Annotated in this window: 57 protein-coding genes, 2 tRNA genes and 4 pseudogenes (1 of these 63 cut by a window edge); 29 read left to right on the top strand and 34 right to left on the bottom strand. The window is 38.0% G+C overall.

Translation table 11 applies throughout. From position 1 onward, the window contains the following. The 7 genes and pseudogenes from ABLC00_RS06250 to ABLC00_RS06220 form a co-directional block, all read right to left on the bottom strand. Nucleotides 1-878: the 5' end (the start) of a type I secretion system permease/ATPase gene (locus ABLC00_RS06250; protein ID WP_002051058.1), read on the bottom strand. The gene continues 1,258 nt to the left of window position 1, outside the view; only the first 878 of its 2,136 coding nucleotides appear in the window; it begins with the start codon at nt 876-878; its stop codon lies off the left edge, out of view. Beyond that, nucleotides 875-2,341 (bottom strand): annotated as a pseudogene (locus ABLC00_RS06245) (TolC family protein). The gene ABLC00_RS06250 and the pseudogene ABLC00_RS06245 overlap by 4 nt, the downstream one beginning before the upstream one ends. Nucleotides 2,342-2,614: 273 nt before the next feature. Next, nucleotides 2,615-3,361 carry an LPS export ABC transporter ATP-binding protein gene (lptB, locus tag ABLC00_RS06240; RefSeq protein WP_002051056.1) on the bottom strand — a complete coding sequence of 249 codons (747 nt, stop codon included), beginning with the start codon at nt 3,359-3,361 and terminating at the stop codon, nt 2,615-2,617. Next, the gene (gene lptA, locus ABLC00_RS06235; RefSeq protein WP_002051027.1) at nt 3,361-3,909 is read right to left on the bottom strand and encodes a lipopolysaccharide transport periplasmic protein LptA; all 549 of its coding nucleotides are present in this window, start codon (nt 3,907-3,909) and stop codon (nt 3,361-3,363) included. Before lptA ends, lptB begins: the two co-directional genes overlap by 1 nt. Next, nucleotides 3,893-4,441: an LPS export ABC transporter periplasmic protein LptC gene (gene lptC / locus ABLC00_RS06230; RefSeq protein ID WP_002051045.1), complete on the bottom strand. Its 549-nt coding sequence runs from the start codon at nt 4,439-4,441 to the stop codon at nt 3,893-3,895. Before lptC ends, lptA begins: the two co-directional genes overlap by 17 nt. A gap of 37 nt (nt 4,442-4,478) precedes the next feature. After that, nucleotides 4,479-5,018 (bottom strand): HAD family hydrolase, encoded by a 540-nt coding sequence (locus tag ABLC00_RS06225; protein WP_004709751.1) that lies wholly within the window; start codon nt 5,016-5,018, stop codon nt 4,479-4,481. A gap of 3 nt (nt 5,019-5,021) precedes the next feature. Then, nucleotides 5,022-5,999: an SIS domain-containing protein gene (locus ABLC00_RS06220; RefSeq protein ID WP_002051059.1), complete on the bottom strand. Its 978-nt coding sequence runs from the start codon at nt 5,997-5,999 to the stop codon at nt 5,022-5,024. 214 nt (nt 6,000-6,213) lie between these two features. On the opposite strand from ABLC00_RS06220, the gene cysS reads away from it, so the two are divergent. The 3 genes and pseudogenes from cysS to ABLC00_RS06205 form a co-directional block, all read left to right on the top strand. Then, nucleotides 6,214-7,635: a cysteine--tRNA ligase gene (cysS, locus tag ABLC00_RS06215; protein WP_348941228.1), complete on the top strand. Its 1,422-nt coding sequence runs from the start codon at nt 6,214-6,216 to the stop codon at nt 7,633-7,635. A gap of 63 nt (nt 7,636-7,698) precedes the next feature. Continuing rightward, nucleotides 7,699-7,774, top strand: a tRNA-Gly gene (locus ABLC00_RS06210). Between the two features lie 127 nt (nt 7,775-7,901). Continuing rightward, nucleotides 7,902-8,169: pseudogene (locus tag ABLC00_RS06205) on the top strand (site-specific integrase); the annotation flags it as partial. Nucleotides 8,170-8,328: 159 nt separating this feature from the next. Here ABLC00_RS06205 and ABLC00_RS06200 read toward each other — a convergent pair. The 8 genes and pseudogenes from ABLC00_RS06200 to ABLC00_RS06165 form a co-directional block, all read right to left on the bottom strand. Next, a complete protein-coding gene (locus ABLC00_RS06200; protein WP_033846170.1) occupies nt 8,329-8,958 on the bottom strand; it encodes a glycine zipper in 630 nt (209 codons plus the stop codon). Between the two features lie 382 nt (nt 8,959-9,340). Then, a complete protein-coding gene (locus tag ABLC00_RS06195; protein ID WP_033846171.1) occupies nt 9,341-9,934 on the bottom strand; it encodes a DUF4142 domain-containing protein in 594 nt (197 codons plus the stop codon). A 515-nt stretch (nt 9,935-10,449) separates the two neighbouring features. Beyond that, nucleotides 10,450-10,605: pseudogene (locus ABLC00_RS06190) on the bottom strand (putative peptidoglycan-binding domain-containing protein); the annotation flags it as partial. Between the two features lie 354 nt (nt 10,606-10,959). Next, nucleotides 10,960-11,721 carry a membrane protein gene (locus tag ABLC00_RS06185; protein ID WP_033846173.1) on the bottom strand — a complete coding sequence of 254 codons (762 nt, stop codon included), beginning with the start codon at nt 11,719-11,721 and terminating at the stop codon, nt 10,960-10,962. A gap of 346 nt (nt 11,722-12,067) precedes the next feature. Continuing rightward, entirely contained in the window at nt 12,068-12,391 is a 324-nt protein-coding gene (locus ABLC00_RS06180) for a hypothetical protein (protein WP_004709761.1), read from the bottom strand. Between the two features lie 48 nt (nt 12,392-12,439). After that, nucleotides 12,440-13,546 carry a minor capsid protein gene (locus ABLC00_RS06175; RefSeq protein WP_004709763.1) on the bottom strand — a complete coding sequence of 369 codons (1,107 nt, stop codon included), beginning with the start codon at nt 13,544-13,546 and terminating at the stop codon, nt 12,440-12,442. An 85-nt stretch (nt 13,547-13,631) separates the two neighbouring features. Then, nucleotides 13,632-13,976, bottom strand: coding sequence for a hypothetical protein (locus tag ABLC00_RS06170; protein ID WP_002048765.1), 345 nt, complete (start codon nt 13,974-13,976; stop codon nt 13,632-13,634). 291 nt (nt 13,977-14,267) lie between these two features. Next, on the bottom strand, nt 14,268-14,726 hold the full coding sequence (locus tag ABLC00_RS06165) for a hypothetical protein (RefSeq protein ID WP_002048744.1): 459 nt from the start codon (nt 14,724-14,726) through the stop codon (nt 14,268-14,270). A 487-nt stretch (nt 14,727-15,213) separates the two neighbouring features. Here ABLC00_RS06165 and ABLC00_RS06160 point away from each other — a divergent pair, with 487 nt between their 5' ends. Continuing rightward, nucleotides 15,214-15,333 (top strand): hypothetical protein, encoded by a 120-nt coding sequence (locus ABLC00_RS06160; RefSeq protein ID WP_002048755.1) that lies wholly within the window; start codon nt 15,214-15,216, stop codon nt 15,331-15,333. 65 nt (nt 15,334-15,398) lie between these two features. Here ABLC00_RS06160 and ABLC00_RS06155 read toward each other — a convergent pair whose 3' ends face one another. The 3 genes from ABLC00_RS06155 to ABLC00_RS06145 form a co-directional block, all read right to left on the bottom strand. Then, nucleotides 15,399-16,223, bottom strand: a complete 825-nt coding sequence (locus ABLC00_RS06155; RefSeq protein ID WP_002048776.1) for a pyrroline-5-carboxylate reductase — start codon at nt 16,221-16,223, stop codon at nt 15,399-15,401. A gap of 270 nt (nt 16,224-16,493) precedes the next feature. After that, complete coding sequence (locus tag ABLC00_RS06150; protein WP_004709770.1) at nt 16,494-16,727, bottom strand: hypothetical protein; 234 nt, start codon at nt 16,725-16,727, stop codon at nt 16,494-16,496. Between the two features lie 203 nt (nt 16,728-16,930). Further along, a complete protein-coding gene (locus ABLC00_RS06145; RefSeq protein ID WP_002048761.1) occupies nt 16,931-17,146 on the bottom strand; it encodes a cold-shock protein in 216 nt (71 codons plus the stop codon). Between the two features lie 507 nt (nt 17,147-17,653). Here ABLC00_RS06145 and ABLC00_RS06140 point away from each other — a divergent pair. Next, nucleotides 17,654-18,271 (top strand): LysE family translocator, encoded by a 618-nt coding sequence (locus tag ABLC00_RS06140; RefSeq protein WP_033846175.1) that lies wholly within the window; start codon nt 17,654-17,656, stop codon nt 18,269-18,271. Nucleotides 18,272-18,341: 70 nt separating this feature from the next. Here ABLC00_RS06140 and ABLC00_RS06135 read toward each other — a convergent pair whose 3' ends face one another. Together ABLC00_RS06135 and ABLC00_RS06130 are read right to left on the bottom strand one after the other, a co-directional pair. Continuing rightward, nucleotides 18,342-18,887: a glycoside hydrolase family 108 protein gene (locus tag ABLC00_RS06135; protein WP_033846176.1), complete on the bottom strand. Its 546-nt coding sequence runs from the start codon at nt 18,885-18,887 to the stop codon at nt 18,342-18,344. Between the two features lie 36 nt (nt 18,888-18,923). Continuing rightward, a complete protein-coding gene (locus ABLC00_RS06130; RefSeq protein ID WP_004709776.1) occupies nt 18,924-19,313 on the bottom strand; it encodes a hypothetical protein in 390 nt (129 codons plus the stop codon). A gap of 565 nt (nt 19,314-19,878) precedes the next feature. On the opposite strand from ABLC00_RS06130, the gene ABLC00_RS06125 reads away from it, so the two are divergent. Next, on the top strand, nt 19,879-20,550 hold the full coding sequence (locus ABLC00_RS06125; protein WP_002048763.1) for a LexA family transcriptional regulator: 672 nt from the start codon (nt 19,879-19,881) through the stop codon (nt 20,548-20,550). A gap of 152 nt (nt 20,551-20,702) precedes the next feature. Here ABLC00_RS06125 and ABLC00_RS06120 read toward each other — a convergent pair whose 3' ends face one another. After that, nucleotides 20,703-20,933 carry a hypothetical protein gene (locus ABLC00_RS06120; protein WP_025466846.1) on the bottom strand — a complete coding sequence of 77 codons (231 nt, stop codon included), beginning with the start codon at nt 20,931-20,933 and terminating at the stop codon, nt 20,703-20,705. Between the two features lie 180 nt (nt 20,934-21,113). Beyond that, nucleotides 21,114-21,190: transfer RNA gene (locus ABLC00_RS06115), tRNA-Met, on the bottom strand. A 256-nt stretch (nt 21,191-21,446) separates the two neighbouring features. On the opposite strand from ABLC00_RS06115, the gene xseA reads away from it, so the two are divergent. After that, a complete protein-coding gene (xseA, locus tag ABLC00_RS06110) occupies nt 21,447-22,712 on the top strand; it encodes an exodeoxyribonuclease VII large subunit (RefSeq protein ID WP_033846178.1) in 1,266 nt (421 codons plus the stop codon). After that, nucleotides 22,702-22,896, top strand: coding sequence for an exodeoxyribonuclease VII small subunit (xseB, locus tag ABLC00_RS06105; RefSeq protein ID WP_004709785.1), 195 nt, complete (start codon nt 22,702-22,704; stop codon nt 22,894-22,896). The genes xseA and xseB overlap by 11 nt, the downstream gene beginning before the upstream one ends. 243 nt (nt 22,897-23,139) lie before the next feature. On the opposite strand, the gene ABLC00_RS06100 is transcribed toward xseB, so the two are convergent. Further along, entirely contained in the window at nt 23,140-23,358 is a 219-nt protein-coding gene (locus tag ABLC00_RS06100) for a hypothetical protein (protein ID WP_004709788.1), read from the bottom strand. A 47-nt stretch (nt 23,359-23,405) separates the two neighbouring features. After that, nucleotides 23,406-23,999, bottom strand: a complete 594-nt coding sequence (locus ABLC00_RS06095) for a LysE family translocator (protein WP_002048762.1) — start codon at nt 23,997-23,999, stop codon at nt 23,406-23,408. A gap of 450 nt (nt 24,000-24,449) precedes the next feature. Between ABLC00_RS06095 and ABLC00_RS06090 the strand changes: the two genes are divergently transcribed. Then, a complete protein-coding gene (locus ABLC00_RS06090; RefSeq protein WP_033846179.1) occupies nt 24,450-24,779 on the top strand; it encodes a hypothetical protein in 330 nt (109 codons plus the stop codon). Nucleotides 24,780-25,250: 471 nt separating this feature from the next. After that, on the top strand, nt 25,251-25,607 hold the full coding sequence (locus ABLC00_RS06085; protein WP_004709792.1) for a four-helix bundle copper-binding protein: 357 nt from the start codon (nt 25,251-25,253) through the stop codon (nt 25,605-25,607). Between the two features lie 604 nt (nt 25,608-26,211). On the opposite strand, the gene ABLC00_RS06080 is transcribed toward ABLC00_RS06085, so the two are convergent. From ABLC00_RS06080 to ABLC00_RS06070, 3 genes are all read right to left on the bottom strand, one after another. Then, nucleotides 26,212-26,619 (bottom strand): GFA family protein, encoded by a 408-nt coding sequence (locus ABLC00_RS06080; protein WP_002048789.1) that lies wholly within the window; start codon nt 26,617-26,619, stop codon nt 26,212-26,214. Nucleotides 26,620-26,647: 28 nt separating this feature from the next. Next, nucleotides 26,648-27,049, bottom strand: coding sequence for a Cu(I)-responsive transcriptional regulator (cueR, locus tag ABLC00_RS06075; RefSeq protein ID WP_001020650.1), 402 nt, complete (start codon nt 27,047-27,049; stop codon nt 26,648-26,650). 75 nt (nt 27,050-27,124) lie between these two features. Then, nucleotides 27,125-29,596: a heavy metal translocating P-type ATPase gene (locus ABLC00_RS06070; RefSeq protein WP_033846180.1), complete on the bottom strand. Its 2,472-nt coding sequence runs from the start codon at nt 29,594-29,596 to the stop codon at nt 27,125-27,127. Nucleotides 29,597-29,762: 166 nt separating this feature from the next. On the opposite strand from ABLC00_RS06070, the gene ABLC00_RS06065 reads away from it, so the two are divergent. Further along, the gene (locus ABLC00_RS06065; protein ID WP_001985155.1) at nt 29,763-29,963 is read left to right on the top strand and encodes a heavy-metal-associated domain-containing protein; all 201 of its coding nucleotides are present in this window, start codon (nt 29,763-29,765) and stop codon (nt 29,961-29,963) included. 57 nt (nt 29,964-30,020) lie between these two features. On the opposite strand, the gene mobR is transcribed toward ABLC00_RS06065, so the two are convergent. Further along, on the bottom strand, nt 30,021-31,691 hold the full coding sequence (gene mobR, locus ABLC00_RS06060; RefSeq protein WP_033846181.1) for a phenol degradation transcriptional regulator MobR: 1,671 nt from the start codon (nt 31,689-31,691) through the stop codon (nt 30,021-30,023). Between the two features lie 369 nt (nt 31,692-32,060). On the opposite strand from mobR, the gene ABLC00_RS06055 reads away from it, so the two are divergent. The 7 genes from ABLC00_RS06055 (at nt 32,061) to ABLC00_RS06025 (ending at nt 37,782) form a co-directional block, all read left to right on the top strand. After that, entirely contained in the window at nt 32,061-32,348 is a 288-nt protein-coding gene (locus ABLC00_RS06055) for a phenol hydroxylase subunit (protein ID WP_000193471.1), read from the top strand. 20 nt (nt 32,349-32,368) lie between these two features. Next, nucleotides 32,369-33,367 carry an aromatic/alkene monooxygenase hydroxylase subunit beta gene (locus ABLC00_RS06050; protein WP_033846182.1) on the top strand — a complete coding sequence of 333 codons (999 nt, stop codon included), beginning with the start codon at nt 32,369-32,371 and terminating at the stop codon, nt 33,365-33,367. Between the two features lie 11 nt (nt 33,368-33,378). Further along, on the top strand, nt 33,379-33,645 hold the full coding sequence (locus ABLC00_RS06045; RefSeq protein WP_044423667.1) for an MmoB/DmpM family protein: 267 nt from the start codon (nt 33,379-33,381) through the stop codon (nt 33,643-33,645). 45 nt (nt 33,646-33,690) lie between these two features. Further along, entirely contained in the window at nt 33,691-35,217 is a 1,527-nt protein-coding gene (locus ABLC00_RS06040) for an aromatic/alkene/methane monooxygenase hydroxylase/oxygenase subunit alpha (protein WP_000211828.1), read from the top strand. A 59-nt stretch (nt 35,218-35,276) separates the two neighbouring features. Continuing rightward, on the top strand, nt 35,277-35,639 hold the full coding sequence (locus ABLC00_RS06035; protein ID WP_033846183.1) for a phenol hydroxylase subunit P4: 363 nt from the start codon (nt 35,277-35,279) through the stop codon (nt 35,637-35,639). Between the two features lie 14 nt (nt 35,640-35,653). Further along, complete coding sequence (locus tag ABLC00_RS06030; protein ID WP_017393686.1) at nt 35,654-36,715, top strand: NADH:ubiquinone reductase (Na(+)-transporting) subunit F; 1,062 nt, start codon at nt 35,654-35,656, stop codon at nt 36,713-36,715. Nucleotides 36,716-36,900: 185 nt separating this feature from the next. Continuing rightward, the gene (locus tag ABLC00_RS06025) at nt 36,901-37,782 is read left to right on the top strand and encodes a transporter (RefSeq protein WP_033846184.1); all 882 of its coding nucleotides are present in this window, start codon (nt 36,901-36,903) and stop codon (nt 37,780-37,782) included. Between the two features lie 49 nt (nt 37,783-37,831). On the opposite strand, the gene ABLC00_RS06020 is transcribed toward ABLC00_RS06025, so the two are convergent. Continuing rightward, nucleotides 37,832-38,791, bottom strand: coding sequence for a LysR family transcriptional regulator (locus ABLC00_RS06020; RefSeq protein ID WP_000423280.1), 960 nt, complete (start codon nt 38,789-38,791; stop codon nt 37,832-37,834). Nucleotides 38,792-39,078: 287 nt separating this feature from the next. On the opposite strand from ABLC00_RS06020, the gene benA reads away from it, so the two are divergent. The 7 genes and pseudogenes from benA (at nt 39,079) to ABLC00_RS05985 (ending at nt 47,233) form a co-directional block, all read left to right on the top strand. Next, complete coding sequence (gene benA / locus ABLC00_RS06015) at nt 39,079-40,461, top strand: benzoate 1,2-dioxygenase large subunit (RefSeq protein WP_033854418.1); 1,383 nt, start codon at nt 39,079-39,081, stop codon at nt 40,459-40,461. Beyond that, a pseudogene (benB, locus tag ABLC00_RS06010) lies at nt 40,458-41,019 on the top strand (benzoate 1,2-dioxygenase small subunit). The gene benA and the pseudogene benB overlap by 4 nt, the downstream one beginning before the upstream one ends. Before the next feature lie 10 nt (nt 41,020-41,029). After that, the gene (benC, locus tag ABLC00_RS06005; protein ID WP_004888004.1) at nt 41,030-42,046 is read left to right on the top strand and encodes a benzoate 1,2-dioxygenase electron transfer component BenC; all 1,017 of its coding nucleotides are present in this window, start codon (nt 41,030-41,032) and stop codon (nt 42,044-42,046) included. Nucleotides 42,047-42,064: 18 nt separating this feature from the next. After that, nucleotides 42,065-42,850: a 1,6-dihydroxycyclohexa-2,4-diene-1-carboxylate dehydrogenase gene (locus tag ABLC00_RS06000; protein ID WP_004888006.1), complete on the top strand. Its 786-nt coding sequence runs from the start codon at nt 42,065-42,067 to the stop codon at nt 42,848-42,850. A gap of 57 nt (nt 42,851-42,907) precedes the next feature. Next, a complete protein-coding gene (gene benE, locus ABLC00_RS05995) occupies nt 42,908-44,101 on the top strand; it encodes a benzoate/H(+) symporter BenE (protein WP_004709804.1) in 1,194 nt (397 codons plus the stop codon). Between the two features lie 466 nt (nt 44,102-44,567). Next, on the top strand, nt 44,568-45,926 hold the full coding sequence (locus ABLC00_RS05990; protein WP_004888007.1) for an aromatic acid/H+ symport family MFS transporter: 1,359 nt from the start codon (nt 44,568-44,570) through the stop codon (nt 45,924-45,926). Nucleotides 45,927-45,970: 44 nt separating this feature from the next. Continuing rightward, entirely contained in the window at nt 45,971-47,233 is a 1,263-nt protein-coding gene (locus ABLC00_RS05985; RefSeq protein WP_004888008.1) for an OprD family outer membrane porin, read from the top strand. A gap of 100 nt (nt 47,234-47,333) precedes the next feature. Here ABLC00_RS05985 and ABLC00_RS05980 read toward each other — a convergent pair whose 3' ends face one another. Both ABLC00_RS05980 and hrpA read right to left on the bottom strand, forming a co-directional pair. Then, nucleotides 47,334-48,440 (bottom strand): beta-ketoacyl-ACP synthase III, encoded by a 1,107-nt coding sequence (locus tag ABLC00_RS05980; protein ID WP_004888009.1) that lies wholly within the window; start codon nt 48,438-48,440, stop codon nt 47,334-47,336. 95 nt (nt 48,441-48,535) lie between these two features. Continuing rightward, nucleotides 48,536-52,393 (bottom strand): ATP-dependent RNA helicase HrpA, encoded by a 3,858-nt coding sequence (gene hrpA, locus ABLC00_RS05975; protein ID WP_004888010.1) that lies wholly within the window; start codon nt 52,391-52,393, stop codon nt 48,536-48,538. A 352-nt stretch (nt 52,394-52,745) separates the two neighbouring features. On the opposite strand from hrpA, the gene ahpC reads away from it, so the two are divergent. Together ahpC and ABLC00_RS05965 are read left to right on the top strand one after the other, a co-directional pair. Next, nucleotides 52,746-53,309: an alkyl hydroperoxide reductase subunit C gene (gene ahpC, locus ABLC00_RS05970; RefSeq protein WP_002049519.1), complete on the top strand. Its 564-nt coding sequence runs from the start codon at nt 52,746-52,748 to the stop codon at nt 53,307-53,309. Between the two features lie 192 nt (nt 53,310-53,501). After that, complete coding sequence (locus ABLC00_RS05965; protein WP_002049514.1) at nt 53,502-53,717, top strand: KTSC domain-containing protein; 216 nt, start codon at nt 53,502-53,504, stop codon at nt 53,715-53,717. A 63-nt stretch (nt 53,718-53,780) separates the two neighbouring features. Here the strand turns inward: ABLC00_RS05965 and ABLC00_RS05960 are convergent, their stop codons facing one another. Then, a complete protein-coding gene (locus ABLC00_RS05960) occupies nt 53,781-54,368 on the bottom strand; it encodes an O-methyltransferase (RefSeq protein WP_004888011.1) in 588 nt (195 codons plus the stop codon). Between the two features lie 36 nt (nt 54,369-54,404). After that, a complete protein-coding gene (locus ABLC00_RS05955) occupies nt 54,405-54,623 on the bottom strand; it encodes a DUF1653 domain-containing protein (RefSeq protein WP_004888012.1) in 219 nt (72 codons plus the stop codon). A 259-nt stretch (nt 54,624-54,882) separates the two neighbouring features. Between ABLC00_RS05955 and ahpF the strand changes: the two genes are divergently transcribed. Both ahpF and ABLC00_RS05945 read left to right on the top strand, forming a co-directional pair. Then, nucleotides 54,883-56,448 (top strand): alkyl hydroperoxide reductase subunit F, encoded by a 1,566-nt coding sequence (gene ahpF / locus ABLC00_RS05950; protein ID WP_032032086.1) that lies wholly within the window; start codon nt 54,883-54,885, stop codon nt 56,446-56,448. A 172-nt stretch (nt 56,449-56,620) separates the two neighbouring features. After that, the gene (locus ABLC00_RS05945) at nt 56,621-56,965 is read left to right on the top strand and encodes a hypothetical protein (RefSeq protein WP_002156827.1); all 345 of its coding nucleotides are present in this window, start codon (nt 56,621-56,623) and stop codon (nt 56,963-56,965) included. Between the two features lie 61 nt (nt 56,966-57,026). Here ABLC00_RS05945 and ABLC00_RS05940 read toward each other — a convergent pair whose 3' ends face one another. After that, nucleotides 57,027-57,638 carry a glutathione binding-like protein gene (locus tag ABLC00_RS05940; RefSeq protein ID WP_016805635.1) on the bottom strand — a complete coding sequence of 204 codons (612 nt, stop codon included), beginning with the start codon at nt 57,636-57,638 and terminating at the stop codon, nt 57,027-57,029. Nucleotides 57,639-57,671: the final 33 nt, after the last annotated feature.

The raw sequence follows: 57,671 nt of genomic DNA, 5'->3' as shown, positions 1-57,671 counted from the left end.
CCAATAATCGCAAAGATAATCAGGAACAAGAAAAAGAATGGGAAATCGGCAATTGCACTAATAGTAGTTGAGGTTACCAACTCACGAACACCTTCGAGTTCACGAATCTGGGAAATAAAACTACCGGTAGATTTAGAGCGGTCTTTATTTTTGATACGTAAAGCATGGCCAAATACACGGTCTGAGACACGCAAGTCGGCACGCTTACCAATAATATCGGATAAATACACTCTCGAAACGCGTAAGGTAAACTCGAAAAGAGCCGCAATGAGTACCCCACCTGCCAGCACCCATAAGGTTGGGATTGACTGAGATGGCACAACACGGTCATAGACTTGCATTGAGAAAATAATGGTTGCCAATGCCAAAATATTGGCAATTAAAGAGGCAAACATAATATCGATATACCGTTTCCAGTCTCTTAAAACGATGGACCAGAACCAGTTGGCTTCGTATGGCTTGATATATTCATCAATACGGGCATCTGGAATAGACGTTTCAGGGCGTAAAATATAGACATTTTTAAGTGTCGTTTTTAGAACGTCTAAAGATAAGTTTTGTGAAAGACCTTGATCTCCACTAAACTGAATACTCACATTGCCTTGCGTATCTGCTTTATCGATTACACCGACTTGTCCATCATTAAACTCCACCATAACGGGTAAACGCCATGGGTTTAATAAGTCTAAAGAAAATGGTGCTTTACGAAGATTAAGACCGACCTGACGCGTCATTAATTGCAAGACATCATCTAGATTCTGGTTTTGGTTCCAGTCGAGTTGTAAACGAATTCTTTCTTCTGACGGTTCGATTCGGTAGTGTTTGGCAATAGTTAAGACCGCCTGTAACCAAGGCTGGTAATTTATTTTTGTCATCATGGTTGTACTTCGAACCCCTGAATTGAAATATTATTTAAGCCATAGGCTTGGCGGGAACGTCCTGTTGCTGCAATGTATTGAACAATGCTGTTATAAATGTCATAACGTGCTGATTCGAGTTCTGAGTTGGCACTATGAATGGCTTGTTCAGCATTTAATAAATCGACCAGTGAACGGGTACCGAGCTTATATTGCTCTTGGTAGAGTTCACGTGTACGAACCGTCGTTGCTTGGCGACTTGCCAAAACCTGCATTTGACGTTGTTTATTTTCAATTTGTTCACGACTTGTTCTAATTTGATCCAGCACATCCAGATAAACGGAATTGACTTTAGATTTAGCCGCTTCTTCAGCATAACTTGCCATTTTTACTTGTGAAGCGGTTGCACCGCCTTGATAAAACTGACTTGTTGCTTCCAACATGACTGAACTATATAAGCCATCATCCTTATCATTATTTGGATTTTTACCATTAATCGCCTGACTGACCGAGCCTTTAACAGCTAAGGTCGGATAACGTGTTAAACGGGTTTGTTATTTTTGTGCTTTAGCAACCTCTACACTTGCCTGTGCGGCAATCATTTTAGGAATAGTATTAAACTCAGGCTCACCATAAAGGTCAGATTGCTTCACAAGGTCTTCGGAAATAATCCAACCAGTGCGAGTAACATCTGCGCCGAGTAACGTTCTTAAATGCTGTTGATATTGACGTAACAATGATTGCTGCGCAATTAAGGTCGACTGCGCTGCTTGTAAGTATGATTGCGCCTGAATTGGATCTGCCTGACTCGCGACACCAGCGTTTGCTCGTAGATTAGCAATGTCTTGAATGCGTTGAATACCGGCAATTTACTGCTCAGCAATTTTATTAAGTTGAAGATAACGCTGAATATTCACAATAGTTTGTGCAACATCCAAAGCTAGAGTATCAACACTGACTAAAACGTTCGCTTGTTCAACCTGAACTTTAGCCTGTTCAACATTCACACCTGATTTGACCTTACCAAAGTCATAGAGCATTTGAGTAGCACTTAAAGTGAGTAGCTGCCTACCACGCTCGCCAGTGCTTAAATCACCAGTTGAAATTCCTCCAGCCAGCTGGGGATAGTAACCGGCTTTAGCAACGTCAACTCCTGAATTTTGACCTGCTAAAGTTGCAATAGATTGTGAAATATCTGGACTACGCTGAATGGCAATTTTTACCGCATCTTGCAATGTCATCGTTCGAGATGGCAAGTTGGAAAAAGATGAAGCCGACTTATCATTAAGTTGAACAGTTGGAAATTCCTGCACAATAGAACGATCTAGCTTGAAATTACTAAGCTCGTGCATCTTGGCAACTTTAAAATCATCACTACTTTTAGGGACAAAAAGTTGTGACAAGTTTTCTTTCAGGGTGTGGTATTGCTCACTTGGTTTAGCAGCGTATATCACAACAGGAACATGTAGTGTACTTAAAAGCATCAGCCCTTTCAGGAAAGCCTGCTTTCTACATTTCCCTTTCACTCTTTTCTGGTTATATCCAATCATGCTTATCTTGTTGATCTTGTTTGTTATCGTTTAAAAGCATCTCCATTCTACATAGTTTTTCAACGAAAACAGCATAATTGGTCGAATAAATCACACATTATTTTTTTATTAAATGAGTGGTATATGTAATTGTTTTTATTTATAAAACATCAAAAAACAAAAAAGAGGCCTTGACCTCTTTTTAACCAATTAGATTAATGACTTTAATTAAACTGTAAAATCATCACCCAAATAGACTTTACGTACCTGTTCATTGTCTAAAATTTCTTGTGGTGTGCCTTCAGCAATTACCGAGCCTTCACTTACAATATAAGCACGTTCACAGATTGCCAAAGTTTCACGAACGTTGTGATCGGTAATGAGTACACCAATACCACGATCTTTTAGTGTTTGGATAATATCTTTAATATCGCCCACTGAAATTGGATCGACACCCGCAAATGGCTCATCCAATAGCATAAATTTAGGATCTGCTGCCAAAGCACGCGCAATTTCCGCACGGCGGCGTTCACCACCCGATACACTCATTCCTAATGAATCTTTAATATGACTAATTTTAAAGTCGTTTAACAACTCATGAAGACGTTGTTGACGTTGTTGCTTATTCAAGTCTTTACGCGTCTCCAAGATCGACATAATATTTTCAGCAATCGTCAACTTTCTAAAGATAGAAGCTTCTTGAGGCAAATAACCAATACCTTTACGCGCACGCTCATGCATCGCTAGATCTGACATATCGAGGTCATCAAGATGAATCTCGCCCTTATCCATACGCACAAGCCCAACGACCATATAGAAACTGGTCGTTTTTCCGGCACCGTTAGGACCAAGCAAACCAACAATCTGTCCACTTTGCATACTAAAAGAGACGTCTTTGACAACCCAACGCTTACTATAGTTTTTGGCTAAGTGCTTAATACACAAAGTTTGCGGTTGTTGAAGAGCTTGCTGCATTAGTCACGCGCTCCTGGGAAACTTTTAGAACTTGAAGGTGGAATAATAATTTGTACACGGTTTGAAGAAGAACCTTGAGCTTCAACATCACCTTTATTCATACTATATTTCAGAGAATTACCACGAATACTTGAACCATCTTGGTATAAGTATGCGCCGCCAGACAGAGTAATAATGCCTGTATCTGCATTATAGACAATCGTTTGTCCTTCACCACGTGCAACACCTTTATTGGCATTGATTTGCTGTTGGAACTTAGCTGGTCGGCCTTTGGCAGTAATCACTTGAATTTCACGTTTCGAGTTTAGATTGGCAACAATTGAGTCAGCTTGAAGCTTCATCGTACCTTGCTCAATCACAACATTACCCGTGTAAGTGGTCAAACCAGTTTTGTCATTATAAGTTGCACGGTCTGCGACCAATGAAATTTGTTGATTACGGTCAGACGGCAAAGCAAAAGTCGAAGCAGATGATAAAGCAACGAATGTAATTACCGCAGCTTGTTTTAGGAAAGCTGAAGAACGTTTTAAATTAAGACTTTGGTGCATACTTTCCTCGAATATTAAAAAATTCGTACTGACCGTTATTCAAATTGCCTTTTAATCCTTTACTCACAAACTCGCCTTGTGGAGACTGAACAACCACTTGATGGTTTGTTTCAATGTCTCTGGTTTTTGGATAACCTGTTAGTTCATCGGTTTGGAACTCAATGGTTCCTTGAGGTGCAATCTTGGTTGCGACCACATCGCCCGATAACACAACCTTTTGATTATCATCATATCCATAAGCTTGTTTAGCAAAGAATGTTGCATCAACTTTACCTAATTTATACATAGAGGCGTTAAGTTGATCCAACTTTGACGTTTTTTGTTGCATATCCTGCTCAAGCTGACGAACTTCAGCACGAATATACAAATTGCCTTTGTCATCAGTTTGAGTCAAATGGACGCCCTGCGCCGAATACGTCATATTCTTCGCCGAACCAATGTCCAGTTTTTTTGCCTTGCCACTATAGTAGTAATAACCACCACTCACAGCAGCAACTACTACAGCAACAATATATAAAACTCTGGTATCCATGAGCAGGAATAGCCTACCTTTTTAAGTAATCTTGTTATTAATGCGGTACTGCAAGATATTTTTCAAGAAGTTCTTGGTAAATGCCTTTTGCGATCAGCAACATATCACAGACTTCACGAACAGCTCCACGACCACCCATTGCTTGGGTCACTAAGTGCGCACGGCGGCGTACTTCTTCATGTCCATTTGGAACGGTAACACTCATTCCTGCAATCGCAAATGCTGAAAGATCCGGCCAATCATCGCCCATATATAAGCAATCTGAAGGCAAAATATTAAACTGTGCACAAGCTTCACGAAGTGCTGAGCCTTTGTCTTCACGGCCTTGAAAAACTAAATCAACACCTAAATCAGACATACGTTTATCGACGATATTACTTTTTCGGCCAGTAATAATGATGACTTTCATACCCGCTTGTTGCGCAAGTTTCATACCCAAACCATCACGAATATCGAATGATTTAATTTCATCACCCGTGTTGGTTAACGTCACAAAGCCATCACTTAAAATACCATCAACATCCAGAACCAATGCCTGCAAATGACGTGCTTGTTCTAACAATGCATACGATGCCATGGATTAATTCACCCCTGCCTGAATAAGATCATGCATACTAATTACACCAATCACTTTATTTTGGTCGTCGACCACTACAAACTGACTGATTTTTTTCTGGTTAAGTTGTTGTAACGCTTCTACAGCACGTGCTTCTTGAGAAATAGTTGACGGTTTTTTGGTCATGACCTCAGACACAGGTAAATTCACATCAAACCCTTGCTGTTTATCAATGAGACGACGTAAGTCTCCATCTGTAAAAATACCAAGCAAGTGGTCTTGTTCATCAACAATTGTCGTTAAACCTAAACGCTTATTTGAAATCTCGTAAAGCACTTGATTCATTGGAGTCTCAGGTGAAACTTTTGGTAACTCGTCACCTGTATGCATTAAATGTTTTACATGTAAAAGTAAACGCTTACCTAATGCCCCTGCTGGATGCGAACGTGCAAAATCATCAGCAGTAAAACCGCGTGCTTCAAGCAAAGCAACCGCTAAAGCATCGCCTAAAACCAAAGTCGCTGTCGTACTTGAAGTAGGAGCCAAGCCTAAAGGGCAAGCTTCATCCGACTCACCTAGAGTTAAAGCGATATCAGCATTTTGCGGCATTGGACCTTTATCATCACGACTAATCGTAATCATCGGTACGCCGAGATGTTTAATAAGCGGCATAAGCATCATGATTTCATCGCTTTTTCCTGAGTTGGAAATTGCAATAAGTACATCACCGCGAACCAGCATACCTAAATCGCCATGGCCCGCTTCACCAGGATGCATAAAGAAAGACGGCGTACCTGTAGAGGCAAATGTTGCCGCCATTTTTCGACCAATATGCCCAGATTTACCCATACCTGTAATCACAACACGACCTTTACACTGCAACAGTACTTCGCAAGCACGGTTAAAACGGTCATCAATTTGTGTTGCTAATACATCTATGGCTTGTTGCTCAATACGCAATGTAGCTAATGCACTGCTTTGGAAATCTGTAGGATTAGGCATACGAGTTTGACTCAAAATAATTGATCTGATCTCTTAATTGAGATCGGTGATTTTAATCAAAAGATTTGGGGGCATTCTAGCATAACTCAATCAGTTACACGTTTTTAAATGTATAAGATTTCACAAGCTTATAAAATTCATGCATAAAACTTTGTTAAAAATGATGCATCAGTTATGATGTAACACTATTTTTGTTGAGTGTTTGAAAACCCTTATGCAACCGTTTGTTTTATATAACTCTGAGCAACGAAAAAAAGTTGAATTTGTACCTCGCAAAGAAGGTCACATCGATATGTACGTCTGCGGTATGACCGTTTACGACTACTGTCATATCGGGCATGCTCGAGTTATGGTTGCATTTGACTACATTATCCGTTTCTTGCGTAGTCAAGGCTGGAAAGTTCGCTACATTCGCAACATTACCGACATTGACGACAAAATCATCAAACGTGCGAATGAAAATGGTGAAACGATTCAACAGCTCACCACTCGTTTCATCGACGCTATGAATGAAGATGCAGCGAACATAGGCTGTTTAGCGCCAGATGAAGCACCGAAAGCGACTGAATATATCGACCAGATGCAAAACATGATTGGCAATCTGGTCAATAAAGGCGCTGCTTACCCTGCTTCAAACGGCGATGTTTATTTTGAAGTCACCAAATTTGAAAAGTATGGTCGCCTCTCTGGTCGTAAGCTTGATGACATGCAAGCTGGCGCGAGTGAGCGTGTCGATGTAGAAGTTGAAAAGAAACATCCTTTTGACTTTGTGCTTTGGAAACGTGCCAAAGAAAATGAACCGTCTTGGGCATCCCCTTGGGGTAATGGCCGTCCGGGTTGGCACATCGAATGTTCTGCAATGTCAACTTGCTGCCTAGGTAACCACTTTGACATTCATGGTGGTGGTTCAGATTTAATGTTCCCACACCATGAAAATGAAATTGCACAAAGTGAAGCCTCAACTGGTGAGCAGTATGTGAATTACTGGATGCATGTTGGCTTTATTAACGTTGATGGCGAAAAGATGTCTAAGTCTTTAGGCAACTTCTTTACGATTCGTGACGTGATGGAGAAGTTCCACCCTGAAGTGATCCGCTATTTTATTGTGTCTTCACACTACCGTAGCCCAGTGAACTTCTCTGATGTAGCGCTTAAAGAAGCAAAAACTTCTTTAACTCGTTTCTACCATTCATTTAAAGCTTATCAACAAGTATATGGTCAAACGACAACTGAAACGCTTGATCAAGGCTTTATTGAACGTTTTAACAACGCCATGTGTGACGATTTCAACACTGCCGAAGCAATGGCTGTATTGTTTGAACTCAACAAAGAGTTAAACCGTGCTGTAAAAGAAGAGCAAGCTGACCAAGCGACTGTGCTTTATTCGACATTACGTTACCTCACCAACATTTTAGGTTTGGTACAACACAATGTAGATGATTTCTTAAAATCAGATATTGGACAAGAAGCGCTTGCTTTGTCTGATGCTGAAATTGAAGATTTTATTCAACAACGTGTTGATGCTAAAAAAGCTAAAGACTTTGCGAAGGCAGATGCTATTCGTCAGTCTTTACTTGAGCAAGGTGTAGTTCTCGAAGACACCCGTCAAGGTACAGTTTGGCGTCGTGCTGATTAAACGTTCAATTAGATCACAAGAGTGTTGACAGTTTAATGAAACACTCTATAATGTGCTCACATTGCGGGAATAGCTCAGTTGGTAGAGCATAACCTTGCCAAGGTTGGGGTCGCGAGTTCGAGTCTCGTTTCCCGCTCCAAAATTTAAAAACCACTTAATTCGAAAGAATTAGGTGGTTTTTTTATTGTCTATTGGTCAATTCAAAATTCGCATTAAAAAAACGCTTTATATTTCCATTGCAGTACCATGAAATTTGGAGTGTTATTATGCAAAAGCCAGTTAAACGCGGGGACGGCGTGGCGCATCACTGTTCGTTATCTAGGCAAACGTTATACGCCTACTCGAGATACAGCGAGTGAGTGTGAACAATGCGCCGCTAAAAAATTATTAGAATTACAATCTGAATATGCTAATCCTGAGCCTGAAAAAATCCATATCTCCTTCTATGCCCTTTTTGAACAGTACTATCAAGAAGAAGGCAGAAAAATGAAGAGTGCCCGCTTAATTGTTCAAATACTTAAATGCCTAAAGAAAAAAGAATAATGAAAATATAATTAATATTTTATGATTAAACCCATCATTAAGTTTTTATTGATATTGAAATTAAAAATTGGCTTAAAATTAAAAATTAGCTTAAAAGTATATTATCGCAAAGTCTCCCCCATTGAGGAGACTTTCTAAGTATTAAATGACTTAAGGATGAATTTTTTTCAATCCATCTTCTACAGCAAATTTAGCTTCCTCCCACTGTAAACGTGAACTGCCTTTAACTTGTTCCCATTTAGTTTTCAATTTAGATTCAACCTCGGAAAAATTAATTCCTGCATTATTATCTACACGATTTTCATAACCTAAACGATAAGCCGCCCGATAATCACGATCATATTCTAGATTCTTATTTTCAGTATAATATGGCATTTTTTTATAGTTTTCTCGCCAATAATTATCTTCTTCTTGCCAGTCATTACTATCATCTTTTTGATTATTTGTTTGAGCTATATCATTACCTGCTATTGCCCCTACCACACCACCAATAATCCCCCCAACAACAGCACCTGGAGGGCCGCCAGCAACACCAAATGCAGCACCTACCGCCGCTCCTCCCAAGGTTCCTGCACCTGTAGCAACCAAATTCTCTCCACCTTCATTCATATCGGGTACATGATTGTTATTAGTCGGTGGAGAGTTTAAATCTGGACGGGCATTATCAAGTGTGGTTGAAATGTCTTGTAATGGTTTGCTATTTGATACATTACCATTAGAAGATGGCTCTTTTTGAGTCGTATGATTACCAATTGAATTTGATTGTTTTGTATTTACCATTTTCTTACTCCCTATATTTTAAAATCTAGTATCTTTCAAAAGAGCTAGAATATTAAAAGAACTTTTGAAATATGCTTGACAATTATTATAATTCACCTTTAGTTTAGCTATGTTTCACAAATACCCCTATTAAGTAAGGAGATGTTATTAATTAATAAAAAGTATTTCTCATCAATAAAAATTCTTATTCAAATAGTCTTCACAATTATATCATTCTTTATCCCATAATCATTATATTTCGCTAGATTAAACATTACCCATAACATTCTAGTTTTACACTGCTCTGAAGGAAATTATGATTTTATGTATATGCAATTTAAAAAAGCCTAGTTAATTAATACTAGGCTTTTTAAATGTATTTTTTAAAGATACCAATTGTATATTATTTTATCTTTTTAAATATATCTTCAGCTGCTTTTAGGTGTTTCGCAACAACATCACGTGTTTGTACGAGCATATTTTTTAATTCAGAATTTTTCGTGTTTGGTATTAACTGCTTATCAATTATCGTCAAAACTTTACGGTGAACTTTAACTTGACTCATCATGTAATTTTTATCAGTATCTGATGTTACTTGATTAAGCTTACTAACAATTTTATCACTATCATTTTGCAATGATTCACTAAGATTACTGGTTTGTGAAATCAACTGTAACCGACTTGCCAACGCTTGTGCATTTTTTTCATTGGCTGAATGTTCTTTAATCATCATTTCAGCATATTTCTTAGCTTCATCCATTTTTAGTTTTGGCAATGCAGTTTTTGCCTGCTTAATTTCACCATTATTAGCTGTACTTAATATCTTGAAAATTTGACTATCAGTCAAATTTTCATGGTTTTCATTTAATATTTTAGAGTGATTCTTACCATCATTTATAGTTTGTTGATTCGCTGCCATAATCTCAAATGCACTGAAGCTTAAAACACCACTAATTGCGATACAGCTAATAATTTTCTTCGTTAAAATAGCTTTCATACCAATATCCTTTAACTTAATTTATGAGTATTTCTACCTATGGGTAGCTTTTTCACATTTCCAATCTATATCCCTACTTGTAAATTCAAGGTTGGGGTTATTTATTCATTATTTCACTCAACCATATTTATACCGCTCGTTGAATATTCTTCGCAAAGGGTAAATAGCTTATTTAAAGTAGATGATATAAATTTAATAATAAATCATGCCTCTGTATCCAATCTTATTAATGTAAATATAAAATATATATAATTTTAAAAAACATTAGCTTAAAAACAATTTTTAATTTTTATTTTTACGAAAATAACAATAAAGCTCTTTATATTAACTTATAGATACTAAAGCTAAAATTAAATATATTTTAAAGAAAATTTAAACCAATTTAACTTATTCGCCCATCTATAAAAAAGCATTTTCCTAAAGGCTTTAATTCACACACTGCACACAAACAATGACATGCACTTTTGTAGATATCGTATGAGCTGTGCAACCTGAAAGTAGAATACACAGCGAAATCAGAAACTCCATAGTGAAACGCGGTTAGCGATCCAACCATAAAAGAATTGCTCTTGGGTAGGATTTCGTTCACAGATTTCAATGTAACGTTGGCCTTGCATGATATTAAGAATTCGAACTAATACCTTCTCTCCTTCTTTACCGCGCTTAGCCAGTGTTGTGGTTTGGAAATTTTCGATAGCGTTGGACTTAATGAGAGAGCCTTCGAATAGCTTTGAAGAACATGAGGTTTGATAAGCTCTTGATAAAGTTGTTTGGCTTGGTTGCTCTTCAAGATGCTATACATCACCTTCTTTATTGACTCAATTTCATATATACTGGCCTCAGTATGAGATGAGCCTTATATAGTTCATTGCTAGATCAATGAATGACTAAGCCCTTAGCTTTCGAGCAAGGGCTTTTTTACATCCAAAATAAAATGTTAACAAGATTTCATTTAACCTTTTGCACTCAAATAAAAAAAGACCACATCCTCCAACAGAATAATGCAGCCTCTTTTAATAGTTAAGTTAATGTGATGTCTCTGCTGCTTTAGGTTTAAAGACCATTAAACAGACCACAATAAAAGCCAACAAAACAAAAGATGCGCTAAATCTGCTTAGCTCTAATCCACCATGCGCGATAGGTTTATCGAGGAAATCACCTAAAACCGCTCCGAGCGGTCGAGTAAGAACAAAGGCCAACCAGAATAATAATGTTCTTGAGATTTTGGTATAGAAATAGCAGATCGCTAATACCAGTAATAAAGTACCAAAAATTAAAGCAGCGCTGGTATACCCTAACCCTTGAGTATCCGCAGTCCAATCACCTAATGCTGTTCCCAATGTTTGAGAGAACATAATGGTTAGCCAATAGAAGGCTTCACTTTTAGCAGATTGAATACTTTTTACCGAAATTGTGCCGCAGCTTAAATACCAGACAAACAAAGAGAGACCTAATAAAATAAGCAATATTAAACTTCCGCCTGCATAACCCACACCTAAAGTTCGGTCAACAAAGTCGGCAATTGTTGTTCCTAATGTGGTCGTGGCAATAATGGTCGCCCAATAAAAAAATGAATTGTATTTTTTGGCTTTAATTTGCAAGCCAACAAAAACTGCAAATATCACTGCGAAAATAACTGTACTAATTACATATCCCAAATTAAGGGACATAGATAGCGCATCTCCAGCAGTTTCACCTAAAGTGGTAGCAGCAATTTTAATGATCCAGAACAGTAACGTAACTTCTGGAACTTTACTTAAACTTTTAGATAAACTTTCATGACTCATCACTGTATGTTCTCCAAACATACTCACCGATTGGCCAATATCTAAAAGATCAAGCCTTAACCTGAAATTAAGAGTAAAAATAAATTACAAAGTTCCCCAATAATGAATACTTTGACCTGTTAATTGAAAGGTTGAGTTCTTAATTTGTTGCAAACACTTTGTTATACAAACTTTTTCAACTTAATGTCATAAATATTAAGTTGTTCTTTATTACTCTCAAGTTTGGTAGTCATTTTTATAACATTTCACTTCATCTATAGTTTTTATTTTCTAATACTTTTATTGTTATTTTCTTGAATTAAATAAAAAACCTACTCCATGAGCAGGTCTTATTTACTTATATAGCTCAGCTTATAGAACTCTTCGCTAAACATTTTTCATGCCATATCATTTGAAAGTCTTCAACAGCTTTTGTTTTGGTTAAAGGATCTTCAAATAACTTAGAAGAATACGCTGTATCTATAATTTGTTGATAAAGCTCTTTTGCCTCTGCTTCTTCAAGATGACTAGCAATCTCTTGTAGTTCAATCACTGGTACATCATGTTGTCTCGCATCCATAACACCTTTTGCAGCATTTTTCACAAGATAACAATAATGCGTTTCCATAGTTTCAGATGCAGCATAGCATGGAAGAGTGATCGCGCTCATAAAGAGGAATATAAATTTCATAATCTCACCTTAATTTCACGCGCAAGGGTAACAAGTTATCCTTTAAAATTACAGCCCAAGTATTTTAAAGGTTCGCTCATCGAGCTCCCTCAGCTCATCCAAAGTATAAAGTCGGCCTTTAGGATCAAAGAATTTGTCAAAATCAAATTGCCCTTCTTTATATAATTTATAGCGTTTAGGGCCTAACCATTCTTTTTGGAAAAAATTATCGGTCAGTTTAAAAAACTCTTTAAAGGAAATATCTGCATCTATTTGACCCATTAATTGAGCCCGTTCATCTTTAGGAATGTCTCGCATCCTTCTTTCATCCATAATAAAAGATCGATTACCAATAAGCCTTCCGTCCTTACTAACAGGAACCAGAATACTCCGGCAATTGGGATGCAAAGGTGGCACCCTTTTCGCTGGATCATTCAATTTCCAAATTGAACCGTCAATGGCTGCACAAACTTTAGAAGTCCTCCCATCAAGTACACTCACAAACCTGACATATTCAAAATTAAATTTTTTGAAGTTATATAAATAGACCTGATTTGAAATATGGCTCCGCAGGGTTCTGACAATACGTTCAATATCAATTCTGGTACTGTTGAGCAATCCATCTTCATACTTAAGGCGTTTCGTACCGGTAATACGCCTAATAATTTGCTGAGGTGTCATACCTGTATTCATTCCATCGCGAATAGCATATTCAATTCTTTGCAAGGCATTCTCACTAATTTGAGCTAAGGATTCATCAACTAAGGCACCCCCCGCTAATGGAACTCGTTTTATTAATTTATAGAGGTGCTCTCCCTCTAAATCTTTAACGACTTTACTAAATAACTTAGCCACATAATTTGATTCATAAACAGCCAAACTAGTTGCCGAATGAGCAAACATTTCTGGTAGAACAGCACGTATTGAATTAAACCAATCTGAAATCACAAGTTGAATATTTTTAAGGTGACGAGTTGTGTATTCTCCACCTGCTAAAGCAGCCCTTTCAGTATCATTAAGCTCTTTTATTAAATGCTCCAAACGATCAAGCATAGCTATCGTTTCAGTATTAAAAAATCTAAAAAGCTCATTTACCGATCTGGAAGATGCTCGATAAAGATAGGCTTGATGTTGTGTGAAGACATCAAAAAGCGATTTTTCAGTAATATTCTTCATGAAAGTTACCTCTAAAAAGCGCACTTTATTATTTTTTTTATATCGCTGATCTGTAGAAATTTTAAGGAACTAAAAATTTGAAAAGCTAATTAAACTGGTAATTTTGTTTTATAAATTTTTTCTGAACGCTAATGTTTCCAATAAAATTGGCCAACCATAAAATAAATTCATCACGATACTCAAAGCGCGGAAGTAAGCTCAAGTCAACTTTTATCTCTCTTTCAGAAAGAGGCTTACTTAAACATTCTTCAAAATCAATTTTGCTATATTTTAGTTTTAAATTGATTTGCTCAGCTTCTTTTCTAATTTCAGCCATGACTCTATTAAGATTAGTCACCGGATTATCAGTAATCTGGTACTTTTCATAAATATTGGCGTATACATTTTCAGCAATATCTAAATATTTAATGAGTTCAGCATTCTCATTCATCTCGTTATCTTCCTATTTTTTTGGAAATTATGTACGAGTAAATGTTTCTATACGTAATTTAAGCGTATTTTTATGTGAAAAATATTTTAATAAAAATAACAATTCATTGCTTAACCTACTATTTTTTATATCATTAATATTTTCTCATAAAACATTTCCATATTTTCTGACATTTTTAATTGGCATAAATATGTACCATTAACGGTTTTAACAGAAAAAACCGCCCCAGAAGGCGGTAGCTGAATTCTATCAGCGAGATATAGAAGTATGGTGGATGAATACTTCTATATTTTATGAAGACAGTTTACTATTTTTAATATAGTCCTCAGATTTAAAGTAATTAATAATCATCTCTGCATTTTCTTCTCTACTTGGCTCAGCAGCAGCTGGAATCTCGGTCTTATCCATTTTAAAGTCTTTCGGAATATAGTTTGAAATTGGAGGCAGCTTTTCCTTTCCGCCTACCGTCATTCGTTCAATAAAACCAGCCAACCATAAAATAAACTCGCCTTCATTTTTAAACTTAGGCATCAAACTTAAATCTATATGGACTGATTTTTCTTTATTAAATTGATTTAGGCATTCTTCAAAATTTATAAAATTATACTTAAGTTTGAACTCAGTACCTTTAATTGCTTTACGAATCAGGCTAATTAAACAATTCAAATTTTGAATCATATCATCCGTAAATAAATTGTCTTTTTTAATTTCCTTATATACTTTATCCGCTATAGCTAAATACTTTGGCATTTCTTCCTCCTCAATTTTTTATAAATAATTGAAAATAAAAAAATTCATATTTTGATTATGAAGAATTAATTGTAATTGAGTGAAATCAAATTAGCTTTCAATGTAAAAATTACCAATATTATGTAAAATTGCACCAGAATGAACCACAAAAAAATTCATATTACGTTAACTGGTCCACAATTTTATTTAATAATTTTAACTAATTAGAAATATTTTCTTTCAATTGTAAATGATTATTTTTTAGATACACCCTTCTAAGATAATAGTTTTATAAATCAATGAGAAACTTATTTTTTAAATTGCTTTTTCTATGATAAAACTCAATATCGAGATTGTCTTTCTTTAAGTTGATAATTTAAAAAAACTTAATTAAAGATAAATTTATAACACTGATCTATCTGTTATATTTTTTTGAAAAAATTCTGTATCTATGATTACACATTGTATTTCTTCATGATAGTAACTATCTAGACACGAGGTAGCTAACATGAATTTTTTAAGAAAGAAAAATAAAGCTAGTTTTGTATTATTTATTATCACTCTCTATTCAATGTTAGGCTTTGGCTTAGGCTATGTTATTTGGGAATATTTCCTACAAATTCCATGATTTATTAAGCATGAAAAGTACCTTTCAAAATTTAAGTTATCTCAAGATTGAAAGGTACTTAGCCATCAGTTAACGCTATGTCTGGCAATTTCAGCATTAATCTCTAGACTTATTTCTTTACTGCGATGATAAGCTGCTTTTAAAGCCAGTCGAATATCATCGGAAAGATTGCCTAGCTCAAACATTCGTAATGCAGATTCAGTAATGCCATTAGCTAATGTGACCTTGCCACATAACTCACTTGGCTGAACATTACTTTTACGCACCATGTCTACAGCACCTGATGCTGCTTGAAGTGCCAGATCTAAAGCAAACTGCTTATCTAGCCCCATAGAAACACCAGTTTTTACCATACTGTCAAGGATATAAAAGAAGTAAGCTGGGCCTGAACCCGATAACGCAATAATGGCATCACTTTCTGATTCTGAATTTGCCCAATAGGTCTGCCCTGTGGCTGAATAAATAGTCTCAACTAACTCTTTATCTAAAGGTTCTAGATACTCTGAACCAATCAACACATGAGTACCTGTATAAGTTAATACCGGTGGGTTAGATATGATTCTTATAACCTTTTTTGAACCCGTAATATTCATGAGTTGTTTGATATTAATTCCAGCCATCATCGATACAATAGTTTTATCAGCTAACCATTTTTTTAATGGTGCTAAGATGACTTTTAGATTTTTTGGGTCTACTAATAGAACAACGATATCAGCCTTTTTTACCTCATGCTGCTTTTGCTTTAGAATGATTTCATTATCAAACTTTCCTTCCTCTATAAGATTAATTTTTTCTTTTTGAAATCCTTTTAAAACCAAACCTCCAATTAAAGCTAAAGACAAATTACTACTACCGATGAAGCAAATATTTGGTTGTACTATATTCAACATTTAGAATTATTTCCTTCCTTTAGATATACTACAAAAAGAAATATTATTTATGACTTAAGTCATGATCGTTAATACAATAAAAATTTAATAAATTTTTATGAATGTTAAGTTTAATTTTACAACTAAACTCTATTTTGAGCTAAGATTACTCTATTACTTATGACGTTATGAATAACAAATTAAACTAAATTGTTAAAAATATGTAATTAAAAATTAATTATAGCTTATCTGATTTAAGCAATATACTTGCCAGACTTAAAGTGGTTTTATTTAACATCCGCTTAAAGATCTTTGTTCTTTTTTTAAGAAACTTTCCGCTATTCGTGATGCTTCCTGATAATTTATTTCGCTGTATACCCAAAATGACAAAAGCTTTCCACCTAAATGAAAGTATTGCTTATGGTACTCATTTATATCATCTGAATGAGGGTTTCCAACACAGAAACTATCTTCATTAATTTTTCTTACTTTACCGTTTAAAATACCGCCAATACAAATATCCATTTTTATACCAGTTATAATGTTAACTTATACAACACAAATTTAATTTTTATATTATATAAAACAAATAATCAACTTATTTAATATTTTATATAAAAAACCCACAAAGGAAGAAGTGGGTTTTTTAACTACGTAGATGATTTCATGTTATTTAATTGAGCAAATGGCCAAAAAATAAATCAAATAAAATCATCAAATTATGTTATTTAAGCATTCGTCACAATTGTGATATTCGAAGCTTGTGGGCCTTTTTTACCCTGTGTCACAGTAAACTGAACACGCTGGCCTTCTAGAAGAACTTTAAAGCCTTGTGTTTGAATCTCAGAAAAATGTGCAAAAACATCTTTACCTTCATCAGTTTGAATAAAACCAAAACCTTTAGTTTCATTAAACCATTTTACTGTACCAGTAGCATTAGACATAAATTAATCCTAATTTTAAAAACATTATCATTTGTTATTCCAATTGAACTAAAAAATATACACTCTACTTAAATATCTAATAATATACGGAGGATTATAAATAAAACTGCGAAAAGAGAGATTTAGGGTAACATGAATATTTTTGTAGTTAATGTCGACTATACACGCTTCTTAACGAATTGCAATCTCTATCTTGATTAATTGATTTTCCATACAATTTGTGCGTCTCTAACGATCACTTATCCATTGATTTTAAATGCTATTTTTTAATTTAGTTAATTGTTTTAACTTCAATATATTAATTAAATATATCTTATTTTTATACTATAAAATTTTATCTTTTGAAAATTATTAAGCTTCTCTTTACGCTCTAAAACTACTTTAATATCTTACTAAAATATTTTACTTTTTTATAAAATATACAGACTTGTATATATACACTTCATGTATTCTGATTTAAAGTACGTTTGCAGCTTAACATATTGATGATAAACAGGAAGTAGCCACGTGAACGGTCTCTTAGTTTTTATAACCATTGCTTTTCTTACCTTATCCAGCCCTGGACCAGGCGTTTTATTTACAGTAACAAATTCAATAAATTATGGTGTACGTACCGCTTTATTCGGTATTAGCGGTTTAATCATTGGTATGTTCATTATCGCTGTGATTTCTGCAAGTAGTGTTGGTCTCATTATTACCAGTAACCCCACCATCTTCACTGTTTTAAAGTTTATTGGGGCCTTTTATCTTATGTATTTAGGTTATAAAAACTTTATAAAGAAATCTCCTACTCAAGATTTACTAGAAACTGAACACAACGATAAAATCGTGAAGAAATCAAAACTTTTTTATCAGGGGCTATTTGCTTCATTACTTAATCCGAAAACGATTGTCTTTTTTATTGCACTTTTTCCTCAGTTTATTGATATTAAAAAAGAAATATTAAATCAATTTCTCATTTTATCTTTAACCTTTTGCTTTATCGGATTTTTAATTCATTTAGTTTATGCTAATTTTTCTTCAATTTTTAAAGAGAAAATGCTTGCCGGAAATAATTTTGCAAAACTGAATAAAGCGAGTGGTTGTATTTTCTTTCTTCTCGCCATTTTACTTATTACTCAATAAACAATTTGTATTATAAAAAGAAGAATGGACCAACTTGCTATATGTATTCAGCTCAAGCAAGTTGGTCTTTTTAAAAACTCACACGGTTAGCAAGCCATCCGTAAAAGAATTGTTCATACTTTGGATTTTTCTCTGTAATTTCAATATAGCGTTGGCCTTGCATAATATTTAGAAGACGTACCATCACTCTTTCCCCTTCTTGACCGCGCTTTTTAATATAGAGTGATAAAGCCTGTAAGGTAGAAGGCCCATATTCACCATCTAATTTAAGATCCCTCCATCCCTCTTTTCCTTGTCTGTTTAACAAGTTCAAAGCACGTTGTAGAAGTGGTTTTGTGAAACCAAGACCACAATTTACTCCTGTATCGAGCAGTTCTTCAGCGATGATCGGACTAATCAAATTAATTTGATCAAATCGCGGCTCAAGCCAATATTGCTTTTTATAAATATCTCTTGCAGTTTCTAAAGGTAAATCCTCCATTTCACCTTGGTATCCATAGCTACGTGCAACTGCTTGAGTAATTCCAAATTTGGTGGCTTGTCCAGAGTCAAGCGCATCATTTACATAACCACCTTCACGTTTTATAAGGGCATCTAGATATTGTTCAACATTCATGGGCCTGTCCTCATTTATATAACTCGCTGATAGCTATTAACTTTGAATATCATCTTTTGCTTTTTTTAAGTCTTTCATTACTTCAACAATAGTTTTTCCTTCTTGTTTATTAATGAAGTTAAATATCCACCTCACAATTGCCCAACCAGGCAAGCCACAAATAAAGAAGAATCCACCTAAAGTGATCATGCCCCATATATCGGTCACCCATTCATGTAAGTTCCATTTCATGATAATGAATGAACCACCAGTCAAGCTTGAGACAATAGTACAAATCAAACCTACTACCCATTCTTGAGGCGAACGTGGGAAACGCATGATTAAAACTACCGCTACGACTAAGCTTACTGCTAAAGCGATCATCATGACCGTACCATACAGCTTAAAAATAGAAGCTAGTCCATTTAATGTTAAAAAATTTTCCATAATTCAATCCTGTCTCATACTTAAAATTTGAAAATAATCGTACTTACTACATTGTTATTTCTCATATTTTTATAAAAAATTGCTATATAACCGTGCTTAGCCTAGCCGTTCTTTTTCTTTTAAAACTGGTATACATATATGACATATCTTTTTTGACCAAAAAGTTGAGATAACACGCTGCCGTATATCGGAAACTTTTGTGAGCCATTAAATTCTTTGTTAGATTCTTCATGTTCTTGATACCCTTTATCGACGAACATTAAGCCTGATCCACGGAATCGGGCTTTTTTTATTCATTTTTTATTTTTTGATAGCCGATCTCTACCACTGATTTACTATCGCCATTTTATATTCTGTCGTCCATTGAGGCAGAATACTGATCACTACTTACCAAGCCATTGATACAAAATAAAAATATGTTCTAGTAAAAATATTGCATTAGTTCTATCAATGAGCTCTTATAATTGATATTATAACTATAGTTATTATTAGTCAATAACTATAGTTGTTTTACTAGATATAACTTTAGTTATATATTTGTGATAAGTTAGCTGGTGCGATCATTATGGCTCTTAAAGACCGTTTAAAAGATTCAAGGATTAAAGCTAAGAAAACTCAGGCAGAAGTTGCTGAAGCAGTAAAAATGTCTCAGCCTGCCTATCAAGCTTTAGAATCGGGAAAGAATTTAAAATCTGCTTTTCTTCCACTCATTGCACAGTTTTTAGGTGTAGACGCTTATTGGCTTACTACTGGTAACACAGAAGACTCTTTTAGAGAAAGTGATGTATTTAGTCCCACCGTTGTCAGCAGTGATGTAGTAGATCAATATGTCTGGATTGAAGTAGTTGAAGCAAGTTTTTCTTGTGGTACAGGTGAATCAATCGAATTTCATTTTGATGCAATTAATGGAAAAATTCCTTTCCCTGCTTCTTTCTTTAAAGAAAAGCGCGTTCCTCAGGAATGTATGCGCATTATTAAAGCTAAGGGCGATAGCATGACTGATTACATCAAAGATGGAGATTTAGTCGGCATTGATATTTCTCAGACAGAAGTGATTGATGGAGAAATCTATGCTGTTTATTTCGCTGGCGAGGGAATGATTAAACAAATTTTTAAAGAAGCTGATGGCTCTTTAATTTTGCATAGTTTAAATGAAAAATTTAGAGACCGCCGTGTAACTGAAGAGAACGGGAAAAACTTTAAAGTAATGGGCCGTCAGTTCTGGCGAGCAGGTTAAATGAGTTATTAAATATAGCTAAAATAATAATTCTATCATTTTCAAATTTCTTACTTTTTTATAATTTTAATTATTTATATAACTTAGAGACATAAAAAAAACCTATCTCCTTTAAAAGAGATAGGTTTTCTTGCTTTAGTACCATGATGTTATCAACAATATGTATTTAAACGATAAAGTTGATTAAAACCAGCATAAAAGCTTTTTCCATCTTGGTTTAGCTCAATTTCTTCACCAGTTTGAAGCTGAATTTTCTTTCCAACTTCTACCCAACGATATCCATCAAGCGAATTTTGCTTACGCACATGAGGAATAATCCTCACATTGATTTCATTGCCATTTACGGCTGTGGCAATGTGCCACTCATTTACTATATTCACAATCGTATTCACTCATTACTGAGCTCATGTGATTTAACGGTATTTAATTAGAACGCTAGATTTAAGGTATGGACAGTTCGTCTAGAATTTAATATTTAGCTTGATATAGGGTTATTTATAAGCTAATTGCTTTTCATGAGTTCGTATCATGAAAAGTAGTACATCACAGAGCATAATATTTTTTGGATGCGGGAGTCGGATTTGAACCAACGACCTTCGGGTTATGAGCCCGACGAGCTACCAGACTGCTCCACCCCGCAATTGGAAGTATGCTTTATACGCCTATATATTTTATAAAGCAAACTTTATTTTTTAATCGGTTGTAATTATTAACAATTATCTTTTTATTAATTTTTTATTTTTACCATTCAGTCTAAATCGACATCGTAATTTCTAATTTTTATTTCTTTAAATTGTTGTATTTATTTTAAATAGAACGCGATATTCATAGACATCAATTGCCTTGCTTGGATAGCTTTTATACTATCTAGTTTCATCCCATTATTAATAGTTTATATGTCTGATCCTCAGTTTTCTCTAAGCGAATATCTCGGCACTGTGCAGGAAGTCATACGCCTGACCTTTGACGAACCGGTATGGGTTAGAGCAGAGATTCGGAATTTAAATATTAAAGGTGGACATTACTATTTAGAACTTGCAGAGAAAGATGTTGACACCGATAAAGTGATAGCCAGTTGTAAGGCAACCATCTGGAAATTTTCAGCGAGTAAAATTGTTTTAAAGTTTGAACGTGAAACAGGAATTGAGTTAGCAAGTGATTTAAACGTTTTAATTAAAATTAGAGCACGTTTTGATCCGCAATACGGATTTTCAGTCAATATCGAAGAAATTGACTCAAGTTTTACACTTGGGGAAATTGCAAAACGTTATCAACAAATTGTAGAGCGTTTAACCCAAGAAGGTTTGATTCATAAAAATAAACTTCTCCCTACCCCTTTTGATATTGAAAATGTTTTAGTGATTGCTCCTCAAAATGCTGCAGGTTTGGGTGACTTTAAAAAAGATGCAGATGCATTAGAAAGAAATGAGGTTTGTCATTTTGTTTATCAAAGTGCGACCTTTCAGGGGAATACTGCTGCTGTTAGCCTTATGGAGTCCTTGGCAACAGGTTTAAAGCAATGGGCAAATCGTTATAACTTTCCACCAGATCTGATTGTAATTATTCGTGGTGGTGGTGCTGTAAATGACTTAGCTTACTTAAATGATTATGAGCTTGCCGCACTTCTCTGTAAACGCAGCGTTCCGATTTGGGTTGGTATCGGGCATGAAAAAGACCGTACCATCCTTGATGAGATCGCACATCGTTCGTTTGATACTCCAAGTAAAGTGATTGCTGGTATTCGTAATCATATTGTTGAACGTGTACAAGAAGCGGTAGATAGTCTACAAACGATTAAACTGCTTTCTCAGCATCAAATCACGACTTATCAAAGCAAAAATGATCAATTGCTTCATCACATTAAGTCTTCTGCACAAAATCAACTTAACTCGGCGCATCGTCTACTTGACCAGATGAAAGAACGTATTCAGTTCAGCTCACAGCAACAAGTTAAATTTTCCTTAGCTCAAATCGAGTCATTAATGAAAGAAATCCTTTTGCAAAACCCTAAACAGGTTCAAGCTAAAGGCTATGCAATTGTCAGATCCGAAGGAAAAGCGATTCGCTCTATACACCAAATTTCAAGCCCCTCCATTGCCATTGAAATGCAAGATGGCGTAGTTGAAGCCAACATTACACAGGTAATCCCAAATGAAGAATGAAGAGTTAACCTTTAAGGATGGCCATGACATTTTGAAGAAAAATGCTGAATTGTTAGAATCACAGGAAAGTCCTGATATAGATAATTTAATGAAAATTGTTGAAGAGTCTATTAGCGCTTATAAAGCTTGCAAATCTCGAATTGAAGCTGTCCAACAAGCTTTAGATGAGACTTTTAAAGAATAAAATTTCCATAAAAAAAGCCCATTTCTACTTCTCATTGAAGAAATGGGCTTAGTGAACACCACTTAGTCCTGAAATGCAAAAATGAGGATTAGGTCACATTTTTGCAAAAACATAGTCCCATAACGACCTGCGATGTTCAATATTTTAATTGTGTCTATACGTTAGTTTGGCTTAATTTCCACCATCTAAGACCGTAAGAAACACAAACTCTGCTGATGCTTATTGTTAAATTTAGTTTAAGAGTTATTCCTCACTGAATGGACCAATTAATTGATAAATTTTGCCGTCTTTAGGATTCTCATATAACAAATCCATGTTTGGTAAAATAATATCGTCATTAATTTCAATATGTTCAACACTTTTATGAAGTTCAAGTGCATGGTCATTCATTGGTCTAACTTTTGCCAACGCGATTGATTCTTTATCAAACTGGTCCTTGATAATTACTTTTAATCTTTTCATAAAAATCTCCTGAAAAATAAATTTTTAATATAAATAATGGGTTAAGTTTAAAATGAGCTAATCGCAGAATAGCCGATTGGCATAGCAAAAAAAGTTAAAATAAATGCAGCTGTACGTTGTAAATTGCGTTGATTTAACCAAGTTACTTTATTTGAAATGAGGACAGTTCCAAACATAATCCATAAAAAAGCAATTGGGGTAATTAAAGATAAAAAGACAACAATGTGAATAAAATACAAATGCGGAACTTCCCACGCTGCATGTGGAAAAATCGCCGAAGCAAAGAGCAAAGCTTTCGGGTTTAAAAGTGTTGCAAGAAATAAAGCTTTTGGCGTAATCAGTGGGCGATCTAACTTAATATCTTCGGTTGAAGTAATCCAAAGTTTAAAAGCGAGATAAAGAATGAAACTCGCACTCATCAATTTTAATATAGCAGGAAGCCATGGAATAAAATGAGATACCGACTCAAGTAAAACACCCCATGAGGTAATCGCGATCAGATAACCTATTACCTCTGCCGGAATTAGCTTAAGAGAGTGCTTTAGCCCTGCTTGCAAGCCAGCCGAGGCTAATAATGTATTTGTTGGTCCTGGAGTCAACAAAATAGTGACCACAAGTCCAATAAATAAAAATGACACCATAGGCCAAAAACTCGATTGATTACGCTAGGCGAAATATGTCAAAAATGAGCATCTATTGTCGACAAAATCGTTGTAACAAGAAATATTACAAATACTTTTTTTTTTAAAATTAATAATTTAATAAAAAGTGAATTTATATTCATTAAAATTTATTCCAATTTTAAATTTGCAAAATGCGTCACACATTTATAAAAAAACACTGCATTAACTTAAAAAGATATTAAACTCCAAAATCATATATTTTTTTAAAAATAAGTGATTATTTATATATTTTTTAGGCCATTTTCCCACTTCTTAAATAGCAAAAAAAGAAATATCACACGCCTTGAAATTACCAAATTGATCAATATATATACACATGAAAATCGTGATTTTACTGAATAGATGTATCGTTCCCCATCAATTCATTAATCGCCGCTTTCATCGAATTAAATAGTTGATGGAGGATGCATGATGAATGCTTATGTTCGCCCTCATCCCGATGGTTTTAAAGCTTATTTAGGAAAGGATGCAAAAACCGGCCTCTACATTGTAAGAGTTGGTTGGACAATATATGAGACTAATGCCACTGGTTCTGTTTTGTATATTGTTAAACAGGAAAGTAAAATTCCATTGGATGTAGAAAAGTTTAAAACTGATCGTTCCAAAATTTATGACGCACTTTTAAGTGAAGTGCAATTTCAACGCAAAAAACAACTGGCTATTGATCTTCAAAAGTCCAATATTCCCTCTTATGATCGTAAAGCCTATAAAAAACGGCGCGGCTTTACAGGCTCTTAAACAAAACTATCAATAGTCAATAGATACAGAAAAAGCACCCGTGGGTGCTTTTTCTTTTAACGACCAGTTGCGATTAATACAAACAGGCTCAGTATTAATGTGCTTAATGATCGTTTGCAGTGTACGTGGACTTCATGCTCAGCTCCGTGAGCGTACTGTTCAATGTTTTCCATTACGTGTGCCCTTAAAGTTCACACTGATAATTTGCCTATTTTTCATCCATAAAAAAATTAGCCAAAAGTATTATATGAAAATAAATTTTGTAGTTTGTCTTGAGCAATCTATTTTTTACCTTTTAAAAAATTTAATTAGAAAAGCACTTGTAACATTCTTATACGAGGTTAATTCCTTATTGAGCATTTGTAGACCTTTCATTTCAAAGTGCCCAATAGGAAAAATGATTTTATAAAATGAAAAAAGATAACAATATTCGGTTTTTTAATAATAGCCTTTCAAAAGGAGAATATTAAAATGAATAGCTCGCAAGAACCAAATCAATCTCTGTTTAATCAAGCATCTACTTCAGTTCAAGCCTGCATTGAATGCATGTTTGCTTGTAAACATTGTGCCTCAGCATGTTTGCAAGAAGAACATGTGCATATGATGCGTGAATGTATTAAACATTGTTTAACCTGTGTCGAAACCTGTCAGCTTTGCACATCTTTAGAATTAAGACATTCAGAGCTTGCTGAACAAGCCATGCAATTATGTGCCAGCGCGTGCCAACTTTGTGCAGCTGAATGTAGCAAACACGAACATGAGCATTGCCAGATTTGTGCCAAAGCTTGTTTAGCATGTGCTAAAGCTTGTCTGGCATATCGTGCTTAACTTCTAGTTTTATTGTAGAAACCTACGGCCTATTAGGCTCGTGGGTTTTAAATATTTAAAGAACAAACAATTAGAAAATTAAAGTTTTTAGATGAGATGAAAAACTACTTTTCTTTAGGCATAAAAAAAACCCGCATCTTGGGGAAAATGCAGGCTCTTAGATCTCCCACAACGACCATGAGTTCATTATTAAGCTTGAACTTTAAACCGTTGACTCAATGTACCCTTAATAAAAACAAATTGCAATACAGAATAGTCTGTATATTTAAAATATTTTGTTATTTTTACATTACTTTTTCATAAATAGTTTAAAAACTATAATCTTTCCAAATAAGAAATAGTTTTTACAAGCATTAAAAAAGCCCGTTTCACGGGCTTTTCTGCAACGGTGAGCAATCTAAGATTTGTGTCTATCCATCTCTTACATGCTCTTTGCTAGCTATATGTAAGGTCTTATCGTATCTTTTGCCCTGTCCCAAGTTTCCCTGTGGATCGAGGAGATATTACGATTACCTTAGGTACAGTTATAGCATATTATTTATTCATGACTAGTCTTGTTCACGTTTTTTTACAAATGAACAAAATACTTTCAAACCTTCATATTTCAAGGGTTTTGCACCGCATTTGGGTATTGGCGAGCATTATCGCAAATGGGATACCACTTCACTTTTGAAGCAACAAAAGCATGAGAGATAACTCGCGTCGATATATCTTCATTAATGAGCCCTACTCTTAAACGCACCACTTCTGGTTTATCTAAACGTTCACTCCAGACAGGTGAGCCACAAGTTTTACAAAATACTCTTTTTTTATTATGCGATGCAAAATAAGCCTGTAAAAGGTTTTCACCCTGTACCACATTTAAGTCACTTTTTTGTACTTGAGTGATGGCCGCAAAAGCAGCGCCTTGGGCTTTTTGGCATTGTTTACAATGACAAACCATAATGGGTTCTAATTCGGCATTAATACGGAGTTGAATGCCATTACAAAGACAAGAAGCTGTATAAGCCATGATTTTTCCTTTTTTATTTTTATAAGGTTTAACTTACACCTACACCTTTTTCAATGTGGTCTAAAATCGCACACGAAGCCTGCTGGTCACCACAGCAATCATCGGCAGAAGCCTGCAAAATATTAACCATTTCTTGTAAATGAGCAATTTTTTGCTTTAATTCAGCAATGTGTTTTACTGTTAAGGCTTTCACCTCTGCACTATGCCGATCAGTATTTTTCCAAAGTGAAATAAGTTCTTTCATCTGTTCAGATGAAAAACCTAACTCTCGAGCATGTTTTAAAAAGTTCAAAGTTTTAAGGTCTGTTTCTGAATAAATACGATACCCAGAAGCAGAACGCTGAGCTGCTTCAAGTAAACCGATTTCTTCATAGTAGCGAATCATTTTCGCTGAAATGCCCGAATGTTTGGATGCCTGACCGATATTCATCTCACACCTCAAATATTAAATTTGGTTTAAGACCTGCTGTCATGATCTTAAACCAAAAGTTGCTTTTCAGCACGCTTACTGTACTAGCGCGTGAAAACGTTTTAAACGTAACGCATTGCCTAAAACAAAGACTGAAGAAAGTGCCATTGCACCTGCTGCAAACATTGGCGAAAGTAATACACCAAATGCTGGATATAAGGCACCCGCTGCAATTGGAATCAGCGCTACGTTATATACAAATGCCCAGAACAGGTTTTGACGAATGTTTCGCATGGTGGCTTTACTTAATGCAATTGCGTTCGGTACACCTTTTAAACTACCAGACATGAGCACAACATCAGCTGCTTCGATGGCAACATCTGTTCCTGTACCAATGGCCAAACCAACATCTGCTTGTGCCAAGGCTGGTGCGTCGTTAATGCCATCACCTACAAAGGCCAAACGACCATATTGTTTTTGCAATTGGCGAACTGTGTCTACTTTACCTTCGGGTAAAACCTCTGCCACCACTTCATCAATGTTCAGCTTTTTGGCAATTGCTTGCGCCGTATGGCGGTTGTCTCCTGTAATCATGGCAACTTTGAGACCTAATTGATGCAAGGCCTCAATCGCAGCATAGGTTGTTTCTTTAATTGGATCCGCCACAGCAATAATTGCAGCTAGTTGTTGGTCAATAGCAACATAAAGCGGTGTTTTGCCTTCTTCACCTAATTGAGCCGCAATCGCTTGGAATGAGCTGGTGTCTAAACCAAGTTGATGCATATAACGGTCTGCGCCAATTTGTACTTTTTGACCTAAAACTTCCGCTTCAATACCTGAACCTGTAATCGAGTTAAATGCTGTTACGGGTAATAAGTTTAAGCCTTCGCTTTCTGCTGCTTGAACAATCGCAAGTGCAATTGGATGTTCAGACTTGGCTTCGACCGAAGAAACTAAAGTCAGTACTTGCTTACGTTCAAAGCCAGATTGCACATTAAAGTCTGTCAGTGTCGGTTTGCCTTCGGTGAGTGTACCCGTTTTATCAACGGCAACGACCTGTGCTTCTTGTAAAAGCTGCAAAGCTTCACCTTTACGGAACAAGACACCTAACTCAGCACCACGTCCAGTACCGACCATAATAGAAGTTGGCGTTGCAAGCCCCATCGCACAAGGACATGCAATAATCAGTACCGCAACGGCATTCACCAAACCAAAAGTTAGTCCAGGCTCTGGTCCCCAAATAAACCAAACCAAGAAAGTGATTGCAGCAATTAGCATGACAGCCGGTACAAACCACATGGTGACTTTATCAACTAAACCTTGAATCGGAAGTTTAGAACCTTGAGCTTGTTCAACCATGCGAATAATTTGTGAAAGTACAGAAGAAGAACCAACAGCGGTTGCCCGAATGTTTAGAGTCCCGTTCTGGTTGACAGTACCACCAACTACTTGTTGCCCTACTATTTTTTCAACAGGAACAGGTTCCCCCGTAATCATAGATTCATCAATGTAGCTGTGACCTTCTACCACTTCACCATCGACTGGCACACGCTCACCCGGACGAATTTCTACAATAATTCCACTGACCACTTCGGCAACTGCAACTTCCACCACTTGACCACCACGCTGGATACGAGCCGTTTTAGGCTGCATTCCCACTAGGTGTTGAATGGCTTGTGAAGTACGTCCTTTAGCTTTGGCTTCGAAATAACGTCCGAGTAAAATTAAACTGACAATAACAGCAGCCGCTTCAAAGTAAACATTGACGGTACCTTGTGGTAAAACCTGCGGCATAAAGGTAGCTACGACTGAGAAACTGTAGGCAGCCAAGGTTCCAACAGCGACCAACGAGTTCATATCTGGTGCTAAACGCCATAAAGCTGGAATCCCTTTTTGGTAAAAACGGCGACCAGGAAAAATGAGAACTAATGTGGTCAAAACAAACTGTAAAAGCCAGCTATTGTATTGACCAATCGTGTTCATGACCCACATGTGAAAAGCTGGAATGAGATGTGAACCCATTTCCAAAATAAACACAGGTAAGGCCAATACAATCGAAATGATCAAATCTTTTTTAAGCTGATCTAACTCTGAAGCTTTTTTATCGAGTTGTACATCTTGATTTTTTTCAGATGCTTTCGCGTCGTAACCTGCTTTTTTAACAGCACGAATTAGGTCTTCAACATTGACTGAATTATCTGCCTGCACCCAAGCTTGCTCTGTTGCTAAGTTGACGGTTGCCTCTTGAACGCCGTCTACTTTTTTTAGGGCTTTTTCTACACGTGCAACACAAGATGCACAGGTCATGCCCTCAATAGACAACTCCACTGGCGCAGCTTTTGGAACATCATACCCCGCACGTTCAACTGCTTTAACCAGTGCTTCACGCTGAATCGGTTGACTTGAATAAACAACAGCTTTTTCTGTTGCCAAATTAACATTGGCAATCTCAATATTTTCAACTTTCTTAAGTGCTTTTTCGACACGTCCTACACAGGAGGCACAGGTCATGCCTTCGATTGGAAGTGTTTCACTATATGCTGGCAATTTTGTGGTTTTTGAGTCCATCAAACACCTCTGCAAATCTGCAAAATTTAATATTCTGTATTGAGCATACAGATTCCCATCATGGGAAGGTCAAGCATATTTTTTTAAAAATTTGGTCTTGACCTTACAATCATGACAAGGTTTAGACTCAGTCTTATCTAAACAAACATCTCATTCTTGGTGGAGTATGAACATGAAACTACTTATTGAAAATATGACTTGTGGTGGCTGCGCACGTGGTGTGACTGCAACGATTCAAGATGTCGATCCAAATGCAAAAGTAGATGTAGACTTAGCAACCAAAATCGTGACTGTTGAAAGCAGTGAAAGTGTCGATAAAATTACTGAAGCACTTGAAGAAGATGGTTTCCCAGCGAAAGTGCAATAGTGAATAAGGCCTAACCTTTAAAGTTAGGCCTTTATTTTTTAGCTTATTAATATTGACTCAAAGCTGAAATTTTTTAATTCGATAATCCAGTGCTGCCCGAGTTAGTCCCAATAAGCGGGCCGCTTCAGACACCTTATGATTTGCCTTTTTTAAAGCTGTTAAAATTAACTGCTTCTCGTGTTCTTCTAAATTAAACTCTGCCTGCAACAATTGTTCAAAGTCAGTTTTAACAGCTACAGCCTGCTCTGGGTCATGCTTAATCTGTGGGAAAATGGCATTTAACTTAATCAACTGCTGATTGTCCGTTAATAAAACCGCCCTTTCTAATAAATTTTCCAACTCGCGAATATTGCCTGGCCATTCATATTGCTGCATAAAAACTTTGGTCTTTTCACTTACACCCTGAATGGTTTTGCCGTACATTTTTTCAAAGCGATGAAGAAAGTGTTCAACCAATAAAGGAATATCTTCACGGCGCTCCCGCAAAGGCGGAATCTGAACTGGAAAAATATTTAAGCGATAATACAAATCTGCCCGAAAGCGCCCTGTTTTCACAGCCTGCTCAAGATCTTCATTGGTTGCTGTAATTACACGAACATCTAAAATACGAGTTTGTGAGTCTCCTACTCGCTCAAATTCACCTTCTTGCAAAATGCGTAATAGTGCTGCTTGTGCACGAGGTGAAAGCTCAATCACTTCATCTAAAAAAATCGTACCGCCATTGGCTCGTTCAAACTTACCCAAACGAGATTGATGTGCCCCTGTATAGGCACCCTTTTCTACGCCGAATAGCTCAGACTCAATTAACTCTGGTGGAATCGCTGCACAGTTTACCGCAATAAAAGGTTGGTCTTTTCTTTGGCTATTTTCATGAACTCCTCGTGCAAAAGCTTCTTTACCAACCCCTGTTTCGCCTTGTAGCAAAATAGAAACTTTCGAGCCTGCTGCTTTGGTTAATAATGCACAGACCTGTTTATAAGATGCTGACTTACCCACAGAACTAAATAATTGGTAATCGGCTTCACTGTCGCTATAAATTGATTTTTTTAGTTCAAAAAGTTCAGCCTGCAACGCAATCAGTTCTTTCTCCATGGGTTCCGGTGACATGAATTGAATCAGCTCATCTGCATTTTCCCACTCTTCTAAAGGCTTACCAATAATACGGCAATGCTCATCGCCGCAAGCTTTACACTCTATTTCTTGATAAATAATGGTCATGCCTGTCGCAAAACTGCTGTATCCGCATGCATAACCCAGAAGCATCCAACACGCAGGTTCATCACTTGGGCCAAAATGCTCTAAATGCACATCGGCTTCAAAAGAGTTAAGCCAATTTAAATCGGCATAAAACTGTTTTTTATCTTGGCTTAAATTGAGCTGGTTGGCCTGTACTTGCACCATTCCACGAATCGCATGCATTTGTGGGCCTGCCATAAAAGCATCGTGTTCATTTAAATCGGGACGCATTTTTGTTGTAACTTCTGCATCCTTTAACCCAGCTTGATACCCTAAACGAATAAAAAAACGCTTGGTTCGCTCAAGCCCAATCATGTGCGCTAAGTCTTTACGCAAATATCCCATAATGCTGGTGTGTAAAAGCAGCATTCGATATTCATCAAACCAGATTTGGCCGTGGGCAGTATCAAAATGCAGTTTAGACAGCAAATCGTGAATTTCTTGCGGATGATCTGCGTATCGTCCCGTTGTATCGTATTTTACTCGAGCCATGAGTGATCTGTTTTAATCCATTAAACACATTTGGGTTTTATCTCATCTTATCGAAGAACAAGATAAATGTCCTAGTACCTTAAAGACATAACTTCATACTAAAAAAGTATTTCTAAATCTCTCCTTTTAAAGCCCCAAACAATCTAAAAAGAAATTTTTACGACCCTCTTCATCAAATCATGAATATATCTATTTCACTATTCAAAAAAATTCATGAAATGGTGAATTTTAAAAATGCCTTACTTTTTATAAAAAACTTAATTAATTGTTTTTAATAATAAAAATAAAGTTGGCATAGCTTTTGTAAAGCTTATAGCGAGAGCAAGGAGCATTCATCAATTTCAAGACCATGTCTTGATGGAGTACAGCATGACGCAACCTCAAGTCGAAGCATTAACCAAATATATCCGGGTCACTGGCGACTTAAACGCAGAGTTTATCGAATTCGATTTTGCCATTCACGACCCCAGTCTATTTGTGGAACTGGTTTTGCCTAAACATGCATTTAATGATTTTTGTAAGACCAATCAAGTGGTTGAAATGACCCAAGAGCAACAAGCTTTTAACGATGCGCAGGAAGAAAAATGGCGCTATGGCACTGAAGCAACCTTAGTCGGCACGCAACGTAATAGTAACGATCACGATGATCAGATGTAAAAATATAAGGAGATAAAGCCATGACTTTAGAAATCAAAACGTCAAATGTCGAACCTATCCGCCAGAACTACGCCTATATCGAAAGACGATTTGGTACTAAGCCAGCAACTCGATATCAAGAAGTAAGTTTCGATGTACAGGCAGAAACTAACTTTCACTATCGTCCTTTGTGGAAACCTGAAAAGACCTTAAATGACAAAACCCATACTGCCCTGCAAATGCAAGATTGGTATGCATTTAAAGACCCTCGTCAATTCTATTATGGAACTTATGTTCAGCACCGTGCGCGGTTACAAGACACCGCCGAAAGTAATTTTGCTTTTTTTGAAAAACGTCAGCTTGCAGAACATTTGTCTGATGAAGTCAAAGCCAAGGTCATTGAGTACCTATTGCCATTTCGCCACGTTGAACAAACGGCAAACTTACACATGATGTCTGGCAGTGCCTATGGGTATGGCACGGTGCTTACTCAAGCTTGTATTTATGCCGCGATGGATCATTTAGGAATTGCGCAGTACATCTCGCGTATTGGCTTAGCTTTAGATGGCAACAGCGGCGACTCACTACAGCAGGCAAAACAGGCTTGGATGCAACATCCTGCATGGCAAGGCTTACGCCGTCTGTGTGAAGAAAGCCTCACCGAGCAAGACTACTTCAAACTTTTCTTATTACAGAACCTTGTGATTGACGGCTTTGTGACAGGGCTTGTTTATCAACAGTTTGATCAGTGGTTAGTCACTCAAAATGCTCGCGACTTAGCCATGCTGACTGATTTTATGAAAGACACTTTAGGTGATTTACGTAAGTGGTCAGACACCGTCATTAAAACTGCGGCAGCAGAATCCGATCACAACAAACAGCTATTAAATGAATGGTTCACTCAGTCTTTAACTCAAGTAAAAGCAGCTTTTACACCGTGGGCAACAGCAGCCTTATCAGCAGATGCAGTCAATCAAGCAGAACATGCCGTTATTGAACGCGCAAAAAAACTCGGCCTACAACCACTTACAAATGCTTAAGGAGAAGCAACATGTCTAAAGTCTATCTCGCATTACAAGACAACGATACTTCACGCTACATCCTCGAAGCGATTGAAGAAGATAACCCTGAAGCTTCAATTCAGTATTTACCCGCCATGATCCGAATTGAAAGTGAAACTGATTTGGTCATTAAAGCCGAAACCGTTTCTGAAAAACTAGGCCAAGATTGGGACATCCAATCGTTACAACTCAACATGATTACGCTGGGTGGCAACGTCGAAGAAGATGACAATACTTTCCGGCTTCACTGGAATTAATCACAACATAGATGTTGTTTAACAAAGATTTAAGGATGATCAATCATGACAACTCAAACGAAAGAAACCAGCAAAAAGTTAAATGCTAAAGATCGTTACCGCGCATTAACCCGTGATCTGGACTGGGACTTTTCCTATGCTGACCGTAAAGACGCCTTTCCTTATGAAGAATTTGAAGGCATCAAAATTACGGACTGGTCTAAATGGGAAGATCCATTCCGTTTAACCATGGATGCTTACTGGAAATATCAGGCAGAAAAAGAGAAAAAACTTTATGCCATTTTTGATGCCTTTGCTCAAAACAATGGTCAGATGAATGTCAGCAATGAACGTTACTTAAATGCGATCAAACTCTTTTTAACAGCGGTGACCCCACTTGAATATCAGGCCTATCAAGGCTATGCCCATGTAGGTCGCCAGTTTAGTGGTATTGGAGCACGTATTGCTTCTCAGATGCAATCAATTGATGAGCTGCGTCATGTACAGACTCAAATTCATGCCATGAGCCATTACAACAAGTTCTTTGATGGTTTTCAGGACTGGGCACATATGCATGACCGCGTTTGGTATTTGTCTGTGCCTAAATCATTTTTTGAAGATGCCCGTTCTGCCGGACCTTTCGAGTTTTTATTAGCGATTAGTTTTGCTTTTGAATATGTACTTACCAACTTACTGTTTGTGCCGTTTATGTCAGGTGCAGCTTATAACGGCGATATGGCAACTGTAACCTTTGGCTTTAGTGCGCAGTCAGATGAAGCTCGCCACATGACGCTTGGTCTTGAAATTGTGAAATTCTTGCTCGAACAGCATGAGGACAACGTGCCGATTGTGCAGGAATGGATTGATAAATGGTTCTGGCGTGGAACGCGTTTGCTTTCAATTGTGGGCATGATGATGGATTACATGCTGCCAAACAAAGTGATGTCTTGGAAAGAAGCTTGGGAAGTTTATTTTGAACAGGCAGGCGGTGCGCTATTTAAAGATTTAAGCCGTTATGGCATTCGCATGCCGAAATATAGCGATGTCATTGTGAAAGAAAAAGAGCATGTCTCACATCAGGCATGGTGGATTTTCTATAACTTTGGTCATGCTGCTGGTTTCCACACTTGGATTCCAACCGACGAAGAAATGGATTGGTTATCGGCTAAATATCCAGACACTTTCGATAAATACTACCGTCCAAAATGGGAGTTGGCTCGCAAAATGGAAGCCGAAGGTAAACGCTTCTACAGCGCAGGTTTACCACAGCTTTGTCAGGTTTGTCAGATTCCAATGACCTTTACCGAAATGGGCGATGACCCGACTCAATTTAGTTATCGCCATAGCATTTACCAAGGCGAACGCTACCACACCTGTTCAGATGGCTGTCATGACATTTTCGAACGCGAGCCTGAAAAATATATACAAGCATGGCTACCTGTAAATCAAATATTGCAAGGTAACTGTGGTGGCGGTGACCTCGAAACTATGCTCCGTGATTATTACCGCATGAATGTGGGTGCCGACAATCTGGATATTGAAGGTTCACCAGACCAACAGCGCTGGAAAAAATGGAAAGGCAACGCAGCTTAAGCACAAGGAATTGTTCAGGCAGTCATCAAGCTGCCTGATAGGAAATAAGGAGATTGAACATGACTGTTCGCGCGATACATAACAACTATCAATTTGAACCACTGGATCTGCAAAAAAATTATGGCGATCAATTCTTACTTTACGTGGGTTGGGATCATCACACACTTTTTTGCTCGGCACATGCCATGCTTGCCTCGCCTCAACAAACTTTTGGACAGTTGATTGAGCAACAAATTACAGGTGGTTTTGCTCAACATCCAGATTTTTCCAAAATTGATTGGTCAAAAGTGCAATACACCTTAGATGGTCAAACAATTAGTCCTGAGAGTACAAAAACTTTGGTAGAGCTTGGTTTTGGGCATAAGTCATTACTTCGTTTCGTTACGCCAGAGTTAAATGGCTATAACGACAGCTACGTTTAATTCGGAGGTATGTCATGAGTTATCAAGTCACCATTGAACCGATCGGAACAACGATTGAAGTAGAAGAAGACCAGACCATTTTAGACGCCGCTTTACGTCAAGGCGTTTGGTTACCCTTTGCTTGTGGTCACGGTACTTGCGGGACATGCAAGGTTCAAGTCACCGACGGTTTTTACGATGTTGGTGAAGCTTCACCATTTGCGCTCATGGATATTGAACGCGATGAAAATAAGGTGCTTGCCTGCTGCTGCAAACCACAGTCTGACATGGTTATTGAGGCCGATGTCGATGAAGACCCAGATTTCTTAGGTCATTTGGTTCAAGACTATCAAGCAACTGTCATTGAAATAAAAGACTTATCGCCAACCATTAAGGGGATTCGTCTACAACTAGATCGTCCAATCGAATTCCAAGCTGGCCAATATATCAATGTCCAGTTCCCAGATATTGAAGGAACTCGAGCGTTTTCAATTGCCAATTCACCAAGTGAAGTGGGCATCGTTGAGCTGCATATTCGTAAAGTTGAAGGTGGTGCAGCGACGACTTATGTACATGAACAACTTGCCACAGGCGATCAGCTTGATATTTCAGGCCCTTATGGTCAATTTTTTGTACGTAAGTCAGATGATCAAAATACCATTTTCATTGCAGGTGGTTCAGGTCTTTCAAGTCCACAATCAATGATTTTAGATTTACTTGAGTCTGGAGATAGTCGCACGATTTACCTCTTCCAAGGAGCACGAGACTTAGCAGAGCTATACAACCGAGAATTGTTTGAACAACTTGTGAAAGACTATCCGAACTTCCGCTATATCCCTGCCCTGAATGCACCAAAACCAGAAGACCAATGGACTGGATTTACCGGATTCGTGCATGAGGCTGTTGCCGATTACTTTGAAAATCGATGTGGCGGGCACAAAGCGTATTTGTGCGGCCCACCCATCATGATCGACTCGGCAATTTCAACACTCATGCAAAGCCGCTTATTCGAACGAGACATTCACACTGAACGCTTCTTAAGTGCAGCCGATGGTGCTGCTGGACAGTCACGTTCAGCTTTATTCAAACATATTTAAAGATAAACCGTTAAGCACACCACTTTTTCAAATGAGCTTTGTATTTGCAATTTAGAAAGCCAATACAAAGCTCACAGGAGTTCTGCATCCAAAATTTTTAGCTTAAACAGACTCAAACTTTTAAAGACCGTTAAGGAATAACGTTTTTTTAGTGACAAGCCAAACAACACAGAATAGGACATTCTATGAATAACAAAATTGCTGCAATCATATGTGGTGTAATCAGCACCCTTTACCTTCCTTCTGCATTTGCAATAGAAAACGGCTCGGACTCTTTTGCTTTAGGTGCCGAAGGTATGATGGCGGGTGCCCTACCACCTGCTGGGGTCTACTTACTTAGTTATTATCAAAATTATCACGCATCAGAGTTTCAAAATGGTCCCGATCAGTTCCATGTTGATGTCAACGCCGTGGTTCCTCGTTTGGTCTGGATGACCGATCAAAAAATTATGGATGGACAACTCGGGTTTTATGCAGCTCAGCCATTGGTGGATCTAAGACTCAAAGTAAATGGAATGGCTGACTCAAACCAAGGACTCGGAGACTTGATTTTGGGTGGTATGCTCGGCTGGCATCAAGGAAATCATCACTGGATTGCAGCTTTAGAAACCGTACTGGGGACAGGTGAATATGACACTCCAAGTACGACACATCCAGTTGAAGCCAATCTCGGGAAAAACTATCACACCATTCGACCAATTCTTGCCTATAGTTATGCCAACGCAGCAGGCTTAGATCTTTCTACTAAACTGTCTTATAGCTGGAATACGCGTAACGACGCGACCGACTATAAGTCTGGACAATACATTGCGGGTGACTATAGCTTAGGTTATTGCATTAACCCCAAACTCAAAGTTGCAGTTGAAGGCTATGCTTTTAAACAAACTACAGATGACAAAGTAAACGGAAGTGACATTGGGTTTAAAGGACAAGCTTTTGCAATTGGTCCAGGCATTCAATATGCCGATAAAAACTGGTCTATCGAAGCCAAATTTTTAAAAGAAACCGAAGTCGAATATCGTCCCGAAGGCCATACCAGCTGGCTAAAATTGATTTGGGCTTTCTAAAACACATCAACGCATAGCTTCAGCTTTTGAGGCTATGCATTCTCTTTATTTAAAAATCGATACCGTTTGAATCATCTATCGGGTTCTGATCGAGTGTAAAAACAGTCCGTTGATAAGGTATCCCTTCTAAGTCATAAACCTGATAAATACAATCGAACAATGATTGTAAGTCTTCACTTCTGTCCATTGCCCGTGCAGTAATAAAAATTGGACTGACGGCGCCGTTATCTAAAATCGGAATATAGTTTAAGTGGGGAAATCGAATGGTATCGGCACTTGCCGGAATAATACAGATCCCTTCTCCCGCTGCGACTAAGCCCAAAGCCAATTGAATTTCTCGTATCTCATGCATATTTTTGGGAACCAAACTATGTTCGGCAAAAATATTCAAAAGCTGGGTTGAGAAGTTCGGTTTTGGCGAGGTGGGATACATAAACATCTTTTCATCAATCAAATCGGCCAGATATACCCCTTCTGTGCGCTGTGCAATTGGATGGCTGGTATGCGCGGCAACGACTAATCTCTCTTTACGTAAAAGGATACGCCTCACGGCGGGATCACTAATTCTTAAACGCCCAAACCCAACATCAATACGGCCTTCTTTTAATGCCTGTAACTGTTCGGTTGTACTTAATTCCATGAGCTGAATATTCAGATGGGGTTGCTGCTGACGAAATAAATAAATGATTCGCGGCAGTAAACCATAGAGTAAAGACCCGACAAAACCAATGGTCATGCTTCTTTCGATGAGACCAATACGCTTGGTCATACTTTTTATTTCTTCAGCATTCGACAAAAGTTTAACAGCGTGCTGATAAAAGAAATGCCCTGCTGGTGTGGTTTGTAAAGGCCGGCTTCCTCGCTCAAACAGTTGAATGCCAAGCTCGCTTTCCAAATTTTGGATTTGCCGGCTCAAAGGCGGTTGAGCAATAAATAGTTTTTCGGCTGCCTTGGTGAAGCTCTGTTCTTCTACAACAGCCACAAAATACCGTAAATGTCTTAGTTCCATCAGGTTTCCATACCTTTAAGATATATTAAAATGCAAATTCAGTCTTAGACACAGTTTAACCATTCTTTTAAGGTATATACAAGCAATAACCCGATGAAGTTATAGATCACTTGTATAGCACCGATTGAAATCATACTGGCCAACATTCGATCTATCTATCTTTATCCATTCGCGGTTAAACACCCGACGCGTTTATGCGCTTCATTGACATATTAGGATATCAAGACCTTTTAAATCGTAGCGAAGGTCTTGATGACTTCCACCCTTTGGAAAGTCGGAGAACGGACATGCCACGTATTCCTGTAATCAATACCAGCCATCTTGACCGTATTGATGAATTACTTGTAGACAATATCGATACAGGTGAATTTAAACTTCACCGCTCAGTTTTTACTGATGAAGCCTTATTTGACCTCGAAATGAAATACATCTTCGAAGGTAACTGGGTTTACTTGGCACACGAGAGCCAAATTCCAAATAATAATGACTACTATACGACTTATATTGGTCGTCAGCCGATTATCATTGCCCGGAACCGTAACGGCGAACTTAATGCCATGATCAATGCATGTTCACACCGCGGAGCACAACTTTGCCGTTACAAGCGTGGTAACAAAGCAACATATACTTGCCCTTTCCACGGCTGGACTTTTAATAACTCAGGTAAATTACTCAAAGTAAAAGACCCAACTGACGCAGGTTACTCTGACTGCTTTAACCAAGACGGCTCACACGACCTTAAAAAAGTAGCTCGTTTTGAGAGCTACAAAGGCTTCTTATTTGGTAGCTTAAATCCCGATGTTCCTTCACTTGAAGATTTCTTGGGTGAAACCACCAAAATCATCGATATGATTGTTGACCAGTCTGAACATGGTTTGGAAGTTTTACGTGGTTCATCTACCTATACCTACGAAGGCAACTGGAAACTCACCGCTGAAAATGGTGCCGATGGTTACCATGTTTCTGCTGTTCACTGGAACTATGCAGCAACGACTCAACACCGTAAAGAAACTCAAGCTGCCGATAACATTCGCGCAATGAGTGCAGGTTCTTGGGGTAAACAAGGCGGTGGCTCTTATGGCTTTGAAAATGGCCACATGTTGCTTTGGACACAATGGGCAAACCCAGAAGACCGTCCTAACTTCCCAAAAGCAGATGAATATACCGAAAAATACGGTGAAGCGATGTCGAAATGGATGATTGAGCGTTCACGTAATCTTTGTCTGTATCCAAATGTTTATTTGATGGATCAATTCGGTTCGCAAATTCGTGTACTTCGCCCACTTTCGGTTAATCGAACCGAAGTCACCATTTACTGTATCGCGCCTAAAGGTGAAGCACCTGAAGCTCGTGCACGCCGTATCCGCCAATATGAAGATTTCTTTAATGCCTCAGGTATGGCAACACCAGACGATTTAGAAGAGTTCCGTGCTTGTCAGGCAGGCTATGCAGGGGTTGCACTTGAATGGAATGACATGTGCCGTGGTTCAAAACATTGGATTTATGGACCGGACGATGCAGCAAACGAAATCGGTTTAAAACCCATGTTAAGTGGGATTAAAACTGAAGATGAAGGCCTGTATCTGGCCCAGCATCAATATTGGTTAAAAACCATGAAACATGCGATTGCATCAGAGAAAGAAATTGCTGATCAGGGAGAAACAGCATGAGTACTCAAGACAAAGCAACTTTAGAAAATATTGCTCAGTTTCTTTATCGTGAAGCACGCTTTTTAGATGATGAACAATGGGATGACTGGCTTGAATGCTATGCGCCAGAAGCTTCTTTCTGGATGCCAGCTTGGGACGACGACGATAGATTAACTGAAGATCCGCAATCTGAAATTTCACTTATTTATTATCCAGACCGTCAAGGTTTAGAAGATCGAGTGTTCCGTATTAAAACCGAGCGCTCATCCGCAACCATGCCGGACACACGTACAAGCCACAATATTGCCAACGTTGAAGTTCTCGATCGCGACGGCGACAAAGTTACTGTTCGCTTTAACTGGAATACCTTGAGTTTCCGTTACAAGACAAATTACAGCTATTTCGGTATGTCACGTTATGTGATCGATTTTTCAGGTGATCAACCAAAAATCTTGAGCAAGTATGTCGTTTTGAAAAACGACTATATCAATCAAGTGATTGATATTTACCACCTTTAAGACATACCCCCTCAGTTATCCGGACTGTTGGCTGAGGGTAAAAGTTTCAAATATTTTGTAGGATACATGCCATGTCAAACCACAATGTTGCACTTCAATTTGAAGATGGTGTTACACGTTTCATTAACGTAGCTCAAGGCGAAACCCTATCTGACGCAGCCTATCGCCAAAAAATTAATATTCCTTTGGATTGTCGTGATGGTGCATGTGGAACTTGCCGCGCATTTTGCGAGTCCGGTAGTTATGACATGCCAGAAGAAAGCTATATTGAAGATGCATTAACCCCGGAAGAAGCTGAACAAGGCTATATTCTTGCTTGCCAATGTCGACCAACTTCAGACGCCGTATTCCAGATTCAAGCGTCGTCAGATGTTTGCAAAACAGAAATTCATAGCTTCCAAGGTACTTTAGCCCGCGTTGAAAACTTATCAGACTCAACCATCACATTTGATATTCAGCTTAATGAAGGCCAACCGGATATTCATTTCCTTGCAGGTCAGTATGTGAATGTTGCCATTCCAGAAACTGGCGAAACCCGTTCATATTCATTTAGCTCAAAACCGGGCAATCGCTTAACGGGCTTTGTGGTACGTAATGTACCAAATGGCAAAATGAGCGAATTCTTAAGTAAGAATGCCAAAACTGGCGACAAAATGACTTTTACCGGACCATTCGGCAGCTTCTATTTGCGTAATGTAGTGCGTCCAGTGCTTATGCTGGCAGGTGGTACTGGCATTGCCCCATTTATGTCAATGTTACAAGTACTCGAAGAGAAAGGTTCAGAACAGCCTGTTCGCTTGGTTTTTGGCGTAACCAATGACTTTGATTTGGTTGCTTTAGAAAAGCTCAACGAGTTGCAGGAAAAGTTCCCGTGGTTTGAATACCGCACTGTGGTCGCAAGCCCTGAGAGCAACCATGAACGTAAAGGCTATGTCACTGGTCATATTGAAAGTGAATGGTTAAACGGTGGCGACGTCGATGTTTATCTATGTGGCCCGGTACCGATGGTAGAGGCTGTACGTGGTTGGTTAGAAACTGAAAATATCAAACCAGCAAATTTCTTGTTTGAAAAATTCTCTGCGAATTAACAGGTGGAGAAATTATCTATGTCAAACCGTCAAAGATTTATCGATAAGGTCGTGATTGTTACGGGTAGTGCCCAAGGCATTGGTCGTGGTGTGGCACTACAAGTTGCAGCTGAAGGTGGACAAGTCGTCATGGCTGACCGCTCTGAATATGTTGAAGACGTTCTCAAAGAAATTCAGCGTGCAGGTGGCGATGCTGTCACGATTAATGCTGACCTAGAAACCTATGCAGGCGCGCAAGCGGTAGTTGTAAAAGCCATTGAACACTATGGTCGGGTCGATGTCCTGATTAATAATGTAGGTGGCGCGATCTGGATGAAACCTTTTGAAGAGTTTTCCGAAGAAGAAATCATTAAGGAAGTGAATCGCTCATTGTTTCCAACTTTATGGTGCTGCCGCGCTGTGTTACCGACCATGATTAAGCAACAAGCGGGTGTTATTGTAAATGTATCTTCCATTGCAACCCGTGGTATTAATCGTATTCCCTACTCGGCATCTAAAGGTGGGGTAAATGCTTTAACAGCATCGCTTGCTTTTGAACATGCCAAAGACGGAATTCGAGTCAATGCCGTTGCGACGGGTGGAACCGAAGCACCGCCTCGCAAAGTACCACGTAATACCAACCCGTTAAGTCAAAATGAAAAAGACTGGATGCAACAAGTAGTTGATCAAACAAAAGATCGAACATTTATGGGCCGTTATGGCACAATTCAAGAACAAGTCAATGCAATTTTATTTCTTGCATCAGACGACGCATCGTATATGACGGGATCGGTCATTCCGGTCGGAGGTGGAGATCAGGGTTAATCTTGATCTTTTTATATGTTTGGGTAAATAACATGATTTGCATGGAGGCAATCACACATGGCAACCCTGTTCAAGACATTAAAAAATGACTGGTCCATATCAGCAACAGTTGCTGGCTTTCTTGCAGTTTTAATTTCTTACTCAGGCCCACTGATTATTTTTTTCCAAGCTGCTCAGCGTGCCCATGTGTCCACCGATATGATGGTGTCATGGATTTGGGGAATTTCAATTGGTGCTGCCGTTTCAGGTATTTATCTTTCGATTAAATATAAAACTCCTGTCATCACCGCGTGGTCTGCACCGGGCACTGCCCTGTTAGTTACCCTATTTCCCAATATCTCCTTGAATGAAGCAGTAGCCGCCTATATTACTTCTGCCATCGTTATTTTTTTAATTGGTATTACAGGTTACTTCGACAAATTACTAAAATGGATTCCGCAAGACGTCGCTGCGGGCATGATGGCAGGTATTCTTTTTCAGTTCGGTATTAACCTATTTACTGCATCTGATAGCATGCCTTTTATTGTATTTAGCATGCTCATTGTCTTTTTAATTGCCAAACGTTTAATGCCGCGCTACACCATGATTTGGGTGTTAGCTGCCGGAGTTTTATTAAGCCTTATTTTAGGCAAGATGAATCCGGTTGATGTAAGTTTTAATTTAGCAATCCCGCAGTGGATTAGCCCAGAATGGACTTGGAATTCAACACTCAATCTCGCCGTTCCTCTTATTTTAGTTAGTCTAACCGGCCAATTTTTACCGGGTATGGCGATTATGAAACTCAGCGGTTATGACACGCCAGCCAAACCCATTATTACGGCCACCAGTATTGCCTCGTTAGCCGTTGCCTGTGTCGGTGGTATTACCATTGTGCTTGCCTCAATTACCGCTGCTTTATGTATGGGTAAAGATGCACATGAACTGAAAGAAAAAAGATATATCGCAGGGATTGCCAACGGAATTTTTTATATTTTAGGAGGCTTATTTGCTGGCAGTATTGTCATGCTCTTTAGCTTACTACCTAAAGAGCTGGTGGCAGCACTGGCAGGTTTAGCTTTGTTAGGTGCTATTGCCACCAATATTTCTGTTGCCATGAAAAATGATGGTCAACGTGATGCTGCACTTATTACCTTTTTAGCTACCGCATCAGGTATGCATTTTCTTGGATTAAGTTCAGTTTTTTGGGGCATTTGTATTGGTGTAATCGCCCATTTCATTCTTACCCCACGCTCAAATCCAGCCACAAATTAAATTTTTATCTAAACGCCCAGCACTAAAATAAAGCTTCAAATGCCACATCAGGATGCAAATAATCCGCTATTCCTGATTTGGCAATTTTCATTTAATATAAATTAAATTTCATTTTTAAGATGAGTTTCTAAAATAATTGACTTTAATATTTTTATTTATTTCCACTTCAACCCTTAATATAAATTTAGCTATATTTCTAGCTGTGATTCTCAGCAATAAAATCTGTAAAAAGATATCTATAAAAACCTTAAAATTCTCACAATATAATATTTGACCCCATTTTAAAAACAAAAGAAGCAACAACCAAAATTATTAAAATAAATTATAAATTTCAATATATTACTTTATTAAAAACACAATACCTTAAAGACATAAAGATATATCAATTAGGTTTTTGACTCTATTCCAATAACAAAATAGTTTATTAAAAAATAACGCGATGCTTCACAAATTGGAGGTGAAGAAAATGGATATGAGCAAGGTTAATATTAATGAGTTAATTGATAAAGCCCGTTTTACACCTTTTCATTGGAAAGTTTTAATCTGGTGCTTACTTATTATTATTTTTGATGGGTATGATTTAGTTATTTATGGGGTTGCTCTTCCTCTATTAATGCAGCAATGGTCGTTAACTGCTGTTGAAGCTGGTTTACTCGCCAGTGCCGCTCTATTCGGCATGATGTTTGGTGCCATGATTTTCGGCACACTTTCAGACAAACTTGGACGTAAAAAAACCATCCTGATTTGTGTCACCTTATTTAGCGGATTTACCTTTATAGGTGCCTTTGCCAAAGGACCAACTGAGTTTGCCATTTTGCGCTTTATTGCAGGTCTAGGAATTGGTGGCGTTATGCCAAACGTTGTAGCACTTATGACCGAATACGCACCGAAAAAAATCCGCAGTACATTGGTCGCAATCATGTTTAGCGGTTACGCAATTGGCGGCATGACATCAGCGCTACTTGGTGCATGGCTCGTGAAAGACATGGGCTGGCAAATCATGTTTTTAATTGCGGGTATTCCTCTTTTACTACTCCCGTTAATCTGGAAATTTTTGCCAGAGTCTCTCGCCTTTTTAGTGAAATCGAACCATAGCGAACAGGCAAAAAGTATTGTTTGTAAAATTGCGCCAGAAATGCAGGTAAACGCCAATACACAACTGGTGTTAAACGAAAGCACCACAACCGATGCCCCTGTCCGTGCGCTTTTCCAACAAGGTCGTACCTTCAGCACATTTATGTTCTGGATTGCTTTCTTTATGTGCTTACTCATGGTGTATGCCTTAGGAAGCTGGTTACCTAAACTCATGCTGCAAGCGGGCTACTCGTTAGGTGCAAGCATGTTATTCCTGTTTGCACTTAATATTGGCGGCATGGTCGGTGCAATTGGTGGCGGTGCTTTAGCGGACAGATTCCATCTAAAACCTGTCATTACCATTATGTTTATTGTGGGATCGGCAGCTTTAATTCTGCTTGGCATTAATAGTCCACAATTTATTTTATATAGCCTGATTGCGATTGCTGGTGCTGCCACAATTGGTTCTCAAATCTTACTCTACACTTTCGTTGCCCAGTTCTATCCGACGGCACTTCGTTCAACTGGCATGGGCTGGGCCTCTGGAATTGGCCGTATCGGTGCGATTATTGGACCAGTTTTAACTGGAGCGCTACTCACACTTGAGCTTCCTCACCAAATGAATTTCTTAGCAATTGCAATTCCGGGTGTGATTGCTGCACTTGCAATATTTATGGTCAATCTAAAAGCCTCTGTTACCGCACAAACGCCATCAACTTTTAACCCTCAAAACACGCTTACCCAGCAGTAAACACAAATGCGCCGAGGATTGGCGCATCTTTTTGGAAATGGATTATGGAATTATTACACCGCTTTAAACCATGTAATTTAGCAATAGCCACATTATTAGGTTTATTGACTAGCTCAAGTTTATGGGCAGCAGACACCACTCAACAAAGTGAAGATGAATGGAAGTTCACGCTAAAAAATGCCTATATCAACCGTAATTTTGACAATGACACTCTCAAAGACACAGGTAGCTGGTCTCAAGCAGCGTCATTATTTTATAAGTCAAAAATGCATGACACTCCACTAGTCATAGCAGATAAGCCTATAACCATTGGAGCTGATGCTTCTGTTCAATATGCCGTGCGTTTAAGTTCAGACAAACACGTTGCGGACACGGTTTTGCCTTTTAATAAAGAAACTCAATCACAAGCATCCGACTTTTTAAAATACGGTGCAACCTTAAAACTAGGCTATGACAAAACCCTTTTAAGTGTGGGTGAACTCTGGTTGGATTTACCTGTAACGGCTGTCGATGCCAGCCGACAATTACTTGCCTCTTATTGGGGAACCAATCTTAAGTCACAACTTTCAGATCAGCTTTATGCTGAAATTGGTCGGGTTGAAAAAGTGTCGCCACGAAATGAAGAGGATTTTAAAAAGTTTTCGTTCACTTCAAATGGCATTACCAAAGAATCTGATGGCCTGAACTACATTGACCTGCGCTATCAATTTACGCCGACACTCAAGGGTGAATATTACTTTGGTAATTTGGAAGATCTCTACAATAAACACTATGTAGGACTTGAGCATAATTGGAAACAACCTAATTTTGCCCTCACCTCTAAGTTTAAATACTTCAATGCAAAAAATGACGGTAATGCTTTTGATATTGATGCGCAAAACATTGGGGTATTAGAGACACTTAAAGTGAAAAATCATACCTTTGGTTTGGGGTACCAACAAATTATCGGCGAGTCGGCTTATCCCTTACCGGATGGCTTTTTACCAGAGACTTATTTCATTAACTGGAATGCCACGGGATTCTTTAAAAAAGAAGAAAAGTCTTACCACGTTATGTACGGCTACGACTTTAAAGATTACGTGCCGGGCTTAAACGCGATGGTGAAATATGTCTATGGCCATGACTTTAAAGCAGCCAATGGCGAGAAAAACCACGAAACCGAGTCGAATGTGATTTTAAACTATGCATTTCAGCAGCCTTTCTTAAAAGGTCTTGCCCTGCAATACATTCGAATTGATTACAACGTAAAACATGGCAATGACTTTGGTGAAGATCGTCTGTTTGTAAACTACACTAAAAAGTTTTAATCATTTTGATTTAACTTAAGCGGGCCACTTTTGGTCCGCTTTATTATTTTTGAGCCATAAAAAAACGCTCTTACGAGCGTTTTTTAATTAATCTAGTAACTTAAGCAACGTGCTTTTGTACAACAATCGAGCCTACTGAATAACCAGCGCCGAAAGATGAAATCACGCCATACTCACCATCATCTACTTCGTGGCCTGTACGGTGTAAAGCAATAATTACACCTGCTGAAGAGGTATTGGCAAACTCATCTAGAATAATTGGTGCACGGCTTAGATCTGCATCTTTACCAGCCACATATTTCAAGATTAATTCATTCATGTTGGCATTAGCTTGGTGTAACCAGAAACGCTTAATATCGTTTGCAGTTAACTGCATTTTTTCCAACTGGGCATTAATGATTTTTGCCACCAACGGACAAACATCTTTAAAGACTTTGCGGCCATCTTGACGGAATAACTTGTCGTCAACCACTGCATCTTCGCTACGGTTTAAGAAACCGAAGTTATTGCGAATGTTGTTTGAAAATTGAGTAAATAAATGAATATCTAAAATTTCAAAACCAGTTTTAGTAGTGGTTTCTTCAATAATAGAAGCGGTCGCAACATCACCAAAAATGAAGTGACAATCACGGTTACGGTAGTCTAGGTGACCAGATGTAATCTCGACATTCACCAATAAAACACGGCGAGCGCCTGAACGAATTGCATCTGCTGCTTGTTTCAAACCAAAAGTAGCAGCTGAACATGCCACGTTCATGTCATAGGCATAACCTTGAATACCAAGTGCCGACTGGATTTCAATTGCTACAGCCGGATAAGCGCGCTGCATATTTGAACATGCCAAAATCACAACATCGATATCTTCAACAGTTACCCCTGCATTTTCCATTGCCTGTTTTGCAGCAATTACACCCCATTCAGCTTGAAGTGAAAGTTCGTCATTTGAACGTTCAGACAAACGCGGACGTAAACGCGTTGGATCGAGGATACCTGATTTCTCAACAACGTAGCGGCGCTTAATACCAGAAGCTTTTTCAATAAATTCAGCACTAGAACCACGTAATTCTTCGAGTTCACCTGCTGCAATTTCCTCTGCATTCTCTTGGTTATATTGTTCCACATAAGCATTTAAACTGTCGGCCAGTTCTTCATTAGAAATGATTTCTGTTGGGTGAAATAACCCAGTACCTGTGATACGAATGCCCATGTAAAACTCCTAAAAAAATGAATAGGGTCTGTTAATCTTTCATTTATAAATTGCGTTGTAGGCTAAACAAACGCATAAACAAACCCCGATCTATCTTAACTGATTCCCAAACGATCCCATAACTTTTGCAGTCGAGTTGGTGAAATAGGCATCTTGGTTTTCATCGGCTGAGAAAATAAAGAAATGCGAAATTCTTCCAACATCAAATACAATTCTTTGATTCTTGGATCGTTTTTGAATTTAAATACCTTGTCCATCCATGGATCGACATCATCAATAGCGGCATGATCTCGCTGTAGATTATTTGGCAATCGATCTAAACGCAATAGCAGCGCTTTTAAATAACGCGGATATTCCTGCCAAAGATCGACTGGTTGGCAGTAAACAAAGTTACCAAGTGACATGAGATCTAACTGATCTTCAATATCATCAATACTGCGTCCAAACACATCCGGATCAAGTACTAAAAGCTGACGACGAATTTGCTGCCATTGAATGTAAATATCACTTAATTGCTCAAGTGCTTGCTGACCATAACTCAAAAATTGCTTTTTGACCTGATCTAGCAGCTTATTAAATTCATCAGCATTAATTGGCAAAGTTGTAATTGCCATTTGCAACGTAGCATAGACCAGCATCTGCTCAAGCTTAGCTTTATCACCCAAAGGTGAATATGCCAAAGCAAGCGGTTTTGAAATCTGCTTTTTCAACTGGCGAATCAAGTCACCTAGTTGCATATGGACCAGACGGATAATCCCTTCACGATGCTGCTTAATGGCTTCAGCCTGATCATTAAAGGTTTGTATAACCACACCGGACTCATCTTTCGCTTCAAGTTCAGCAAAAGTTTTGGTCGGTACTAAAGCTTGATATTGTTTAACAACAACACCTGTCACCTTTTGTGAAGCTTCAAAGGTAAAGTTTTCAGGGAAAGTTTTAAACTCGCCTTTTTGCTGTTTTACTGGACGATGAGTTTCAACACGACAGCGAGCTTTCAACTCAGCTAAATCACGGCCTTTGGCAATTAATTTACCTTTTTCATCAATGACCTTAATAAAAGGCACCAAATACGGATCTATTCGTTCAAATGAAAAATCTTTATCGGTAATTTGCTCACCGCGTAAAGCAAATGCAAGATAGCTAAAAATATGCTGTCGCAAATGTACCGCATCTATGCCCTGCATTAGCTTACGAGCTGTGTCAGGAATAGGCACTATATTACGACGTTTATCTTTTGGTAGAGCTTTTAATAGCGCTTCAATTAAATCTAAACGCCAGCCTGGAATACCCCAAGACCAGATGTTTTCATCCACTTGCGGCAATGCCTGTACCGGAATTTGAACCGTTGCTCCATCTTCATCATGACTTGGGTCAAATCGATATGTCGTTGCCAAACGTAACTGACCATTATGTAAATGATCAGGGAATTGCTGCGTGGTCGGACGATCATTGAGCCAAAGCGCATCATCTTCTACATATAAATAACGCGGATTTTTTGCTTCTACAGTTGCACGCCAATCTTCAAAACTACGACGACTCGCAATTTCTTCAGGAATTTTAGAGGCATAGAACTGATAAATCGTTTCTTCATCGACCACTAAATCGCGGCGACGCAATTTATCTTCAACTCGCTCTACTTCTTCAAGTTTAAGCAAGTTATGTTTTAAAAATGGTGGAACTGTCCCCAGATTTCCTGTGGTTAATGCATCACGTAAGAAAATCTCATGGGCAGCAGGTTGGTCAACTTTCTCAAAATTAACCAAACGCTTCGGTTCAATAATTAAACCAAACAATGAGATTTGTGCATAAGCATTTACAATACCGGCTTTTTTAGACCAATGCGGCTCGAAATAGTGATATTTCAATAAGTCGCGTGCAGCAAGTAAAATCCATTCAGGATCAATTTTTGCTAATGTACGCAAATAAACTTGAGATGTTTCCACCATCTCAAAAGCCATCACCCACGCAGTATTGGTTTTATGCAACGTACTCGCAGGGAAAACTTTAGCCTTTTGCTGACGCACTGCCATAAAGGTATTACGTTCATCAGTTTTATTGGCAATGAACGATAATAAACCAGTCAGCAACGCACGATGCAAGTTTTCATAATTTGCAGGTTTTTCATTAAAACTAAGTTTTAAACCTTCAGCCAGCTCAACTAACTGCTGGTGCGTCTGTTTCCATTCACGTAACCGTAACCAGCTTAAGAAATGCTGCTTAGCAAATTGACGACGCTTGTTTTCCGACATTCCTACTTCACCTTTAGGATTTAAAGTATCCCAAAGTTTTAAATAAAACAGAAAATCTGAATCTGCCTCTTTAAATAAGGCATGCTTTTGGTCAGCCTGCATCTGTTTATCAGCTGGGCGCTCACGTGGGTCTTGCACTGCAAGTGCACTCACCACCACCAAAATTTCCTTGAGCACACCAAAATGAGCACCGCCCACAATCATACGCGCGAGTCGAGGGTCAATCGGCATACGGGCCATCATTTGACCGACTTTAGTCAGTTCGTTTTTCTTCTCGTTTAGCGCACCTAATTCAATGAGTAGCTTACGACCATCATTAACTAGACGGAAATCTGGCGGCTCAATGAAATCGAAGTTTTCTAGCTCACCTAAGCCTAAGCTCTGCATTTGCAGAATTACCGATGCCAAATTGGTTCGCTTAATTTCAGGTTCGGTAAATTCGGGACGGCTTAAAAAATCTTCTTCGCTATATAAACGAATACACACACCCGGAGCAATACGACCACAACGCCCTTTACGTTGATTGGCCGCAGCCTGCGAAATTGCCTCAATTGGTAAGCGTTGCACACGTGAGCGGTAGTTATAACGAGATATACGTGCAAAACCGCTATCAATTACATAACGAATATTTGGAACAGTCAGCGCAGTTTCTGCAACGTTCGTGGCAATAATAATACGGCGGCCCTTTCCACTTGGGCTAAAAATCTTTTGTTGCTCGGAAACGGCTAAGCGTGCATACAAAGGTAAAATTTCGGTATGCCTTGGCCCATATTTTTGCAAAGTTTCCTGTAATTCTCGAATTTCTTGTTCAGTACTTGAGAAAATCAGAATATCTGCATGTTCTGGATGGCCTTTTTCTTCTGCATCGGCAAAGCATTCTTCTACAGCTTGTACGACGGCACGCGGAAGGTTTTCTTCAAAATCGTCGAACTCGTCATCATCACTACCGCCAATATTCATCTCTGAAATTGGGCGATAACGTACTTCGACCGGATAGCTACGACCTTCTACCTCAAAAATAGGCGCATCATTAAAGTAATTACTAAAACGATTTACATCTAAAGTTGCCGAGGTCACGATGACTTTTAAATCTGGGCGTTTTGGCAACAATTGCTTTAAATAGCCCATAATAAAATCAATATTGAGTGAGCGCTCGTGCGCTTCATCAATAATGATGGTGTCATATTTGGACAGAAAACGGTCATTGCCTAACTCGGCAAGTAAAATACCGTCAGTCATTAACCTTACAATCGAATCTTGTGAACCTTGTTCATTGAAACGGATTTTAAAACCAATTGACTCGCCAAGCTTTTCGCCGACTTCTTCTGCAATACGCTGAGAAACACTACGTGCAGCTAAACGACGTGGCTGCGTATGACCAATCATGCCCGTTAAGCCACGACCCGCTAACATGGCAATTTGAGGAAGCTGAGTAGTTTTACCCGAGCCTGTTTCACCTGCCACAATAATAACTTGATGCTTTTGAATCGCTTCAATTAAACGGTCAGCATATTGCGAAACAGGTAAATCCTGATTCAGTTTAATTTTAGGGAGACGTTCAAAACGCTGTCTAACTTTTGCATTAGACTGTTCAAATAATTTTTCAATCTCTGAAGTATCGGCTTTTTTATCTTTACGCAAACGATTTAAACGGTAACGATCTCTCGCCATCACCCATTGATCTATATTTAAACCATTCAGCACAGATAAATTTTCCTGAAAATTCAACAATCCTCTATTTTACGCTTTAATGCCCCTCAGGTAAAACAGTTGGTTTTTTATATATTTTTAATTTTTTAAAATTTTACCCTTGAATTTTATCTAGATAGACTTCATGTTGTTAGGCAAGTTTCTTTTACTATAACTGTCATTTGATTTACATGTTTTTGCAGTCAAATCGAATACAGTATTTGGGGACTTAAAAATCGGAAATTTTCCAATTATTCAATTTTCCGATTTTAGTCATGTAAAAATACTATTTCCCCAATAAAGAATTTTTATTTATTCTACATCTCGTAAACAAGTTTAAATATAAACCTCAATCATGGAGACAATGATGAGCTTGATTAATACTGAAGTTAAACCATTCCAAGCAACTGCTTACCACAACGGCCAATTTGTTGAAGTTAACGAAACTAACCTTAAAGGTAAATGGTCTGTTGTATTCTTCTATCCAGCTGACTTTACTTTCGTTTGTCCTACTGAGCTTGAAGACTTAGCTGACAACTATGCTGAATTCCAAAAATTAGGCGTGGAAATCTACGGTGTTTCTACTGACACTCACTTCACTCACAAAGCTTGGCACGACACTTCAGACGCGATCAAGAAAATTCAATACCCATTAGTTGGCGATCCAACTTGGACTCTTTCTAAAAACTTCGACGTTTTAATTGAGTCTGAAGGTTTAGCTGACCGTGGTACTTTCGTTATCGATCCAGAAGGTAAAATCCAAATCGTTGAAATCAACGCCGGCGGTATCGGTCGTGACGCATCTGAACTTCTTCGCAAAGTAAAAGCTGCTCAATACGTACACTCTCACCCAGGTGAAGTTTGCCCAGCTAAATGGAAAGAAGGTGAAGCTACTCTTGCTCCATCTATCGACCTAGTTGGTAAAATCTAATCTCTCTTAGATTTTAAAAACTCGAAGAACCATCCTTTATCGGATGGTTCTTTTGTTTTGAATAAGCACATCACATTTTCTACTGATACTTTTACAATTCTGCCCTTCCCCGTTACTTAAACATTGAGTAATGTCAAATAAACAACTGGTTAATTTTTGAGTAAGTTTGATATGAAATAAAGGGGTGCATTTATGGTGAATACAGCGGTCGTCACTTCATGGAAATATAATGCTACATCGCGTCATTTAAAAATCTTTTATAGCGACGGTTCTGGAGATCTATATCATCCTGTCCCTGAGTTTGTTTATGACAACTTATTACGTTCAACAGACAAAGCTGCTTTTGTACATAAATATTTAGAATTTAATTTGCACTTTACTCGACTTTCTTTGGTGATTGCCTCATAACAACTATAAAAAAGACCTGCTCAAAACAGGCCGCGACTGGAATATGAAATTATTTCAGTAAAACTATTTTGTGACCACTAAACATAAACCTGCACCTACAGGCAAAATACTACTCATAAAATCTGCATCCTTTTTAATCAAAGATAAAAAAGGATTTACTTCTGCTGCATGAGATATCACATTATCAACCACTAAAACACCACCTTTAGCCTTAATTAATCGTTTTAAATCTGGCCAATAACTTTCATATACATCACGTTCAGCATCTAACAAAATAAAATCGAATGTTTCTTTTGCCTCTTTTAAGTAATCGGCTGCATCTCCTACCCAAAATTGAACAATTTCACTGAGCTCTAACTCAGCTACATGGCGTTTTGCCTCTGCACTTCGTTTTTCATCGATTTCAACTGTGGTCACCTGCCCTTCCGTTGCCTGTGCAGCTTCAGCTAACCATAAAGTTGAATAACCTGTCGAAGTGCCAATTTCTAAAATAGTTTTGGCTTGCTGCATACGAATAAATTGTGAGAGTAATTTTGCAGACTCTACTTCAATATTGCGATATCGCTGTAAACGATCAGGCTGCTGTGAGTCATGCTGTTTAAAGGTGTCATATAAATCAGCAACTCTTTGTAAGAAAATAGTATTTGGCATCTATTTTACTCCTTCTTTATATGACAGCTGTTTTAGTTAAGTACTTTGGATTAATTTAAAACGCGGTACGACACTACCATCACTCATTTGGACGGTTTCAGTAAACATATCAAGTGGTCGAACCCAAGTTGAATAATCACCATATAAACATTGATAAATGACCAATTCCTCTTCAGTTTCACTGTGTTTTGCTACAGAAAAAACCTGATAGAGATTACCTTTATAATGCTGATAAATACCGCGTTGCAATGACATGAAACTACCTTTTAATGTTATGACATAAAATCTTTACAGCCATATAACATATATAAATTTTCAAACACTTTCACTTTAAAATACCGCAAAAGTAAAAATGAGATTGGGATTCTCTTTTTAATATTTTCAACTCATGCCTAAATCAAACAAACATTCAAAAAACCGATCAAATACATAAAAACATACTGTTTTACCTATTCATTGTTTTCACGTACTATGCATCTATTGAAAGAATTTGGATGCATTGGAGTAAAAACAGATGTTAGATCAAAACATTAAAACTCAATTAAAAGCTTACCTAGAACGTTTAGAAAGTCCAATCGAATTAGTTGCTGCTTTGGATGAATCAGATAAAGCTGCCCAAATTAAAGAATTAGTAACTGAAATCGCTGAGCTTTCTGAAAAAGTAACAGCCCGTTTTGACGGTAACAATACACGTCGTCCAAGCTTTGGTGTGGCTAAAGCAGGTGAACAACCGCGTGTGTTCTTTGCAGGCTTACCAATGGGACATGAGTTTACGTCTTTGATCTTGGCTCTGTTACAAGTGTCTGGCTATGCACCTAAAGTGTCGGATGAAGTTTTAAATCAAATTAAAGGCTTAAACCTAAAAGCTAACTTTGATGTATTCGTATCATTAAGCTGTCATAACTGTCCGGACGTGGTACAGGCGCTTAACCTGATTGCCATTTATAACCCGAACACTACAGCAACCATGATTGATGGTGCTTTCTTCCAAGACGAAGTGGAACAACGCAAAATCATGGCTGTGCCGATGGTATTTCAGGACAACGAACACATTGGTCAAGGTCGTATGACGCTTGAAGAGATTGTGGCAAAACTTGATACCAACTCGGCTGAAAAAGATGCAGCAGCACTCAATGCCAAAGATGCATTTGATGTATTGGTGATTGGTGGTGGACCTGCGGGTGCAACAGCAGCAATCTATGCAGCACGTAAAGGTATTAACACCGGTATTGTAGCTGAACGCTTTGGTGGTCAGGTCATGGATACCATGGACATTGAAAACTTCACTTCTGTGCAAAAGACTCAAGGTCCTAAGTTTGCAGCCGAGATGGAAGCACACGTTCGTGAATATGATGTTGATATCATGAACCTGCAACGTGTCAGCAAAATCACGGGTGCCAACCAAACAGCAAATGGTCTGGTTGAAGTTGAACTTGAAAACGGTGCAAAACTTGAATCGAAAACTGTGATCCTTTCAACAGGTGCACGTTGGAGAGAAATGAATGTACCGGGTGAAGCTGAATACCGTACCCGTGGTGTAGCGTACTGCCCGCACTGTGATGGTCCACTGTTCAAAGGTAAACGTGTTGCCGTGATTGGTGGTGGTAACTCAGGTGTGGAAGCGGCAATTGACCTTGCAGGTATTGTTGAGCATGTAACTCTGGTTGAGTTTGACACTAAACTTCGTGCAGACCAAGTGTTGCAAAACAAGTTAAACAGCTTGCCAAACACCACAGTAATTATGAATGCGTTAAGTACAGAAGTATTGGGTGACGGTTCACAAGTAACCGGTCTTAAATATAAAGACCGTGCGACTGATGAAGAGCATGTGGTCGAGCTTGCAGGGATCTTTGTACAGATTGGTTTACTTCCAAACACTGACTTCTTGAAAGAAAGTGAAGTTGAGTTAACTAATCGTGGCGAGATTATTGTCAATGACCGCAATGAAACCAATGTAAAAGGTGTATTCGCTGCAGGTGACTGTACCACTGTACCTTACAAACAAATCATTATTGCTACAGGTGAAGGCGCTAAAGCATCACTCTCTGCGTTTGATTACATCATCCGTTCTGGGCAATAAAACTGGTTAAATCCTGTTATCGAGCGAAAGCCTAGCATTGCAAAATGCTAGGCTTTTTTAATGTTGAAGTTACAACTTTTTAACAATTTTTGATCTTTATTAATCAGTTACTTTATGTTTATATTTTAGACATCCATAATTTTGGATGCCATGAATTAGAAGGAAAAACACAATGAATAAATTACTTGTTGCTTTAGGTCTTGCTGCGACTGTTGCCCTTGTTGGTTGTAATAAAGAGAAAGCTCCAGAAACTGGTGCGACTACAGGTGAACATTTAGAAAATGCTGCTAAACAAGCAACAGCAGATATTAAATCTGCTGGTGACAAAGCTGCGAGCGATATTGCAACTGCTACAGACAACGCTACAGCTAAGATTGATGCTGCTGCTGACCATGCTGCCGATACTACTGCAAATGCTGCTGCACAAACTGAAGCGACTGCGCGTAAAGCAACTGCTGATACAGCTCAAGCTGTTGAACATGCAGCTGCTGATGTAAAAGAAAAAGCTCAACACTAAGTTATATTCAATATTAAAAAAGCCCCTATTGATTAGGGGCTTTTTTAATGCATCTAAAAGCTTATGAAATTAAACCTTCATCACGCATCGCGATTTGTACAGATTGACGTTCTGCAACTTTATTACGTAGTGCAATAATATTTTTATATGGCGTTAGATCATGCTCAATTGAATTTGACCAATTTGTTAACACAAATAAGTATGCATCTGCTGGACCAAAATTATCATTTACTAAATAGTCATAATCTGACTCAGCCAAATAATTATCGATATATTTTAAAAGACGGTCGATTTCAGCATAAGCTTTGGTTTTTTCATCGTTTGTTAATGGCGCCCCAAAAAATACTGCGTATGCATCATGCAGTTCAGAATTTAAATAGCCCAACCATTCCAACACTTTCGCACGGCCTAAGCCTGAAGGAGGAATCAAATCTTGTTTAGGATCATGCTGAGCAAGAAACGGTAAAATCGCCACGTTTTCCGTCAAAATCAAACCTGGGTTAATTTCTAAAGCTGGTACATAGCCCTTTGGATTAATTTCGTAATAATCTGCACCTTTTTCTGTTTTATGTGTTTTTAAATTTACTCGTTCTAAATCAAAATCAACATTAATTTCATTTAAAATAATATGTGCAGCTAAAGAACATGCGCCTGGCGAATAATATAATTTCATATCTGATCCTTCTTATCTTACATTAACGTTTTA

Origin of the sequence: Acinetobacter nosocomialis (assembly GCF_041021905.1) — a bacterium.
Taxonomy (GTDB): domain Bacteria; phylum Pseudomonadota; class Gammaproteobacteria; order Pseudomonadales; family Moraxellaceae; genus Acinetobacter; species Acinetobacter nosocomialis.
The sequence above is the reverse complement of the archived record's forward strand: the minus strand, read 5'-3'. Positions and strand labels throughout refer to the sequence as shown.

What these genes read in the sequence shown, in the direction of transcription:
- lptB (WP_002051056.1), bottom strand. Translation starts at nt 3,361, where the DNA reads ATGCAGCAAGCTCTTCAACAACCGCAAACTTTGTGTATTAAGCACTTA.
- lptA (WP_002051027.1), bottom strand. Translation starts at nt 3,909, where the DNA reads ATGCACCAAAGTCTTAATTTAAAACGTTCTTCAGCTTTCCTAAAACAA.
- lptC (WP_002051045.1), bottom strand. Translation starts at nt 4,441, where the DNA reads ATGGATACCAGAGTTTTATATATTGTTGCTGTAGTAGTTGCTGCTGTG.
- ABLC00_RS06225 (WP_004709751.1), bottom strand. Translation starts at nt 5,018, where the DNA reads ATGGCATCGTATGCATTGTTAGAACAAGCACGTCATTTGCAGGCATTG.
- ABLC00_RS06220 (WP_002051059.1), bottom strand. Translation starts at nt 5,999, where the DNA reads ATGCCTAATCCTACAGATTTCCAAAGCAGTGCATTAGCTACATTGCGT.
- cysS (WP_348941228.1), top strand. Translation starts at nt 6,214, where the DNA reads ATGCAACCGTTTGTTTTATATAACTCTGAGCAACGAAAAAAAGTTGAA.
- ABLC00_RS06200 (WP_033846170.1), bottom strand. Translation starts at nt 8,958, where the DNA reads ATGGTAAATACAAAACAATCAAATTCAATTGGTAATCATACGACTCAA.
- ABLC00_RS06195 (WP_033846171.1), bottom strand. Translation starts at nt 9,934, where the DNA reads ATGAAAGCTATTTTAACGAAGAAAATTATTAGCTGTATCGCAATTAGT.
- ABLC00_RS06185 (WP_033846173.1), bottom strand. Translation starts at nt 11,721, where the DNA reads ATGAGTCATGAAAGTTTATCTAAAAGTTTAAGTAAAGTTCCAGAAGTT.
- ABLC00_RS06180 (WP_004709761.1), bottom strand. Translation starts at nt 12,391, where the DNA reads ATGAAATTTATATTCCTCTTTATGAGCGCGATCACTCTTCCATGCTAT.
- ABLC00_RS06175 (WP_004709763.1), bottom strand. Translation starts at nt 13,546, where the DNA reads ATGAAGAATATTACTGAAAAATCGCTTTTTGATGTCTTCACACAACAT.
- ABLC00_RS06170 (WP_002048765.1), bottom strand. Translation starts at nt 13,976, where the DNA reads ATGAATGAGAATGCTGAACTCATTAAATATTTAGATATTGCTGAAAAT.
- ABLC00_RS06165 (WP_002048744.1), bottom strand. Translation starts at nt 14,726, where the DNA reads ATGCCAAAGTATTTAGCTATAGCGGATAAAGTATATAAGGAAATTAAA.
- ABLC00_RS06160 (WP_002048755.1), top strand. Translation starts at nt 15,214, where the DNA reads ATGAATTTTTTAAGAAAGAAAAATAAAGCTAGTTTTGTATTATTTATT.
- ABLC00_RS06155 (WP_002048776.1), bottom strand. Translation starts at nt 16,223, where the DNA reads ATGTTGAATATAGTACAACCAAATATTTGCTTCATCGGTAGTAGTAAT.
- ABLC00_RS06150 (WP_004709770.1), bottom strand. Translation starts at nt 16,727, where the DNA reads ATGGATATTTGTATTGGCGGTATTTTAAACGGTAAAGTAAGAAAAATT.
- ABLC00_RS06145 (WP_002048761.1), bottom strand. Translation starts at nt 17,146, where the DNA reads ATGTCTAATGCTACTGGTACAGTAAAATGGTTTAATGAAACTAAAGGT.
- ABLC00_RS06135 (WP_033846176.1), bottom strand. Translation starts at nt 18,887, where the DNA reads ATGAATGTTGAACAATATCTAGATGCCCTTATAAAACGTGAAGGTGGT.
- ABLC00_RS06130 (WP_004709776.1), bottom strand. Translation starts at nt 19,313, where the DNA reads ATGGAAAATTTTTTAACATTAAATGGACTAGCTTCTATTTTTAAGCTG.
- ABLC00_RS06125 (WP_002048763.1), top strand. Translation starts at nt 19,879, where the DNA reads ATGGCTCTTAAAGACCGTTTAAAAGATTCAAGGATTAAAGCTAAGAAA.
- xseA (WP_033846178.1), top strand. Translation starts at nt 21,447, where the DNA reads ATGTCTGATCCTCAGTTTTCTCTAAGCGAATATCTCGGCACTGTGCAG.
- xseB (WP_004709785.1), top strand. Translation starts at nt 22,702, where the DNA reads ATGAAGAATGAAGAGTTAACCTTTAAGGATGGCCATGACATTTTGAAG.
- ABLC00_RS06100 (WP_004709788.1), bottom strand. Translation starts at nt 23,358, where the DNA reads ATGAAAAGATTAAAAGTAATTATCAAGGACCAGTTTGATAAAGAATCA.
- ABLC00_RS06095 (WP_002048762.1), bottom strand. Translation starts at nt 23,999, where the DNA reads ATGGTGTCATTTTTATTTATTGGACTTGTGGTCACTATTTTGTTGACT.
- ABLC00_RS06090 (WP_033846179.1), top strand. Translation starts at nt 24,450, where the DNA reads ATGATGAATGCTTATGTTCGCCCTCATCCCGATGGTTTTAAAGCTTAT.
- ABLC00_RS06085 (WP_004709792.1), top strand. Translation starts at nt 25,251, where the DNA reads ATGAATAGCTCGCAAGAACCAAATCAATCTCTGTTTAATCAAGCATCT.
- ABLC00_RS06080 (WP_002048789.1), bottom strand. Translation starts at nt 26,619, where the DNA reads ATGGCTTATACAGCTTCTTGTCTTTGTAATGGCATTCAACTCCGTATT.
- cueR (WP_001020650.1), bottom strand. Translation starts at nt 27,049, where the DNA reads ATGAATATCGGTCAGGCATCCAAACATTCGGGCATTTCAGCGAAAATG.
- ABLC00_RS06070 (WP_033846180.1), bottom strand. Translation starts at nt 29,596, where the DNA reads ATGGACTCAAAAACCACAAAATTGCCAGCATATAGTGAAACACTTCCA.
- ABLC00_RS06065 (WP_001985155.1), top strand. Translation starts at nt 29,763, where the DNA reads ATGAACATGAAACTACTTATTGAAAATATGACTTGTGGTGGCTGCGCA.
- mobR (WP_033846181.1), bottom strand. Translation starts at nt 31,691, where the DNA reads ATGGCTCGAGTAAAATACGATACAACGGGACGATACGCAGATCATCCG.
- ABLC00_RS06055 (WP_000193471.1), top strand. Translation starts at nt 32,061, where the DNA reads ATGACGCAACCTCAAGTCGAAGCATTAACCAAATATATCCGGGTCACT.
- ABLC00_RS06050 (WP_033846182.1), top strand. Translation starts at nt 32,369, where the DNA reads ATGACTTTAGAAATCAAAACGTCAAATGTCGAACCTATCCGCCAGAAC.
- ABLC00_RS06045 (WP_044423667.1), top strand. Translation starts at nt 33,379, where the DNA reads ATGTCTAAAGTCTATCTCGCATTACAAGACAACGATACTTCACGCTAC.
- ABLC00_RS06040 (WP_000211828.1), top strand. Translation starts at nt 33,691, where the DNA reads ATGACAACTCAAACGAAAGAAACCAGCAAAAAGTTAAATGCTAAAGAT.
- ABLC00_RS06035 (WP_033846183.1), top strand. Translation starts at nt 35,277, where the DNA reads ATGACTGTTCGCGCGATACATAACAACTATCAATTTGAACCACTGGAT.
- ABLC00_RS06030 (WP_017393686.1), top strand. Translation starts at nt 35,654, where the DNA reads ATGAGTTATCAAGTCACCATTGAACCGATCGGAACAACGATTGAAGTA.
- ABLC00_RS06025 (WP_033846184.1), top strand. Translation starts at nt 36,901, where the DNA reads ATGAATAACAAAATTGCTGCAATCATATGTGGTGTAATCAGCACCCTT.
- ABLC00_RS06020 (WP_000423280.1), bottom strand. Translation starts at nt 38,791, where the DNA reads ATGGAACTAAGACATTTACGGTATTTTGTGGCTGTTGTAGAAGAACAG.
- benA (WP_033854418.1), top strand. Translation starts at nt 39,079, where the DNA reads ATGCCACGTATTCCTGTAATCAATACCAGCCATCTTGACCGTATTGAT.
- benC (WP_004888004.1), top strand. Translation starts at nt 41,030, where the DNA reads ATGTCAAACCACAATGTTGCACTTCAATTTGAAGATGGTGTTACACGT.
- ABLC00_RS06000 (WP_004888006.1), top strand. Translation starts at nt 42,065, where the DNA reads ATGTCAAACCGTCAAAGATTTATCGATAAGGTCGTGATTGTTACGGGT.
- benE (WP_004709804.1), top strand. Translation starts at nt 42,908, where the DNA reads ATGGCAACCCTGTTCAAGACATTAAAAAATGACTGGTCCATATCAGCA.
- ABLC00_RS05990 (WP_004888007.1), top strand. Translation starts at nt 44,568, where the DNA reads ATGGATATGAGCAAGGTTAATATTAATGAGTTAATTGATAAAGCCCGT.
- ABLC00_RS05985 (WP_004888008.1), top strand. Translation starts at nt 45,971, where the DNA reads ATGGAATTATTACACCGCTTTAAACCATGTAATTTAGCAATAGCCACA.
- ABLC00_RS05980 (WP_004888009.1), bottom strand. Translation starts at nt 48,440, where the DNA reads ATGGGCATTCGTATCACAGGTACTGGGTTATTTCACCCAACAGAAATC.
- ahpC (WP_002049519.1), top strand. Translation starts at nt 52,746, where the DNA reads ATGAGCTTGATTAATACTGAAGTTAAACCATTCCAAGCAACTGCTTAC.
- ABLC00_RS05965 (WP_002049514.1), top strand. Translation starts at nt 53,502, where the DNA reads ATGGTGAATACAGCGGTCGTCACTTCATGGAAATATAATGCTACATCG.
- ABLC00_RS05960 (WP_004888011.1), bottom strand. Translation starts at nt 54,368, where the DNA reads ATGCCAAATACTATTTTCTTACAAAGAGTTGCTGATTTATATGACACC.
- ABLC00_RS05955 (WP_004888012.1), bottom strand. Translation starts at nt 54,623, where the DNA reads ATGTCATTGCAACGCGGTATTTATCAGCATTATAAAGGTAATCTCTAT.
- ahpF (WP_032032086.1), top strand. Translation starts at nt 54,883, where the DNA reads ATGTTAGATCAAAACATTAAAACTCAATTAAAAGCTTACCTAGAACGT.
- ABLC00_RS05945 (WP_002156827.1), top strand. Translation starts at nt 56,621, where the DNA reads ATGAATAAATTACTTGTTGCTTTAGGTCTTGCTGCGACTGTTGCCCTT.
- ABLC00_RS05940 (WP_016805635.1), bottom strand. Translation starts at nt 57,638, where the DNA reads ATGAAATTATATTATTCGCCAGGCGCATGTTCTTTAGCTGCACATATT.